Source organism: Cupriavidus sp. OV096 (assembly GCF_900115455.1).
GTDB lineage: Bacteria > Pseudomonadota > Gammaproteobacteria > Burkholderiales > Burkholderiaceae > Cupriavidus.
This window is the reverse complement of sequence record NZ_FOWM01000003.1, coordinates 451,665-509,335: the sequence shown is the minus strand read 5'-3', so window position 1 is coordinate 509,335 and position 57,671 is coordinate 451,665. Positions and strand designations below refer to the sequence as shown.

The following is a 57,671-nucleotide window of genomic DNA, read 5'->3' as shown; positions in this document are numbered from 1 at the left end:
ATGGCGGCCGGCATCAACTCGTCCGCAGGCACCACGCGCGAGACCAGCCCCCACGCCAGCGCCTGCTGCGCATCGATCGCCTCGCCCGTGAACGACATCTCGCAGGCGCGCGACATGCCCACGGCACGCGGCAGCAGCCACGCCCCGCCATCGCCGGGTAGCAATCCCAACTTGGCGAAGCTCTCCGCGAACACGGCCTTGTCCGAGGCAATCCGGATATCGCACATGCACGCGAGGTCATTGCCGGCACCGTACGCGGGGCCGTTCACGGCGGCGATCGTCGGCACCTCAAGCGCCTGCAATGCCAGCGGCAGCCGCTGGATGCCGTTCCGGTACGCGTAACGGCTATTCGCAGGCACGCCCAGCCCGGTGCCGACGGTATCGCGCAGCGTCTTCAAGTTACCGCCTGACGAGAACGCCGGGCCCGCCCCGGTCAGCACCAGCACACGCACCGAGAGGTCGTCGTTGATCGCCTGGCACAGGTCGACGATGCTCTCTATCGCATCGTCATCCGACAAGGCGTTGCGGGTCTGCGGGCGGTTCATCGTGGCAACGGCCACGTGTCCGATGGTTTCGATCTTGAGGAAGTCGCTCATGCTTGGATTCTGATTTCGGTAAGGGGACGAAAGGCAGCCCTGCAGCCGCCGGCTATTCCTTCTCCACGCCGGCCGACCGCGCGGCGACGCTTCATATCCATCTGTTGCCTCCTCAGTAGGACTTCGGCAGGCCAAGCACCTTCTCGGCCACGAAGCACAGGATCAGCTGCGGGCTGATCGGTGCGATGCGGGGAATCAGCGCTTCGCGCAGATAGCGCTCCACGTGATACTCCTTGGCATAGCCATAGCCGCCGTGCGTCATCACCGCCGTCTGGCAGGACTTGTAGCAGGCCTCGGCCGCGAGGTACTTGGCCGCATTGGCCTCCGCGCCGCAGGGCTCGCCGCGATCGAACTTCGCAGCCGCGTTGAGCACCATCAGGTTGGCGGCTTCCAGCTCCATCCAGCATTCGGCCAGTGGATGCTGGATGCCCTGGTTCTTGCCGATCTGGCGGTCGAACACGATACGTTCCTTGGCGTACTGCGTGGCCCGCGCCAGCGCCACGCGCCCGAGCCCAACCGCTTCCGCCGCCACCAGGATCCGTTCGGCGTTCATGCCATGCAGGATGTACTGGAACCCCTTGCCCTCTTCGCCGATGCGGTCCTCCACGGGCACCTTGAGGCCGTCGATAAAGACTTGGTTGGTGTCGACAGCCTTGCGGCCCATCTTGTCGATCTCGCGGGTCTCCACGTGGTTCCGGTCGATGGTCGTGTAGAACAGGCTCAGGCCTTCCGTCTTGCTCTTGATGGCCTCCAGCGGCGTGGTGCGCGCCAGGATCAGCATCTTCTCCACGCAACTGGCGGTGGAGATGAAGGTCTTGGCGCCGTTCAGCACGTAGTGATCGCCGTGCCGGTCCGCGCGCGTCTTCAGTTGCGTAGTGTTGAGGCCGGTGTTGGGCTCGGTCACGGCGAAGCAGGCCCGCTCGCTGCCCTGAATCAGGGGCGGCAGCATGCGTTGCTTCTGCGCCTCGCTGCCGAAGACCACCACCGGGTTCAGGCCGAAGATGTTCATGTGCACGGCCGAAGCCCCGCTCATGCCGGCACCGGATTCGGCGATGGCCTGCATCATGATGGCGGCCTCGGTAATGCCGAGGCCCGAACCACCGTAGGCTTGCGGGATGCAGATGCCCAGCCAACCGTCCCTGGCGAGCGCCTGATGGAAATCGGTCGGAAAGCCGCCGACCTTGTCCTTCTCCAGCCAATACTCGGCGTCAAAGCGCTCGCAGACCTTCAGGATGGCCTCGCGAATCTCGCGATGTTCGGGGGAATGATCGAAGGTCATGCTCATGCCACCTCCACCGCCATGGCCGTGGCTTCTCCGCCACCCAGGCACAGACTCGCCACGCCACGGCGCAGCCCCCGTTCGCGCAGCGCATGGACCAGCGTCACAAGCAGCCGGGCGCCCGTCGCGCCGACCGGATGGCCCAGCGCGCAGGCGCCGCCGTTCACGTTGACGCGCGCATGCGGCAGGTTCAGTTCGCGCATGGCGAGCAGCGTCACCACCGCAAAGGCCTCATTGATTTCGAACAGGTCGACGTCGCCAGCCTGCCAGCCGGCCTTGTCCAGCACGCGGCGAATGGCGCCGACCGGCGCCATCGAGAACTGCCCCGGCGGCAGCGCATGCGTGGCGAGCGCGGTGATCCGGGCCAGCGGCACGATGCCTTTTGCCCGCGCATCTGCCTCGCGCATCATGACCAGCGCGGCGGCGCCGTCTGAAATCGACGACGCGTTGCCTGGCGTCACCGTGCCCTCGGTGCGGAAGGCGGGCGACAGACGTGGGATCTTGTCGATGTCGCAGCGCGCCGGGGTCTCGTCATCGCGCAGCGGCTCGCGATTGCGGCTCTTCCCCGACTTCGGCGACAGCTCGACGATCTCCGCCACAAAGCGGCCTTCGCGCACCGCAGCCTGCGCACGCGCCACGCTTTCGGCGGCGAACGCATCCTGCGCCGCGCGCGAGATGCCAGCCTGTTCGGCGGTCAGGTCGGCGTAATAGCCCATCAGATGGCCTTCATACGCGTCCTCAAGACCATCGCGATACATATGGTCCAGGAACTGCCCGTGGCCGAGGCGGTAGCCCTGCCGGCCGCGCGGCACGAGGTGCGGCGCGTTGGTCATCGACTCCATGCCGCCCGCCACCGCCACCGTGCAACTGCCGGCGCGCAGCAGGTCATGCGCCAGCATGGCTGCCTTCATGCCGGACCCGCACATCTTGCTGATCGTCGTGGCCGGCACCGATGGCGGCAATCCCGCCGCAAGCACGGCCTGCCGGGCCGGGGCCTGGCCAAGGCCGGCGAACAGGCAACAGCCCATGATGGCTTCGTCGACGCTATCGGCCGACACCCCTGCCTGCGCCACGGCGGAGGCAATGGCGGCAGCGCCAAGCTCGGGCGCCGAGAACGTCGATAAAGCGCCCTGGAACGCGCCGATGGGCGTGCGCTGCGCGCCCACGATGACAATGGATGAATCTTGCTCGTGCATCACTGCATCTCCTGGAACGATGTCTTGGGGGTGGATGCCCGATCAGGCGTCCGCGACGAGGGTCGCGGCCGACGCCGCCATGGCCTCGATCTCCGCCGGGCTGTAGCCGGCTTCCGCCAGCACCTCGGCGCTGTGCTGGCCAAGCCGGGGGGCTTGCCGGGCGATATGCGGCTGGGACTTCGACCACCGTGACGGCACCGCCATCGAGCGCATGCGGCCTTCGCTCGGATGCTCGACCATCTCGAAGAACCCCACCGCCTGCAGGTGCGGGTCGTTCATCAGCGAGTCGAGCGTGTGCATGGGCATGACTGGGATGTCGGCCGCTTCGAGCACCGCCGTCCATTCCGCCGACGTGCGCGTGGCCATCACCTCGGCCAGCATCCGGTACAACTCGTGGATGTGCTTCGTGCGCTCGCCGATCGAGTGGAAGCGCGGGTCGTTCGTCATGACGTCGGGCTGGCCGATCAGCGCGAAGAACGTTTTCCACTGCTTGTCGTTGTAGACCATCACGCACAGGTAGCCGTCACGCGTGCGGTATGGCTTGCGGTTGTCGTTCAGCAGGCGCGCGTAGCCGGCGGGGCCGATTGGCGGATCGAAGGTCGCGCCGTACATGTGATCGCCCAATACGAACTGCGCCATGGTCTCAAACATCGGCACTTCGATCGACTGGCCTTCACCGGTGCGGGTGCGGTAGAGCAGCGCGGCCGTCACCGCGTTGGCGGCGCTCATGCCGACGATGCGGTCCGCCATGGCGTTCGGCGCGTAGCGCGGCTCTTCGGAGCCGGCCAGCGTGCTCAGCGCCGGGATGCCCACGGCGCCCTGGATCAGGTCGTCATAGGCCGGCTTGGCCGCGTAGGGACCGCGCTGGCCGTAGCCGTAGACACCCACGTAGACGATGCGCGGATTGACCGCCGCGATGTCCGCGTAGCCGAGCCGCAGGCGCTGCATGGCCTGCGGGCGGACGTTATAGATCAGCACATCGGCGTCAGCGGCCAGGCGCAGCAGCGCATCACGCCCGGCTGGCTGCTTGAGATCCAGCACCACGCTGCGCTTGTTGCGGTTGGCATGGAGAAAAACGCCCGCCATGCCGGGATTGCGGGCAGGACCGATGCCACGCACGGTGTCGCCGCCGGGCGGCTCGATCTTGATGATGTCCGCGCCGAGATCGCCAAGGATCTGGGTGGCGTACGGTCCCATCAACACCGTGGTCAGGTCCAGGATGCGTATCCCGGCCAGCGGCCCGTTACTCTCCTTGCCGTCCTTGCCGTCCTTGCCAACTGCGCCCGTGGCGCGTGCAGTACCTTCCACCTCCATCGCAATCTCCTCGAAACGATGGATCGCATGCTACGGACGCACCCCGGCCGCGACAAATACCGTCTTCATGTCGCCCGATACCTGCTTCGTATCGATCACCCCGTTCCCCGCCCCTACCCATGTTGGGGAGGGTGGCGGAGGGGGCCCCACCGCTATGCTCGTTTCCCTGATCCGACCAACAGCCAGCAGGGAGCCGTGCATGGACTTGCGATTCACCCGAGCCGAACAGGATTTCCGCGAGGAAGTCCGCGCTTTCGTGCGGAGCCAGTTGCCCGCCGACATCGCCGACAAAGTCCGCAATCACCAGCGTCTGGAAAAGGACGACTTCGTGCGGTGGCATCGCATCCTCCAGGCGCACGGCTGGGGGGCGCCGAACTGGCCGGTCGAGTACGGCGGCACCGGCTGGAACGCCATCCAGCGGCTGATCTTCGAGATCGAGACCTTCCACGGCGACGCCCCGCGCCTGCTGCCGACCGGCCTGGCCATGATCGGGCCGGTGTTGCAGAAGTACGGCAACGCGGCGCAGAAGGCCCGCTTCCTGCCGCGCATCCCCACCATGGAAGACTTCTGGTGCCAGGGCTACTCGGAGCCCGGCGCGGGGTCCGACCTCGCCTCGCTGAAGATGCGCGCCGTGCGCCAGGGCGACCGCTACATCGTGAGCGGCCAGAAGACGTGGACGTCGTATGCGCAATATGCCGACTGGATTTTCTGCCTCGTCCGCACCGATGGCGAGGCCAAGCTCCAGGACGGCATCTCGATGCTGCTGATCGACATGAAGAGCCCCGGCGTGACGATCCGTCCCATTACCACCCTCGACGGGGGCCACGACGTCAACGAAACGTGGTTCGAAGACGTGGAGGTGCCGGTCGAGAACCTGGTGGGCGAGGAGAACCGCGGCTGGACCTACGCGAAGTACCTGCTGGGCCATGAGCGCACTTCCATCGCCGGCATCGGCCATTGCCATCGCGAGATGCGCCTGCTCAAGCACTACGCCACCGAGGCTACCGACGGCAAGGGCCGGCGGATGATCGACGATGTGCGCATGCGCGACAAGATCGCCCGGCTTGAGATGGACCTGATGGCCATGGAAATGCTCCTGCTGCGCGTGGCCACGCAGGAAGGTAGCCGTGGGCCCGGTCCGGAAGCCTCGATCCTGAAGATCCGCGGCTCCGAGCTGCAGCAGGACATCGCCATGCTGCAACTGGAGGTGGCGGGCCCGAACGCGTGGCCGTACGCGCCGGAGTGGCGCGAGGCGGGCACCGTCCAGCCGGTCAGCGGGCCGGATTGGGCATCGCCGGCTGCGGCCACCTACTTCGATACGCGCAAGACATCGATCTACGGCGGCGCCAACGAAGTGCAGAAGAACATCATCGCCAAGATGATCATCGGATTCTGAAGGGAGACACAGGCATGGACTTCCAATACAGCGAAGAACAGCAGATGCTGGCGGACAGCCTGCGGCGTTTCGTCGAGACCGAGTATCCGTTTGCGCGGCGCCGGGAGATTGCTCGCCAGGGTGGCGCGTTCGATCGCGGCATCTGGGCCGCACTGGCGGAGATGGGTGTGCTGGGCCTCACCGTGTCGACCGACTTCGGCGGCTTTGGCGAAGGCCCGGCCAGCCAGCTGGTGGTGCACCAGGAACTGGGGCGCGGGCTGGTGCTGGAACCTGTGATCCCGAGCGCGGTGGTCGGCACGGCCGTGCTCGGCAACTATGGCAGCGCGGCGCAACAGGCGGCATGGCTGCCGGCGCTTGCCAGCGGCGAGCGCGTGCTCGCCCTCGCCTATCTCGAACCGGGCACGCGCTATCGGCCGGAAGCCGCGCAGGCGACGGCCGTGCGTGACGGTGATAGCTATCGGCTCGATGGCATCAAATCGCTGGTCTGGCATGGCGATGCGGCGGACACCTATCTGGTCTGCGCGCGGGTCCCGGCGCCTGAGGGCGATCTCGCGCTGTTCCTCGTGCCGCGCGACACAGAAGGGCTGCACGTCACCAGCTATCCGACCATGGATGGCCTGCGCGGCGCCGACCTGCGGCTGCAAGGCGTGACAGTGCCAGCCGCCGCGCGGATCGGACAGGCGGAAATCGGCTTGGCTGCGCTCGAACATGGGCTCGACCACGGTATCGCCGCACAGTGCGCCGCTGCAGTAGGTGCGATGGAGCGCCTGATCGAACTGACGGGCGAATACCTTCGCACGCGCCGGCAGTTCGGCACGCCGCTCGCCACGTTCCAGGCCCTGCAGCACCGCATGGCCGAGATGCTGGTGCACAAGGAACTCGCGCTGTCGATGGCCTACGTTGCGGTACAGGCGCTCGACGAGACCGACGCTGCCGCGCGCAGGCGCATGCTTGCCGGTGCCAAGGTGGTGGTGGCCCGGGCGGCGCGCTTCATCGGCCAGCAAGCCGTTCAACTCCACGGCGGCATGGGCATGACCGACGAACTGGAGGTCGGCGACTACTTCAAGCAGCTCGCCATGGTGGACGTGTTGTTCGGCGATACGGACTTCCACATGGAACGCTACGGCGAGGCCATGGCAGGCACGCGCGGCTGAACACCACGAAACGTGGCGTAACGCACTTGCATATCGATAGTGGTGTACTACGCTAGACACTTCCCCATCAAAAGTGTCTAGCGCGTCATGACTGACACCGACTCGTCTTAGCGCTCCACCCTCCCGAATCCGGCTCCAGATACCGCATCCCCCGACAGGTTCCCCCGTCGGGGGACGGGGTCGCTTATCGCGTTTTTTCACACCGCAGCCCAACACGCGCCAGCGGGGCGAGGGCACGCCCGTGCGCGACGACATGCCAACGCCCAAACAGCTTGCAGCACTGCAGTCCGAGCCCTCGGGCTCGTTCTTTCACGTCGTAGTTCCGGAGGAAAGATCGTGTTGCGCATCCAGAAAACCCCGCTGGCGCTGGCCACCGCCGTTGCCAGTACCCTGCTGATCGCTTCATGCGGCGGCAGCGACGACAAGCCCGCCACACCCCCCACCACCCCAACCACCCCACAGGCCGATACCAGTTGCCAGGTACTGGCCAGCGACGGCAGCACGGTCGTGGTGGGATCGAACCAGCCCGGCGACCCTTCCCTGCCCGAGCCGGCGTCCGGCTACCGCAAGGGGCTCAAGCCCGTCTACGCGAAGACCTATATGGTGTCGTCGTCGAACGCCTATGCCAGCGCGGCCGGCTGCGCGGTGCTCAAGAAAGGCGGCAGCGCAGCAGACGCCGCAGTGGCCGTCCAGTCCGTGCTCGGGCTGACCGTGCCGGAAGCCACCGGCATGGGCTCGGGCGGCTTCATGCTCTACTACGACGCCCGCACGCGCGCCGTGCAGGCCTACGATGGCCGGGAATCGGCGCCGGCCGCCGCCACCGAGAACTATCTGCGCTATATCGACGACGCCACCAACACGAACCCGCCCGTGCCGAGCGCCCGCGCCAGCGGCCGTTCGATCGGCACCGTCGGCATCCCGCGCCTGATCGAACGCGTGCAGAAGGAGCATGGCAAGCTCGCGTGGAAGGACCTGTTCGGGGATGCCATCACGCTGGCCACCAACGGGTTTCCGATCGGCGGACGGCTGGCCGCCGCCATCCAGAGCAACGCCACGTCGCTCAAGCGTGACCCCGAAGCCTTGGCCTACTTCTTCAACGCCGACAGCACGCCCAAGGCGCTCGGCACGGTGCTGAAGAATCCGGCCTACGCCAACACCCTGACGCAGATGGCTGCCAACGGGGCCAATGCGATCTACACGGGCCAGATCGCCAGCGACATCATCGCCAAGATCGGCACGACGGCCGCCACGGACGGCTCGGCGATCACGCCGGGCAAGACCACGCTGGCCGATCTGGCCAACTATCAGGCCAAGCAGCGCGACCCGGTCTGCATCACGTATCGCGCGTACTGGATCTGCGGGGCGCCGCCGCCGACGTCGGGCGGGATCACGGTGCTGTCGGCGATGGGGATTCTCGAGAACTTCGACCTCGCCGCGCTGAAGCCGACCGCCATCGACGGCGAAGGCGGCAAGCCCACCGTGCTCGGCGTGCACTTCGTCAGCGAAGCCGAACGGCTGGCCTACGCCGACCGTGACAAGTACGTGGCCGATACCGACTTCGTCCCCCTGCCCGGCGGCTCCGCCAACACCATGCTGAACAAGCCGTACCTGGCCTCCCGCGCGGCGCTGATCTCGCCGACGGTCAGCATGGGCACGGCCACGGCTGGGAACCTCGGTTCGGTGCCCCTCGGCGTGGCGTCGCTGATCGAGCACGGCACGAACCAGTTCACGATCGTCGATGCGGACGGCAGCGTGGTCAGCGCGACCACGTCGGTTGAATCGAGCATGGGGTCGTTCCACATGACCAACGGCTTCCTGCTCAACAACCAGCTGACCGACTTTTCGGCCCAGCCGACCGACAGCGGCGGCATACCGGTGGCCAACCGGGTGCAGCCCGGCAAGCGGCCGCGCAGCTCGATGGCGCCGACGATGGTGTTCCGTCAGGCCGCAGATGGGTCGATTGGCGACTTCCTGATGGCCACCGGCTCGCCGGGCGGCGGCACGATCCCGCAATACGTCGTGAAGACGCTCGTGGGTGTGCTCGACTGGGGGCTCGACGCCCAGCAGTCCTCGGGCCTCGTCGACTTCGGTGCCAGCAACAACCCAAGCACCACGGTCGGGGGCGAGCATCCGAACATCGACGCCACAAGCAACGGCGGCAACGATCCGCTGGTCACGGGCCTGCGTGCCTTGGGCCATACGGTATCGATCGGCGCGCAGGCGAGCGGGGTCAACACGGTCCTGCGCAGCCAGTCAGGCGGCGCGGCGGGGTGGATGGGCGGCACGGATCCGCGCCGTGAAGGGGTGGTCCTCGGGGATACGTTCAATCCTTGAGCGGGATGGCAAAAGGGGGAGCGGGCTCGCGCCCCTCCCCCTCCATGGATTCATCCGGTCCGGCCTGGGACTTGTGGTCCCGGGCCGGGCGATGCTGTTAGCGCCGCACCTTGTCCGGCGCCGGCAGCTTCTGGCCAGAGTCCGCCAGAGACGCCTCCAGGCGGCGAATTTCCTGCCGCAGCTTCGCCAACTGGCTGCGCGCGCTGCGGTTGTCGGCCTCTCGGGCGTCGTTGTCGGCGCGGAACGTCTTCTGGTCCTCGGCGAACTGCTCACGCTGCGCCTGCTCGGCGCGCAGTTCAGTGGCCAGCGCGTCCGCCTGGGCTTCCGCACTCTGGATCGCCCGCTCGTACTGGCGCTGCTCCGTCGCCAGCACTTGCCGGCGGATCGCCTGATCGGCCAGCGCCGCGCTCTGCGCGGTGGCCTTGCGGTATGCCGATTCCGCGCTCGCCAGCGAGCTGAAACGCGACACGCGCCACAGCTTGTTCTGGTAGAGCAGCCCGACGTAGCAGACCACTTCATCTTCCGCCAGCATCAGGGTCGTGGCGTACTCGCCATTGGCGCTCGCGCGCAGTTCGCGAACTGATTTGTCCTTGATCCGCTGCTGAAGCTCCGCCACAAGGCGCGTCCGCGACGCATCGGACGGCCGGTCCGCCTCCACAGCCGGCCCTTCGGCTGCCATCGGATCGGTACTGGCCCATGCACCGGCGCCACACAATGCCAGGCTTGCCGCGAGGAGGCCGGCGAGCAGTCGGGGGAAATAGGTTTTTTCGAGCATATTATTGGTGTTAGGACCTCGGGTGATCCACGGCTAACGGCAGGTTCGGAGAATACTTGAGACTTACCCGTCACGCAGAATCGGCTAGGGAAAACACTGAGTTTGCATACGAATGCAAGAAAGTTACTGTGCATACGTATGCACAACCAACCTCGGAACTCCCCATGATTCGCTACCTCAAGCGTGGACGTGACGTCCAGGCGCGTGCCAATGACGACAGCGCTGTTCGCAATACCGTCGAAGGCATCATCCGCGACATCGAAGCGCGCGGCGATGCGGCCGTGCGCGAATACAGCAAGAAGTTCGATAACTGGGACCCCCAGGATTTCCGTCTGCCGCAGGCCGCCATTGAGAAGGCGATGAACAGCCTCTCGGCGCGCGAACTGGAGGACATCCGCTTCGCGCAGGCACAGGTTCGCAACTTCGCACAGATCCAGCGTGACTCCATGCTCGACGTCGAGGTCGAAACCCGCCCCGGCGTGTTCCTGGGCCACCGCCATATTCCGGTCAATGCGGTCGGCTGCTACATCCCGGGTGGCAAGTATCCGCTGCTGGCCTCGGCCCACATGAGCGTCCTGACCGCCAAGGTCGCCGGCGTCAAGCGCGTGGTGGCGACGGCGCCCCCCTTCCACGGCGAGCCGCACCCGGCGATCGTCGCCGCCATGCACATGGCGGGCGCGGACGAGATCCTGGTGCTGGGCGGCGTGCAGGCGGTGGTGGCGATGGCCGTCGGCACCTCCAGCATCGCACCCGTGGACATGCTGGTCGGTCCGGGCAATATGTTCGTGGCGGAAGCCAAGCGCCAGCTGTTCGGCCGTGTCGGCATCGACCTGTTCGCCGGTCCCACTGAAACGCTGGTCATTGCCGACGACTCGGTAGACGGCGAAATCTGTGCGGTCGACTTGCTGGGCCAGGCCGAGCACGGTCTGACCTCGCCGGCGGTTCTGCTGACAGATAGCGAAGCGCTGGCGCACGCCACCATGGCCGAAATCGAGCGGCAACTCAAGATCCTGCCGACGGCGGAGATCGCCGGCAAGGCCTGGGCGGACTTTGGCGAGGTGATCGTCTGCGATACGCGTGAAGAGATGCTACTGAAGGCGGATGAGATCGCCTCGGAGCACGTGCAGGTGATGACCCGCGATCCCGACTGGTTCCTGAACCAGATGACCAACTACGGCGCGCTGTTCCTGGGACCGCGCACCAATGTCGCCTTTGGCGACAAGGTCATCGGTACCAATCACACGCTGCCCACCAACAAGGCGGCGCGTTATACCGGCGGCCTGTGGGTCGGCAAATTCCTGAAGACCTGCACGTTCCAGCGCGTGACGACGGATGCCGCCAGCGCCGAGATCGGCGAATACTGCTCGCGCCTGTGCCATATGGAGAACTTCGCGGGCCATGGCGAGCAGGCCAATATCCGCGTGCGCCGCTACGGCGAACGTCCCGAAGTGCCGTGGTACGCGCCGGTGCCGGCGTTGCAGGGGTGACAGCCGTGACGCCATTGCCGGCATTCGGCGGCTTTCGTCTCGATGGCAAGCGCGCCCTCGTCACCGGCGGAGGCCGCGGCCTGGGGTTGGCGGCGGCCGTGGCACTGGCACAGGCTGGTGCCGAGGTCACCCTGGCCGCCCGGTCCGGGGCCGAGCTGGAGGCCGCTTGCGCCGCCATTCGTGCGCAAGGCGGCAGCGCCGACTTCATGGTGCTGGACGTCACGGACCCCTCGGCTGTCGAGCGCGCGATCAGCAGCCGCCCGCCGTTCCAGATCCTCGTCAACAACGCGGGCATGAATCGGCCCAAACTGCTGACCGAAACGTCCGACGAAGACATCGACGCGGTCTTTGCGCTGAACGTAAAGGCGACCTTCTATGTCTCCCGCGAAGTGGCGCGCAGCCTGCAGGCGGCGGGCCTGCCCGGTTCTTTCATCAACGTCTCCTCGCAGATGGGGCACGTGGGCAGCCCGCGCCGTGCGCTCTACTGCGCCAGCAAGCATGCGATCGAGGGCATGAGCAAGGCCCTGGCCTGGGAGCTGGGACCGGCGGGCATCCGCGTCAATACGCTCTGCCCTACCTTTATCGAGACGACGCTCACCGCGCCGATGTTCGAGGACCCGTCGTTTCGCCGCTTTGTGCTCGACAAGATCGCGCTGGGCCGGCTGGGTCGGATCGACGAGGTGATGGGTCCGGTGGTGTTCCTCGCCAGCGACGCTTCCAGCCTGATGACGGGCAGCGCGCTGATGCTTGACGGGGGATGGACAGCGGCATGAAAAAAGTCACCGCCCACGACGTGGCCCGCCTGGCGGAAGTCTCGCAGTCCGCCGTCAGCCGCACCTTCACGCCCGGCGCCAGCGTGGCGCCCGAAACGCGTGAGCGTATCGAGACCGCCGCCCGCAAGCTCGGCTACCGGCCCAATGCCATCGCCCGCAGCCTGATCACCCGCCGCAGCCGGATCATCGGCCTGGTCATGAGCTATCTGGAGAACCAGTTCTACCCCGTGGTCATCGAACGCCTGTGCCAGGCGCTGCAGCAGGATGGCTATCACGTGCTGCTGTTTATCAGCGAGACGGAAGAGGCCGACAACGTCCTGGCGGACATCCTCCAGTATCAGGTCGATGGCATCGTGATGGCCTCCACGACGCTGTCGTCGGCACTTGCCAACGACTGCATCAACGCCGGCATTCCCGTAGTGCTGTTCAACCGGGTGGCACAGGTTGGCCCCATGGGCGGCTACTCGACCAGTTCGGTCACCTCGCAGAACCGCGCGGGCGGCCGGCAAGTCGGGGAACTGCTGGTGCGCACCGGCCACCGCCGCATTGCCTGGCTGGCCGGATCGGAGAACGCATCGACCAGCCGCGACCGCGAGGCCGGGCTATGCGATGCCCTCGCTGCAGCCGGCCTGCCGCTGCATGCCCGGGGCGTCGGCGACTACGACTTCGCCGAAGCGCGGCGCGCGGTGCTCGCGCTGTTCCGTGACCCCGACAACCGCCCGGACGCGCTGTTCGCCGCCAATGACCACATGGCCATCGCGGCGCTGGAGACCCTGCGTGCCGAACTGGGCATGCAAGTGCCGCGCGATGTTTCCGTGGTGGGCTTCGACAACGTGCCGCAAGCCGCGTGGCCGTCCTTCGACCTGACGACCGTGCAGCAGAACGTGGAGCAGATGGTGCACGCCACGCGGACCCTGCTGTTCGAGCAGATCGGCGGACAGGTCATGGCGAGCAGCGTGGATGTGCCCTGCGTGCTGGTCGAGCGCGGCACCGTACGCAAGCGCGACGCCACATAACAGGAGACCCAAGACAACATGACCGACAACCATAAGATTCAGGCGCTCTGCGCCGGCCGCCCGGTAGCCATCGTCGGCGCCGGGCTGGTAGGCGCCGGCTGGGCCATCGTCTTTGCCCGGGCTGGCCTGAACGTGACGATGTTCGACGCCAACCCGGAGATCACGCGCCAGGCGGTGCCGCTCATCGAAGGGCAACTGGCCGGCTTGCAGCGGCACGGGTTGATCGATGAGGACCCCGCCACCGTGCTGGCCCGCATCACGCCGGTTGCCACGCTGGCCGAGGCGGTGGAAGGCGTTGCCTATGTGCAGGAGTCGGTGCTCGAACGCGTGGAGGTGAAACGCCAGCTGATGGTGGATCTCGACGCGCTGGCCTCCCCCGATATGGTCGTCGGCAGCTCCACGTCCGGCATCCCCGGATCGGCGTTTGCCCTGGGCCTGTCCATCTCGCCGCGCGTGCTGATCGCACACCCGGTCAATCCGCCTTATCTGGTCCCGGTCGTTGAGCTGGTGCCGTCGCCGGAGACGGCGTCGAGCACAGTCGACTTTGCCGACGCCCTGATGCGCGCCGTGGGCCAGACCGTGGTCCACGTGCGCAAGGAAGTGGAAGGCTTCGTCCTGAACCGGCTGCAGGCTGTGCTGCTGCGCGAAGCGTGGGCGCTGGCGCAGGAAGGCGTGGCCAGTTGCGAGGACATCGACAAGACCATACGCGACGGCCTGGGCTGGCGCTGGTCGTTCATGGGGCCATTCGAAACCATCGACCTGAACGCGCCGGGCGGCGTGGCCGACTATGCGGTGCGGCTGGGTCCGCTGTACCAGCGCATCGCGAATTCACGCGGCCACGAGACACCTTGGGACCCGGCGCTGATCCGGGAAGTGGAGGCGCAACGCCGCGAGCACCTGCCGCAGTCAGACCTGGAATCCCGACGGGCCTGGCGCGATGAAAACCTGATGGCGATAGCCGCCAACCGTCGCGCCCGCGACCCACGAGCCTGAGCCACACCGACTTCGAAGTTCCGCTGCAATCGTCATAGAAAAGGCACGTCGATGCCTTCCCCACTACAAAGACCGGAGACAACCATCGTGAAACAGCCTCTCAGCCTGTCCGCCCAAGCCCGCCGCCGCCTGCTCGGCGCCACCCTGGCATTGACCGCTTGCGGCATATCCGCCGCGCACGCGCAGGCCGACTATCCCAACAAGCCAATCCGCCTGATCGTGCCCTTCGCCAATGCCGGCGTGACCGACACCAGCGCCCGCATCGTGGCAGAGAAGCTCGGCCAGCAGCTTGGCCAGCAGATCATCGTCGATAACAAGCCCGGCGCTGGCGGCAATATCGGCACGCAGATGGCGGCGAAGGCGGATCCCGATGGCTACACGCTGCTGCTCGGCTATGACGGCACGCTGGTGATCAATCCCAATGTCTATGCCAAGGTGCCCTTCGACACGGTCAAGGACTTCACGCCCATCGGCAAGATCGGTGACGCCGTGCTGATGATCGCCGCCAATCCGAAGCTGGGCATCAAGACCGTGGCGGACTTGCAGCACTACGCCAGGACGGTGGCTGGGGGCATGTCCTACGGGAGCGCGGGCAATGGCAGCACCACCCATCTGGCCGGCGAGATGTTCCATCAGCGCACCGGCATCCCGATGACCCACGTGCCATACAAGGGTGGCGGCCAGGCCTTGCTCGATGTGGTCGGCGGCAACCTGCCCGTGACCTTCGCGGCGGTGACGGGCGCCATGCCCTTCGTCAAGAGCGGCCAGGTCGATGCGGTGGCCGTGACGTCGCGCGAGCGCGCCCCCTCGCTGCCGAACGTGCCGACGCTGATCGAAGCCGGCATGAAGGACTTCGAGATCAGCTCGTGGGTGGGTCTGATGGCCCCCGCCCGCACGCCCAAGCCTGTAATCGACAAGCTCAGCGCCGCGCTACAGAAAGTGTTGAACGACCCCGCGATGCGTGAGCGCCTGGCGTCGCTCGGCATCGTCGCCACGCCGGGCACGCCTGATGCCTATGGCCGCGAGATCGTGCGTGACCTCGACAAGAACAAGGCGATCGTCAAGGCTGCCCACATCAAGCTCGATTGACTTTGGACGGTGGCACCACCGACCCATGCTGAGTGAACCCACACCATGACAACTCTATTCGACAAGATCTGGGCGGCCCACGCGGTGGCCCGTAACGATGCCGGCGAGGACCTGATCTATATCGACCGGCACCTGGTGCAGGAGGTATCGAGTCCGCAAGCCTTCGCCAGCATGGCCGAGGCGGGTCATGCGCTGCGCTCGTCGCCGCGCCACATCGCCGTGCAGGATCACAACGTACCGACCACGGCCGACCGCCTGACCCACATCCCCAACGCGGAAAGCCGCGAGCAGATCGCCACCCTGCGGCGCAATGCGCAGGCCACCGGCATGCGCCTGTTCGACCTGGACCACCCCTTACAGGGCATCGTCCACGTCATCGCGCCGGAACTGGGCTACGTGCTGCCGGGCAGCACCGTGGTCTGTGGCGACTCGCACAGCGCCACGCTGGGCGCCTTGGGCGCGCTGGCCTGGGGCATCGGCACCTCGGAAGTCGCCCATGTCATGAGCACCCAGAGCCTGTGGATGCGCAAGCCGCGCACGATGGGCATCGCCATCTCGGGCGCGCTGGCCAGGGGCGTCTACGCCAAGGACCTGGCGCTGGCCATCATCCATCACATCGGCACCAGCGGCGGCAATGGCTACGGCGTCGAATACTTCGGCCCGATGGTCGATGCGCTGTCGATGGAGGCGCGGCTCACGCTTTGCAACATGACCATCGAGGCCGGCTCACGCTTCGGCCTGATCGCACCGGATGCGACCACCCTCGCCTACCTGCGCGACCGCGTACAAGGCGCCGCGCGCGACCATTTCGAGCAGGCCGCGCAGGCATGGAGCGCGCTGCGCACCGATGCGACGGGCGACTACGACCGCAGCGTGGCGTTCGATGCCGCCACCGTCTCCCCGCTCGTCACCTGGGGCACCACGCCAGCCGACAGCGCTGCGTTCTCCGGCAACGTCGGCGACGGCGCCATGCTCGGCGAGGAAGCCGAGCGCAACCGTCTGGAAGAAAACCTCGCCTACATGGGTCTCAAGATCGGCCAGGCGCTGTCTTCGGTGCCGATCGACGTGGCCTTTATTGGCTCCTGTACCAATGGTCGACTGGAAGATCTGCGCGCCGCTGCCGATGTGGTGCGCGGTCGCCACGTGGCCAAGGGCGTACGTGCGCTGGTGGTCCCGGGTTCGGGCAGCGTCAAGCGCGCGGCCGAGGCCGAGGGCCTGGCGAAAGTCTTTGTCGACGCGGGTTTCGAGTGGCGTGAATCGGGCTGCTCCATGTGCATCGGCATGAATGGCGACAGCCTCGCGCCGGGCGAGCGCTGCGCTTCCACCTCCAACCGGAACTTCGAGAACCGGCAGGGACAAGGCGGCCGTACCCACCTGATGAGCCCCGCCGCCGTCGCGGCATCCGCCCTGCAAGGACGCTTGACCGACCCCCGGGAGTACCTCGCATGAAAGCCGTTATCGCAGAAGTCCAAGGCCGCGCTGCGGTCATGCAGCGCGACGACATCGACACCGATGCCATCTTCCCGGGACGCTTCCTGCGCCTGGTGCAGCGCACTGGCATGGGAGCGCACCTGTTTGCCGACTGGCTGGCCGAAGGCCGCCCGGAAGTGGCGTTCATGGCCCAACCGTCGCCGCCGCAGGTGCTGGTCGCATTGCAGAACTTTGGTTGCGGCTCATCGCGCGAACATGCCGTCTGGGCCTTGTCAGACTACGGCGTGCAGGCCGTGGTCGCGCTGTCGTTTGGCGACATCTTCCGCAACAACTGCGTGAAGAACGGCGTGGTGGCCGCCACCGTGACGCCAGCGGATCATGCGCGCCTCTTGCAAGCACTCGCCGGTGCAGGAGATGCGCCGCTGCACCTGCTGGTGGCCGAGCGCAGCCTGCAGCTTCCCGATGGCAGCGTCATTCCCGTCACGCTCGCCGACGGCCATGCGGAGCAACTGCTCTCGGCCGAAGACGAGGTAGACCGGACCCTGCGTCATGACGCGGCGCTGCGCGCCTATGAGGCGCGCGTGCAGCGCGACCAGCCGTGGCTGGCCTCGATGGACTAAGCCGCACTTCCCTTCCCTTTTCTAGCCTACTGGAGCCGCCATGGCCAATCCCATCCTCCGACAAAAACTTGCCGCCGGCGAGTTCATCGTCATCCCCGGCGTGCAGGACATGATCGCCACCGTCATGACTAACAAGGTCGGCTTCGAGATCATCTACGGCTCCGGCTACTGGCTCACCGCCTCCAGCCTGGGGCTGCCCGATGCCGGCATTGCCACCTATACGCAGATGGTGGACCGCATGCGCACCATCACCCGCACCTCAAAGGCGGCGCTGATCGCCGATGCGGATACCGGCTACGGCGGCCTGCTCAACGTGCACCACACCGTGCGCGGCTACGAGGAAGCCGGCGTCACCGCCATCCAGATCGAGGATCAGGAATTTCCCAAGAAGTGCGGCCACACGCCCTATAAGCGCTGCGTGCCGATCGAGGACATGGTCGAAAAGATCAAGGTCGCGTCGGAAGCCCGTCAGGACAAGGAGAATTTCCTCATCATCGCCCGTACCGATGCCCGCGCCAGCCTGGGCGTGGACGATGCCATGCGCCGCATGGAGGCCTATGCGAAGGCCGGCGCCGACATCCTGTTCTTCGAGGCGCCCCAGTCCGAGGAAGAAATGCGCCGCGCCTGCGACGCCTTCGACCTGCCCATGATGGCCAACATGGCTGACGGCGGGAAGACGCCGATCCTGCCAGCCAGCGTGCTCAAGGAGATCGGCTACTCGCTCGCCATCTTCCCCGCCATGACCAGCCTGGTCGCCGCCGCCGCGATGGAGAAGTCCCTGCGCCACCTCAAGGAGGCGGGCACCAGCCTGTCGCCCGAGATTCCCATGGCGGACTTCAACGAGTTCTGCAGGCTGATCGGCTTCGAAGAGGTCTGGGACTTCGAGAAGCGCTGGGCGCGCTGACCCGCCAATCGACACTAGAAAAAATCACAGGAGGAGACCCAACATGCCGATCACCCACACCAACCCCCGCCGCCACGCCTATCAGGGCCCGCTGCTGCGCTGCGCCGTCCTGGCAGCCGCCACCTGGGGCGCTGTCACACCCGCGCTGGCGCAGACGGCGTGGAAGCCCAATCGCCCCGTCACCATCGTCGTGCCCTACGTACCGGGCGGCGGCACCGACGCCTCCGCGCGCGCGACGGCCAAACTGCTGGGCGAGCAATGGGGCCAGCCGGTGCTGGTGGTCAACCTGCCTGGCGCCGACGGCCTGATCGGCACGCGCAAGGTCGCCGAGGCCAAGCCCGACGGCTACACGCTGCTGCTCCAAACGCCGGCCATCGTCCTCACCAAGCACGCGCCCTCGTTCACGGGCACCGATCCGCTGACCAGCCTGGTACCCGTCACCAACATCGCGCAATCGCCGGGCGTAATCGTTGCCAACGGAAAATTCCCCGCAACCTCCCTGCCCGAACTGATCAAGTACTGCAAGACAGCCGCCACGCCCTGCTCCATGGGCACGGGCGAAAACGTCGCCAAGCTCTTCGGCCAGCAATTGAAGGCGGAAGCGCTGCCCAACCTGATCGTGGTCAACTACAAGGGAACCGCGGCCATCATCACCGACATGATCGCCAACAACGTGAACTTCGCCGTGACCGGCGTGGCGTCGGCGCTCCCGCACCAGAAGGCGGGCACGCTGAAGATCGTCGCCAACCAGGGCACCCATCGGTTCAGCGAGGCGCCGGATGTGCGCACCGTGGTGGAGACCGGCATGCCGCAGTACGAGTACACCACCTGGTTCGGCCTGTTCGCACCGAAAGACACGCCGCCAGCCGTCACCCAGAGCATCTACGCCGCCGTGCGCGAAGCCATGGGTCATGCCGAACTGCAAAAAGCGATCACGGCCGTTGGCGCCGAACCGCTGGTCAACACGCCAGAAGAATTCGCCGCACAGGTGCGCAAGGAAGATGCACGGTTCACGGCGTTGGCGAAGCGCTTTCCGTTGAATTGAGGGGGGGACCGGTCTCGTTAGGGGCCGGTTGTGCCGCGACGCAGGGGACGACCCCCGTTGGCTGGGTAGCCCGCGTGAGGCAGGAAATTGTGGCGAATAACCCACAAATGATGATTGGTGCGAGGGAGGGGACTCGAACCCCTACACCATTGCTGGCGTCAGGACCTAAACCTGGTGCGTCTACCAATTTCGCCACCCTCGCGGTCCTTGCGGCGGTTGCCCTGGCGGGCGGCCGCGTTGTCGGTTGGCGCTGCGCATCCTCGACAAAGCAAAAAAGGCGGCTGGAACTGCCCGCCTTTCATGATCTGCCGTCGGATGCCGGCCGTGCCGTTGAGGTAACTTTTTCCAACGGTCGACAAGGCTGCGGATTGTAGCGCAAGCTGCAGCGGGAATCCAGCCCCCTGCCCGGCTTGCGCCTCGTCCGGCCCCGCCTGGGGCTTAGCGCCGGGTGCGGATGAAGGCCAGCACCAACACCGTGGCGCAGGCTTCCAGCGCGGCGACGAAATACAGGCCGGACGACAGCCGCCCCGTATTGGTCTTGAACCAGCCGATCATGTACGGCGCCACGAAGCCGGCCAGGTTGCCGATGGAGTTGATCAGGGCGATGCCGCCCGCCGCCGCCGTGCCGGCCAGGAAGGCCGACGGCAGGGACCAGAACACCGGGAAAGCCGCCAGGATGCCGACCGAGGCGATGGTCAGCGCCACCAGTGCCAGCGTGGCGCTGTGCAGCCACATGCCGGTCAGCGTCAGGCCCACCGCGGCCAGCAGCGTGGCCATGGCGCAGTGCATCCGGCGTTCGCCCGAGCGGTCCGAGTGGATGCCGTTGAGCACCATGGCGATGGTGCCGGCCACGAACGGAATCGCCGAGATCAGACCGATCTGCAGGTTGCCCTTGACGCCCAGCTCCTTGATGATCGACGGGGACCAGAACGCGATGGTGGCATTGCCGCTCACCACGCAGAAGTAGATCGCCGCGCAGATCCAGACTCGCGAATTGGCGAAGGCGTCCCTGAGCGATGAATGCTTGGCCGGGTCACGTGCCTCGGCCTCCACCTCGCGCGTCACCAGCGTCTGCTCGGTGGCCGTCAGCCATTTCGCGTTGACCGGCTTCTCGGGCAGGAACATCAGCACCGCCACACCGGCCAGCACCGACGGAATCCCCTCGATCACGAACAGCCACTGCCAGTTGGCCAGGCCATCCACGCCGTCCATCGCGCTCATGATGAAGCCGGCCAGCGGGCCGCCGATCACGCCAGCGATCGCGAACGAGGTCATGAACAGGCCGTTGATGCGCGCGCGGCGGTCGGCCGGGAACCAGTAGGTCAGGTACAGCACCACACCCGGGAAAAAGCCCGCCTCGAAAATCCCCAGCAGGAAGCGCAGCGCGTAGAACTGCCCCGGCGTCTTAACGAAGATCATCGCCATCGAGGCCAGGCCCCAAAGGATGGTGATGCGCGCCAGCGTCTTGCGCGCGCCGATCTTCTCCAGCAGCAGGTTGCTCGGCACCTCGAACAGGAAGTAGCCGATGAAGAAAATCCCCGCGCCCAGGCCGTACACGGCCTCGCTGAACTGCAGATCCTGGAGCATCTGGAGCTTGGCGAAGCCCACGTTGACGCGGTCGATCCAGGCCAGGATGAACAGGAACACGAGGAACGGGATCAGGCGCACGGTGATCTTGCGGTACGCCTCGTTGCGTTGCTGAGCCAATTCCGCGGGCGGCAGGCTCTCCAGGGCGCCAGGGGCGCCGGTCATCACGGAAGACATCGGTGATTACTCCTTGGGTGTGGTGGGCGGGGCGCCGCTACATTGGCGGCGCCCTCTGGCTTGCGCTGTGTTGTGCTGGAGCGCATGGCCGCGGCCGTGGAACTCCGGCCGATTTGCTGGCTGCCCGGCTTACGCCAGGCCCGGCTCGATGGCGCCGGCTACCTGCAGCACGCGGGCGTCGTGCCCGTGCAGGCCGCAGACGCCGAGGCCGATGCCCTGCCCCATCGGCAGGGACGCCGCGCAGCCGTCGAGCCAATTGATCACGCTCGGGTTGCGCAGCACCAGGCCATTCGTGGCGAAGAAGTCCTCGTCACGCGCCAACGCATCCAGGCGCGGCGGGCGCACGGCGACGGTCGGCATCAGCCAGGCGTCGGCATCGCGCAGGCGCTCGGCGGCGCGCGCCTGCATGGCGGCGCGCTCGGCCAGCAGCGTGATGTAGTCGGCGGCACTCTGCTGCTGGCCGCGACGGATACGCTGGGCCACGCGCTGGTCGTAGCGGTCGCCCTGCTTGGCCAGCAGATCGCGGTGCCAGGTCCACGACTCGGCGGCGGTCAGCCCGCCGCCAGCGTTGATCTCGGGCAGGCGGCGCAGTTCTGGGAAATCGAAGGTAACGATTTGCGCCCCCTTGGCCGACAGACGCGACAGCGTGGCCTCGAACGCCTGCGCCACCTCGGCCTCCACACCATCCATCACGAAGTCGCGCGTGACGTAGAGGCGCAGGCCGGACAAATCGGCGGGCCGGGTGTCGAGCGTCTCGCCGCTCAGCGCCGCGTCCATCGCCACGCAGCACGCCACCGAGCGCGCCAGCGGGCCGGCCGAATCGAGCGAGGTCGACAGCGGCACCGCGCCGGACAGCGGCACGCGGCGCGCGGTCGGCTTGAAGCCCGTCAGCCCGCAGAACGCCGACGGAATGCGGATCGAGCCGCCCGTGTCGGTGCCCAGCGCGGCCACGGCCATCTCCTCGGCCACGCTGACCGCGCCGCCCGAGGTGGAGCCGCCGGCGATGCGCTCGGCGTCGAACGGCGTGCGCGGCGTGCCGTAGTGGGGGTTCAGCCCCAGGCCCGAGAACGCGAACTCGCTCATATTGGTACGGCCGATCAGCACCGCGCCAGCCGCGCGCAGGCGAGCCACGGCGGGCGCGTCGGCCTGGGCCGGGGCGGTGCCGTCCAGCGCCACCGAGCCGGCACGCGTCATCTGGCCGCGCACATCGAACAGATCCTTGATGGACACCGGCAGGCCGGCCAGCGGCGATGCCACGAGCCCGGCGGCGCGCGCCTGGTCAGCCGCGCGGGCCTGCGCCAGCGCACCGTCGGCGTCCACGTGCAGGAAGGCGACGCCGCCAGCACGCTGGTGCTGCGCGATCCGGGCCAGCGCGTCTTCGGTCAGCGCCACGCTGGTCGTGCGTCCAGCCGCCAGCGAGGCAGCCAGGGCGGCAATGGTCGGGGCGGCGCTCATTCGGCCACCTCCAGCGACGCCACGCGGTACGCATGGCGCAGCGTGCGATGGCGCACCGGGTCGTGCAGCTCCACCTCGAAGGCGTCGCCGTGGCCCAGGTCGCCGATCACGGCCTGCGTGCCGCAGAACATGGCGGTGCCGGGCGGCAGCTGCGCTTCGCCAGTCAGGCGTTGCACCAGATCGCGCGGGTCCAGCAGGCGCGTGACCTTGCCTTCCTGATACAGCGCACGCTGGCCGTCGCGCACGCGCCAGCAGCGCATTTCCAGCTCGTCCCAATGATCGGCCACCTCGTCGAAGCGCCAGACCTCGCGGCCCATCGGCTTGCCGCACATCTGCTTGGAGACGGTCACGTCATAGGCTTCGACCTTCCGGTCGGTATGGTCCGAGCCGATGCCGATGTACAGCGCGTCCGCGCCCTGCAGCAGCACGAATTCGGTCTCGCCCGACGAGTCGTCGCGCGGCACCTCGAGCACGTCGGCGGTGGTCAGCAGCGAGGCGGCCAGCGGGTAGAAGGTCGGCACGGTGGCGGGCGGCTTCACGCCCAGCGCCTGGAGTTCTTCGATGTGATGCTGGACAGCGGCGGCGTCGCGGCCAGTCCAGCCGGCGATGATGAGTCGTTGGACGTCGAGGGCGAGCGGGCCCCCGCCGGCTACCTGGAGGTGCAGTGTCGGCATGGCGTACTACCTGGTTACGAGGGAAAAGGGTCGGTCAGAGAGTCCGGATGATGTTCTTCCGGAATTCGTCGATATGTTCGCGGATCGCCTCGCGCACGGCCGGGATGTCCCGGCGCTCGAGCGCGTCGACGATCTCCAGATGCTCCTGGTAGACGTTCTCCAGGTGCTGGGGATCGGACAGCGAGAGGAACCAGAAGCGCGCCTGTTTCTCATGCAGGCCGCGCAGCAGTTCGGCCAGCACGCGGTTGCGCGAGGCGGCGGACATGGCGGTATGGAACTTGAGGTCGAGCGAGGCCAGCGCGGGAATGTCGCGGCGGGCAATCAGCTCGGGCGAGCGGTCCACGATGTCGCGCATGGCCTTGAAGTCGCTGTCGTGCCCGCGCTCGCAGGCCAGCGTGGCGCACAGCACCTCATTGGTGGCGCGCACCTCGATCATGTCGAGCACTTCGTTCAGCGACAGCGGCGTCACCAGCACGCCCTTGCGCGGCAGGATGGACACCAGCCCTTCCACTTCGAGCCGATGCAGCGCCTGATGGACCGGCGTGCGGCCCAGGCCGAGCAGCGCGGCCACCTGGGCCTCGATCAGCGGCTCGCCGGGACGGAACTCGCACGCGATGATGCGGCGCTTGATCTCCGTGTACGCCTGCTCGCGCAGCGCCGCGCCGCTCTGGGCAGGCGTGGGGGGCATGAGGGGCGCTACGGGAGTGGTTGCCGGCTGGGGGTCGGCACCGCCGACCAGTCGAATAGGGTTCGCCACGGGTTGCTCGCTTCGTCTCAACGTTCGTTGAAGTTGCTGTGATACTAGTGTGATATTTCACTGGAGACAACCCGGAAAACCCTAGGGGTAAACACCAGAGACGCGCCAGCCGTCGAGGCGCCGGGTATCATGGCGGGACGTTATGAAATCGATAATCGATTCATGCGTATCTTGGTGCAATATGCAGCCATCGTGGTGCAGGGTTTCACGACGATGGTGCCGAACCTTGGTAATCCGCCCCGCTGTCCGTCTCCCATGTCCGCCGATCCGCTGTTCAATCAATCGCTCGAAAAAGGGCTCGAAGTCCTGCGCGCCTTCAGCGCCGTCCATCGCACGCTGACGCTCTCCGAAGTGGCCGGCCTCACCGGCATGACCAAGAGTTCGGCCCAGCGCACGGTCCATACGCTCGAAAGCCTCGGCTATATCGACAAGCACCCGCAGACCCGCCGCTTCCGCCTGACGCCGAAGGTGATGGAGATCGGCTACAACTACCTGGCCGCCGATGCGCTGATTCCGATTGCCAGCCCCTACCTGTCCCAGTTGGCCAACGCCAGCGGCGAGACGGCCAATCTGACCGAGCCCGTGGGGCTGGACATGGTCTACGTGGCGCAACTGATGACCGCCAAGCACATGCCCGTGCTGACGCCGGTGGGCATGCGCATTCCGATGTACTGCACGAGTTCCGGCCGCGCCTACCTGAGCACGTTGCCCGATGCGCAGGTGCGCGCGGTGCTGGAGGCCTCCACGCGCGCGCCGCGCACGCCGGCCACGCTGACCGATGTAGACGCGATCTTCGCGCAGGTGGTGGCGTGCCGGGGCCTGGGCTATGCCTGCAACGAGGAGGAGCTGTTTTTGGGCGATATGGGCGTGGGGGCGCCCATCGTGAACAGCCAGGGGGTGGCGGTGGGCGCGGTGCATGTGTCACCGCCCGCCAGCCGGTGGACGATGGCGGAGGCCCAGCGCAAGCTGGGGCCCCTCGTCATCGAGTGCGCGTGGGCGATTTCAAGGTCGATCGGACATTGAGGCTGCCACCGGCGATCAGCGAGCGTGCTCCAGCATCGCCTGCAGCAGCACGTTGGCGCCGGCCTCGATGTGCTCGGGCAGCGCATCTTCCAGTTCGTTATGGCTGATGCCGTCCTTGCAGGGCACGAAGATCATCCCGGTGGGGGCGCGCTGCGCCACGTAAACCGCGTCGTGGCCCGCACCGCTGACCACGTCCATGCTCGACAGCCCCAGCGCCGCCGCCGCGCGCCGCACGCTGTCCACGCAGGCCGGGGCGAACAGGCAGGGCTCGAACTTCACCACCTGGCGAATCTCCACGCTCACCGCCGCCACGTCAGCAATGCCGGCGAAGGCCGCGCGCATCGCCGCATCCATCCGGTCCAGCCCGTCCTGCGACAGGTTGCGGAAGTCCACCGTAAAGTCCACCCGCCCCGGAATCACGTTGCGTGAGTTCGGCTTGACCTCGACATAGCCGACGGTGCCCCGGCCATGCGGCGCGGCATCCCGGGCGATGCGGTTCACGGCCTCGATCATCCGCGCCGTTGCCAGCAGCGCATCGTGCCGCAGCGCCAGCGGGGTCGGGCCGGCGTGGGCGTCCTGGCCGGTCACGGTCACGTCGTACCACTGCTGGCCCAGCGCGCCCGAGACCACGCCGATCGGCAGCCCGGCCGCCTCCAGCACCGGTCCCTGCTCGATATGGGCCTCGAAGTAGGCCGCGAACATGCCGCCCGGCACCTCGCCGGCAGGCTGCGCGCCGTGATAGCCGATGGCGGCCAGCGCGTCGCCCACGCTCACCCCGTCGCGGTCTTGCTGGCGGCGCGCCTCGTCGGCATCGAACACGCCGGCGAACACGCCCGAGCCCATCATCACCGGCGTGAAGCGGGTGCCCTCCTCGTTGGTCCAGAACGCCACCTCCAGCGGCGCGCGCGTCTGGATGCCGAGGTCGTTGAGCGTACGCATGACCTCCAGCCCCGCCAGCACGCCGAAGTTGCCGTCGAACTTGCCGCCCGAGGGCTGGGTGTCGATATGGCTGCCCGTGGCCACGGCCCGCGCGGCAGGGTCCGTGCCGGCGCGGCGCGCGAAGACATTGCCGATCTCGTCCACGCGCACGTCCAGGCCCGCCTCGCGGCACCACTGCACCACGAGGTCGCGGCCCTTGCGGTCTTCATCGGTCAGCGCGATGCGACACACGCCGCCCTTCGGCGTGGCGCCGATCGCGCCCAGATCCATGAGCGATTGCCACAGCCGGGCGCTATTGATGCGAGGAAGAACTTTCGAATCCATGTCTGCCTTGTCTGCTTCGTGAGTGAATGATGAATGACCAACGCCCGGTGCAAGAACCAGACCACGCGCCGGGGCGGCGCGACTGGCACATGACTTGCTAGACCGAAGGCAGCCCTTCCCCCACTCAGGAGCATTGCCTGTGAACCACCAAACGTCCGCCCACGCGAAAGGTTTCTCCGCCGCAGTCCTGGCCCTCTCGTTCCTCGCACTGCCCGGCGCCGCCATGGCCGAGAAGACGCTGCGCATCGGCATGACCGCTGCCGACATCCCGCGCACGCTCGGCCAGCCCGACCAGGGCTTCGAGGGCAACCGCTTCACCGGCATTCCGATGTACGACGCGCTGACGCAGTGGGACCTCTCCAAGGGCAACGGCCCCAGCCTGCTGATTCCCGACCTCGCCACCGAGTGGAAGGTGGACGCCGCCGACAAGACCAAGTGGACCTTCAAGCTGCGTCCCGGCGTGAAGTTCCACGACGGCTCCGCCTTCAACGCGGACGCCGTGGTCTGGAACGTCAACAAGGTGCTCGACAAGACCGCCAAGCAGTTCGATGCGAGCCAGGTGGGCGTGACCGCCTCGCGCATGCCCACGCTGCGCAGCGCGAAGAAGATCGACGACCTGACCGTGGAGCTGGTCACGTCCGAGCCGGACTCGTTCCTGCCGTACAACATCTCGAACCTGTTCATGGCCTCGCCCACGCAGTGGGAGAAGAAGTTCGCCGCCGTGCCAGCCTCGGTGACCGATGCGGCCGAGCGCAGCAAGCAGGCGTGGGTCGCCTTCGCCGCCGACGCCTCCGGCACCGGCCCGTTCAAGATGACCCGCTTCGTCCCGCGCGAGCGCCTGGAACTGGCCAAGAACGCCAGCTACTGGGACAGCAAGCGCGTGCCCAAGATCGACAAGGTGGTAATGGTGCCGATGCCCGAGGCCAACGCGCGCACCGCCGCGCTGCTGTCGGGCCAGGTCGACTGGATCGAGGCTCCCGCGCCTGACGCCGTCGCCCAGATCAAGAGCCGCGGCTTCGAGGTCTACGCCAACGCCCAGCCGCACATGTGGCCGTGGCAGCTCTCCTTCGCGCCGAATTCGCCGTGGCTGGACAAGCGCGTGCGCCAGGCCGCCAACCTCTGCGTGAACCGCTCGGGCCTGAAGACGCTGCTGGGCGGCTACATGGCCGAGGCCAAGGGCATCGTGGAAGCCGGCAACCCGTGGTGGGGCAATCCCAAGTTCGACATCAAGTACGACGCCAACGCCGCCCGCAAGCTGATGGCCGAAGCCGGCTACTCGGCCGCCAAGCCGCTGAAGGTGAAGGTGCAGGTGTCGGCGTCCGGCTCGGGCCAGATGCAGCCGCTGCCGATGAACGAGTACGTGCAGCAGAACCTCAAGGAGTGCTTCTTCGACGTGGACTTCGACGTCGTGGAGTGGAACACCCTGTTCACCAACTGGCGCATCGGCGCCAAGGATGCCAGCGCGCACGGCGCCAACGCCATCAACGTCAGCTTCGCGGCGATGGACCCGTTCTTCGCGATGGTCCGCTTCGTCAGCACCAAGACGCAGCCGCCGGTCTCGAACAACTGGGGCTTCTTCGGCAATGCGGAGTTCGACAAGCTGATCGAGACCGCCCGCACCTCGTTCGACGAAAAGTCCCGTGACGCCGCGCTGGCCAAGCTGCACGCGCGCATCGTGGAAGAGTCGCCATTCGTGCTGATCGCCCACGACGTGGGCCCGCGCGCCATCTCGAAGAAGGTCAAGGGCGTGGTGCAGCCGCAGAGCTGGTTTATCGATATCGCGACGATGTCGATGGACTGAGTTGGTTTGCGCCCCGTTGTGTTCTCCCCTCTCCCCTTGGGAGAGGGGCGGGGGAGAGGGCAGCGGTTCAAGTTGAGACATCGCATCGAGACACTCCGGCCCTCTCCCCCGGCCCCTCTCCCGCAAGCGGGCGAGGGGAGAAAACCCTCCGCCCCCACACTAGCCGGCCACAGACCATGACTTACCTGCTTCGCCGCATTCTCTATGCGCTGCCTATCCTGCTTGGGGTTGCCCTGCTCTGCTTCTCGCTGGTCCACATCGCCCCCGGGGACCCCCTCGTCTCGGTGCTGCCGCCCGATGCCTCCGAAGACCTCCGGCGCCAACTCACCGCGCTGTACGGCTTCGACAAACCGTTCCTCGAACAATTTCTGCACTGGCTGGCCCGCGCGCTCCATGGCGACCTGGGCACCTCCATCGCCACCAATCGCCCGGTGATGAGCGAGGTTTCCACCGCCGTGATCAACTCGATCCGGCTGGCCAGCGTGGCCACGCTGATCGGCTTCACCTTCGGCTGCCTGTTCGGCTTCGTGGCCGGCTACCTGCGCGATTCCATCGCCGACCGCACCGCCTCCTTCCTGTCCGTGCTCGGCGTCAGCATTCCCCACTACTGGCTCGGCATGGTGCTGGTCATCGCCTTCTCGGTGCTGCTCGGCTGGCTGCCCGCCACCGGCGCCGGCCCGGGCGGCTCGGGGGACTGGGCGTGGGACTGGGAGCACTTCCAGTACATGCTGCTGCCGGCCATCACGATGTCGGTGATCCCGATGGGCATCGTCGCCCGCACGATCCGGGCGCTGGTGGCGGAGATCCTGTCCAACGAGTTCATCGTCGGCCTGCGCGCCCGGGGCCTGTCGGACGTGGCCGTGTTCCGCCACGTGGTCAAGAACGTGGCGCCGACCGCGCTGTCCGTGATGGGCCTCCAGCTCGGCTACCTGCTCGGCGGGTCGATTCTGATCGAGACCGTGTTCTCGTGGCCCGGCACCGGCTTCCTGCTGAACTCGGCCATCTTCCAGCGCGACTTCCCGCTGCTGCAGGGCACGATCCTCGTGCTGGCCGTGTTCTTTGTCCTGCTCAACCTGCTGGTGGACGCGCTGCAGACGCTGTTCGACCCCCGCATCCAGCGCAATTAAGGAGGCCCCCATGCAGATCGCACTGAACAAGGCCGTGGCGCCGCTGCCCGTGGCGCGCTCGCCCGGCTACTGGGCCACCGTGGGCCGCCGCCTGCTGCGCAACAAGCTGGCGATGGCCGCCGCGCTGATCCTGATCGCCCTGGTGGTGTTGGCGATCTTCGCCCCGGCGCTGATGCCGGCGGACCCGTACGCGTCCTCCATCCTCAAGCGGCTCAAGCCGATCGGCACCGCTGGCTATCCGCTCGGCACCGACGAACTGGGCCGCGACCTGCTCTCGCGCCTGATGCTGGGCGGCCGGCTCTCGCTGTTCATGGGCATCACGCCGGTGCTGCTGGCGTTTGTGATCGGCAGCGCACTCGGCATCATCGCCGGCTACGCGGGCGGCTGGACCAACACCATCATCATGCGGCTCACCGACATCCTCTACGCCTTTCCGTCGGTGCTGCTGGCCATCGCGCTGTCCGGCACGCTGGGCGCCGGGGTGGGCAACGCGCTGCTGTCGCTGACCATCGTCTTCGTACCGCAGATCGTGCGGGTGGCGGAGAGCGTGACCACGCAGGTACGCAACCGCGAGTTCGTCGATGCGGCGCGCGCCTCCGGGGCTAGCTCGCTGACCATCGTGCGCGCCCATGTGCTGAATAACGTACTTGGGCCGATTTTCGTCTATGCGACGAGTCTGATTTCGGTGTCGATGATCCTGGCCTCCGGGCTCTCCTTCCTGGGCCTCGGCGTGAAGCCGCCCGAGCCCGAGTGGGGCCTGATGCTCAACACGCTGCGCACCGCCATCTACACCCAGCCCTGGGTCGCCGCCCTGCCCGGCGCGATGATTTTCCTGACCTCGATCTCGTTCAACCTGCTGGCCGACGGCATCCGCTCGGCCATGGAAATCAAGGAATGAACATGAGCGACCTCCTCACAGCGCCCGCACCCGCCCACGCCCGCGACATCGGCGGCCCGGCCCAGCCACTCGTGATCGCGCGCGATCTCGTCAAGCATTTCCCGCTCAAGTCGGCCATCCCGTTCCACAAGGCCGGCGAGGTCCGCGCCGTGGACGGCGTCAGCTTCGACGTGCTCAAGGGCGAAACCCTCGGCGTGGTCGGCGAGTCCGGCTGCGGCAAGTCCACCACCGCGCGGCTGCTGATGCAGCTCACCGCGCAAGACAGCGGCGAGCTGATCTTCGACGCCCAGGGCGTGGGCTCGCCCCAGCTGCCGATGAAGGCGTTCCGCAGCCAGGTGCAGATGGTGTTCCAGGACAGCTACTCGTCGCTGAACCCGCGCCTGACCATCGAGGAATCGATCGCCTTCACGCCGCGCGTGCATGGCGTGCCGGCGCGGGAGGCCACCGAGCGGGCGCGCTACCTGCTGGAGCGCGTGGGGCTGGACCCGGCGCGCTTTGCCGGGCGCTATCCACATGAGCTGTCCGGCGGGCAGCGCCAGCGGGTGAACATCGCCCGCGCGCTGTCGCTGCGGCCCCGGCTGGTGATCCTGGACGAAGCGGTGTCCGCGCTCGACAAATCCGTGGAAGCCCAGGTGCTGAACCTGCTGCTCGACCTCAAAGCCGAGTTCGACCTGACCTACGTCTTCATCAGCCATGACCTCAACGTCATCCGCTACCTGTGCGACCGGGTGATGGTGATGTACCTGGGCAAGGTGGTGGAGATTGGCGATACGGAGTCGATCTACGCCAATCCCTCGCACCCGTACACGCGCGCGCTGCTGGCGTCGATGCCGTCGATGGACCCGGACCACCGCACGCTGGCCGCGCCGCTGGCGGGCGACCCGCCCAACCCGATCAATCCGCCGTCCGGATGCAGCTTCCATCCGCGCTGCGCCCGCGCCGAGCCGGTCTGCGAGCGCCGCACCCCCGTGCTGGCCGACGAACTGGCCGGCCATCCCGTGTCTTGCCTGATGGCGATGCCCGACGGTGGCCACTCGCTGCCGCTGCGGCGCATGACGCCGGGCCTGCACGCGGCCACGCCCTGACCCACCTGACCTGCGGGACACCCCTATGACAGCCCCCCATTCCCCTGCCGTCTCGGTCAAGGACCTCCACGTCACCTTCGCCGGCGGCGGCAAGACCATCCGCGCGGTGAACGGCGTGTCGCTCGACGTGGCCCCCGGCGAAGCCGTGGCGCTGATCGGCGAATCCGGTTCCGGCAAGAGCGTGACGCTGCGCGCGCTGATGCGCCTCCATCCGCCCCGCCGCACGCGCATGAGCGGGCAGATCCATGTCGATGGCCAGGACGTGCTCGCGCTGGACAAGCGCGCGCTGGCCCGGCTGCGCGGCGGCACCGTCGCCATGGTGTTCCAGGAGCCGCTGCTGGCGCTGGACCCGGTGTACACGGTGGGCCAGCAGATCGTCGAGTGCATTCGGACGCACAAGAAGGTGTCCGCCGCCGAAGCCCGCGCGCTGGCGCTGAAGGCGCTGGAAGCGGTGCGCATTCCCAGCCCCGAGCGGCGGCTGGCCGCCTATCCGCACGAGATGTCCGGCGGCATGCGGCAGCGGGCGATGATTGCGCTCGCGCTGTCGGCCCAACCGAAAATCCTGCTGGCCGATGAGCCCACCACGGCGCTGGACGCCACCGTGCAGATCCAGGTGCTGATCCTGCTGCGGGAGCTGCAACGCGAGCTGGGCCTTTCCATCGTCTTCGTCACGCACGACATGGGTGCGGCTGTGGAGATTGCCGACCGCGTGGCCGTGATGTACGGCGGCCGCATCGTCGAGGAAGGCCCGATCCGCACGCTGCTGCGCGAGGCGCGCCACCCGTACACGATGGCGCTGCTGCAAAGCCGCCAGCACGGCATGGATCGCGGCCAGCGGCTGCAGGCCATCGGCGGCGCCCCGCCTGACCTGGCCGCGCTGCCGCCGGGCTGCACCTTCGCCCCGCGCTGCGCGCACGCCCGCCCCGCCTGCCTGGCCGAAGTGCCGCGCAGCGTGGCGCTGGGCAACGGCCACCGCGTCAGTTGCGTGCTGGTGGCCGATAGCTCCGAACCTTCGAATACCGCCGCTGCCTCGCCGGCCGCCGCCTAAACTCCATCCATCCTCCGAAAAAGAAGGAAGCCGAACGCCATGACCCTGGCCACCCATCCCGCCCGCGCCTTCATGCCCTACCCCGACGCGCCCGTGCCCAACGCGGCCATCGGCCCGCTGCGGGGGCTGACCTTCGCCGTCAAGGACCTGTTCGACGTGGCCGGCTACCCCACCGGCGGCGGCAATCCGCACGTGCTGGCCCGCTCCGGCATCAAGAGCGTGACCGCGCCCACGGTGCAGAAGCTGCTCGATGCCGGCGCGATGTTCGTCGGCAAGTCGCACACGGACGAGCTGGCCTTCTCGATGAACGGCCAGAACGCGCACTACGGCGGCCCGGTCAACGGCGGCGCGCCCGATCGCGTGACGGGCGGTTCGTCGTCCGGGTCGGCCTCGGCGGTGTCCAACAAGCTGTGCGACTTCGCGCTCGGCACGGACACCGGCGGCTCGGTGCGCGCCCCGGCCAGCCACTGCGGCCTGTTCGGCATCCGCCCCTCGCATGGCCGTATCTCGCTCCAGCACTGCATGCCGCTGTGCGAGACGCTCGATACCTGCGGCTTCTTCGCCCGAGACATAGGCACCTTCGCCCGCGTGGCGGACGTGCTGTTCGGCAAGGATGCCGATCCGCTGCCGGCCCGGCCTCGCCTGCTGCTGGCATCGGACTTGTTCGAATTGCCGACACCCGAAGCTCGCGCCGCGCTGGCGCCCACGGTGGCGCGCATCGAGGCCGTGCTGGGCCATGCCACCCCGGTGGACGTGGCCGACCGGCCGCTGGCCGACCTGTACTGGGCCTTCCGCTACGTGCAGGGCTGGGAAGCCTGGCAGGCCGATGGCGCGCTGATCGAGAACTACGGCCTGCAGATGGGCCCGGACGTGGCCGCGCGCTTCGCGTTCAGCAAGGGGGTCACGCAAGCCCAGTTCGAGCAGTCGAGCGCGGTGCGCCGCGAGTTCACCGCGCACCTGGGTCGCCTGCTCGGCCATGACGGCGTGCTGGTGCTGCCGACCATGCCGGACATCGCCCCGCTGCGCACCGCCGCCGGCGAGACGCTGGAGGACTACCGCACCGCCGCCGCCCACTCGCTGTGCCTGACGCCGCTGTCGGGCTTCCCGCAACTGAGCCTGCCGCTCTCCGGCCGCGCCGGCGCGCCGCTCGGCATTTCCCTGCTCGGCCCGAAGGGCAGCGACCGCAGCCTGATCGCCGTGGCGGAGACGCTGATGACGGCGCTGGCCTGACCCGGCCCCCATCGACCCCTCTATATAGATATAGCCATGCCCCGACTCCGCATCACCGCCGCCGGCCAGACCTTCCTGGCCGACACCCACCCGGACGCCCCCGAGACCGTGGCCGCCTTCCTGAAGCTGCTGCCCTACCGGCAGAAGCTGATCCACGTGCGCTGGAGCGGCGAAGGCTGCTGGATTCCGCTCGGCGAATTCAAGCTGGGCGTTGGCTTCGAAAACCACACCAGCCACCCGTCCGTGGGCGACATCCTGTTCTACCCGGGCGGCTACAGCGAAACCGAGATCATCCTGGCCTACGGCAGCTGCTGCTTCGCCAGCAAGATGGGCCAGCTGGCCGGCAACCACTTTCTGACCATCGTCGAAGGCCGGGAGAACCTCCGGGCGCTCGGCACCAAGGTGCTCTGGGAGGGCGCGCAGGACGTGGTCTTCGAACTGGCCGACTAGGGCCGCAACCCTCCCGACGGGGGAGATGCTTCCCGACGGACGACCGCATATCGTCGCGTGACGCGCGCCGTGGCCCTGCCGCACCGGGGCCAGCGAGATGACGCGATGACATCGTCTTGTCGGGAAGAACCATGCAGACATCGCTATTCATGCGCGCGCCGGCCACCGGCTCGCGCCGCAGCGGCGCGTTCCATGTGCGCCGATTCGGGTCCGCGCTGCTCGTGCGCGCCTTGCTCTGGCTCTGCTTCGGCGGGCTGGGGACGCTGCTCCTGCTGTTCTCGCACGGCAAGACCAGCCTGATCGTCGTCGGCGCCGGCTTCTTCGGCGTGCTGATCCTGTTCGAATGGTCCTGGGGCCGGCACGCGCCGCTGCGCAAGCCGCTGTTGACGGTGGACGCCGGCGGCATCGGCTCGACGTCCTTCCCGCGCCGCCGCCCCCACCTGCGCTGGGCCGAGATCGCCGCTGTGGCGGTGCGCAACCTGCGCGGCGGTCCTGTGATCGAGGTCTTTCCCAAGCCCGTGCCGGGCGCCCGGAAACGGACCCCGGCGGCGTTCACGATCCGGCTGGCCCTGATGCGCGAGGCAGACCAGCAGCTCGCCCAGGCGCTGGTCACCCATCACATGCGTACGGCGGGCGTCGCAGTCGATAACGCGCTGGCGGCCGACCAAGCCTTCCGGGCCGAGATGCAGGCACTGCCGCACACCTGGGGCCTGTACGCGATGATCGCCCTCGACGTGGGGATCTGGCTCTTTACGCTCACGCACGGCGCCACGCTCGACGCCACAGCGCCCGCCAAGCTCGTCGAATGGGGCGGCAACGCCGCCGTGCTGGTGCAGGAGGGCCAGTGGTGGCGGTTGCTGACGGCCACCTTCCTGCACAGCAGCCTCCGGCACATCGGCGCCAACATGCTGGTGCTGTTCCTGCTCGGCAAGCATGTGGAGCGGTTCTACGGCACACGCGGCTTCCTGCTGATCTATCTCGGCGCGGGGCTGGCCGGTAGCGCGCTGAGCCTGCATTTCGGGGCGCAGACGGCGGTGTCGGTCGGAGCGTCGGGCGCCGTGTTCGGCGTGGGCGGCGCGCTGCTGGCGGGGGTGCTGCGGCATCGCCGGCTGCTGCCCGAGGGCATCCATCGGCAACTGACGACGGACGCCGCGGTGATGATCGGCTATTCGCTGGTGCAGGGCTTCCTGTCAACCCGCGTGGACAACGCCGGGCACGTGGGCGGCCTGATCGGCGGCGCGCTGATCGCGCTATGCCTGCCGGTGCGGCTGGACCGCGCCAGCTACGCCAGCAAGCTGCGGCGCGGCCTGGCCATGGCGGCAGCCGTTGCCGCCGTGCTGGTGGTGGGTACCGCCGCGCTGGCACCGCGCGTGCCCCAGGCCATGCGCGACAGCCTGGCCGCTTCCCGCCAGATCGAGCGCGCCCACAAGACCTTCACGACCGCCTTCCAGGCCATGCAGGCCGACAATGCGGCAACCAAGGCCGGCCGGATGACTCCCGAGGAAGCGGACGACCGCAGCCGGACCGTGCACGCCCCGGCGCTCGATCAGGCCGTGTCCGAACTGGTCCGCATCACGCTGCCGCCGGGCGACCCGCGCGCGCCGCTGGTGCAGGACATGACGCTGCTGGCCGACCTGCTGCGGGAAATGGCCCGCATGCCGTCGGTGAAGGATCCCCGCACCGGCAAACCCGTGGCCGCCGATCCCCGCCGCGCAGCGCAGATCGCGGTGGACATCGTGCGGCTGACCGCCCAAATGAAAAAGCGCCAGTCGTAACCGGCGCTTTTTCTTCTCCCCCGGGGATCACCCCGCCTACCCTGCCATCACCCTGCCATCACCCTGCCATCACCCTGCCATCACCCTGCCATCACCCCGCCATCACCTCGCCATCACCCCGCCATCACCCCGCTGTCGCCCTCGGGCGGCTTCACGCGGAACCACGCTGCGTACAGCGCCGGCAGGAACAGCAGCGTCAGCACCGTGGCGATGATCAGCCCGCCCATGATGGCGGCCGCCATCGGCCCCCAGAACGTCGAGCGCGAGAGCGGGATCATCGCCAGCACGGCCGCCGCGGCGGTCAGGATGATCGGCCGGAACCGGCGCACCGCTGACTCGACAATGGCCTGCCACGGCGGCACCCCGGCGCTGATGTCCTGCTCGATCTGGTCCACCAGGATCACCGAGTTGCGGATGATCATGCCCAGCAGCGCCGTAATGCCAAGCTGGGCGACAAACCCCATCGGCGCGCGCAGCAGCAGCAGCGTGGCGGCGGCGCCGATCAGCCCGAGCGGGCCGGTCAGGAACACCATCACCGAACGCGAGAAGCTGTGGAGCTGCAGCATCAGCAGCGTGAAGATCAGGAAGATGCACAGCGGCAGTTGCGCGGCGATGGACGCCCCCGCCTTGCCGCTCTCCTCCTCGGCCCCTGCCACGGTGATCAGGTAGCCGGGCGGCAGGTTCGCGCGCAGCTTGTTGAGCTGCGGGTTGATCTGCGCGGTCACGGTCGGACCCTGGATGCCATCCACCACATCGGCCTGCACGGTGATGCCGAAGTCGCGGTTCTCGCGCCAGATCACGCCCGGCTCGGACTTCAGCGTCACGCGCGCCACCTGCGTCAGCGGCACCGCGCGGCCGGTGTTGGTCGGCACCAGCACGTTGGCCATGTCGGACATCGCGTCGCGCTCGTTCTTCGGCGTGCGCATGATGATGTCGATCAGCTTGTCGGCGTCGCGATACTGGCCCACCGGCACGCCGGTCAGCACGGCCTGCGTGGCACGGGCGATGGCGTTGGTGGTCACGCCCAGCGCGCGCGCCTTGTCCTGGTCGATCTCCAGGCGCAGCATCTTGACGTTCTCGTTCCAGTTGTCGTTCACGCCCACCGTGTTCGGATTGGCGGCCATGATCGCCCGGACCTGATCGGCAATTTTGCGCACGCCGGCGGCCTCGGGCCCGATCACGCGGAACTGCACCGGGTACGCCACCGGCGGTCCGTTCGGCAGCAGCTTCACGCGGCCGCGCAGCTGCGGGAACTGGGTGGCCAGCACCTCCATCACGCGCTTGCGCAGCGCGTCGCGCGCCTCCACGCTGACCGGCATCACAATCACCTGCGCCACGTTGCTCTGCGGGAAGATCTGGTCCAGCGGCAGGTAGAAGCGCGGCGCGCCGACGCCGACGAAGGTGGTCAGGCTATCCACGGCCTTGTCGCGGCGCATGGCGGTCTCGAAGCGCTTGGCCTCGCCCTCCATCTGCGCGAAGCTGGTGCCCTCGGGCATCCACAACTCCACCATCAGCTCGGGCCGGCTCGAATCCGGGAAAAACTGCTTCTCGACGAACTTGAACGCCCACAGGCCCAGCGCGAAGCTGACCAGCGTGACGGCGATCACGGTCTTGCGCCACGTCACGCACCAATTCACCAGATGCCGGAAGCGCGCGTAGAACGGCGTGTCGAACACCTCGTGATGGCCGCCGTCGCTGGCGCGGGTCTTGAGCAGCAGGTAGCCGAGGTAGGGCGTGAAGTACACCGCCGCCAGCCACGACAGCACCAGCGCCAGCGCCGTCACGGCGAAGATCGCGAAGGTGTACTCGCCCACGGTGGACTTGGCCAGCCCCACCGGCAGGAAGCCGGCCGCCGTGATCAGCGTGCCGGTCAGCATCGGCATGGCCGTGGAGGTGTAGGCGAAAGTGGCCGCCTCCATCTTGGAGAAGCCTTCCTCCAGCTTGCGGACCATCATTTCGACGGCGATGATCGCGTCATCCACCAGCAGCCCGAGCGCCACGATCAGCGCCCCGAGCGAGATCTTGTGCAGGCCGATGCCGAAGATGTTCATGAACAGGAACGTCACGGCCAGCACTAGCGGGATGGTCAGCGCCACCACCAGCCCGGGGCGCACGTCGAGCCGCAGCGGCTTGGTGTGCAGCCCCAGCGCGATGAAGCTGACCGCCAGCACGATCACCACGGCCTCGATCAGCACGTGCACGAACTCGCCCACCGAGCGCTTGACCGCCTGCGGCTGGTCCTGCACCTGCTCCATCTCGATGCCCATCGGCAACTGGCCGCGCAGGCCGTCGGTCACGCGGCGCAGTTCCTGGCCCAGCGCGATGATGTCGCCGCCCTTCTCCATCGAGATGCCGAGCCCGATCACATCCTTGCCGTTGAAGCGCATGCGGCTGGCGGGCGGGTCGATATAGCCGCGATAGACGTGGGCGATGTCGCCCAGCCGGATATTGGCGATGCCGTTGGGCCCGCGCAGCACCAGACTCTCCAGGTCCTGCACATCGCCAAGCTGGCCGGTCACGCGGACCTGGAGGTTGTCGGTCGGGGTGACCATCACGCCACTCCCGGTGGGATTGTTCTGCTCCGAGATCTGGTTGGCGATGGCGTTGATGTCGAGCCCAAGCTGCGCGAAGCGCGTCTGGTTGAACTCGATATAGAGCTTCTCGTCCTGCAGGCCCAGCAGCGTGACCTTGGCCACGGCGGGCACGCGCAGCAGCGCCTGGCGGACGAGGTCGGCGTACTCGCGCAGCTCCTTGTAGTTGAAGCCGTCCGCCGAGAGCGCGTAGATCGAGCCGTAGACATCGCCGAATTCATCGTTGAAGAACGGGCCGCGCACGCCCTGCGGCAGGGTCTGGGCGATGTCCCCGATCTTCTTGCGCACCGTGTACCAGATCTGCGCGGTGTCCTTGGCGGGCGAGTTATCGGCCAGCTGGAAGATCACCGTGGTCTCGCCCGGCTTGGAGAAGCTGCGGATCTTGTCGGCGTACGGCACTTCCTGGAGCTGCCGTTCGATCTTGTCGGTCACCTGCACCGCGATCTGCTCGGCCGTGGCGCCGGGCCAGAAGGCCTGCACCACCATCACGCGGAAGGTGAACGGGGGGTCTTCGTCCTGACCAAGCTGGAAGAAGGCCAGCAGGCCGCCGATCAGCAGCACCACCAGCAGGTAGCGGGTCAGCGGCTGGTGCTCGAGCGCCCAGCGCGACAGGTTGAAGCGCGAGTGTTCCATCGATCAGCCCTTGCTGCCGGCGGCGGCGCCCGGATTGGAGGCCGGCTGGGCCGGCTGGGCCGGCTGGGCGGACGTGGCGCTCTGCATCGGCTTGACCTTCTGGCCCGGCTGCAGCAGGTGCACGCCGGCCGTGACGATGGTCTGGCCCGGCGCCAGCCCCTGGCGCACCTCGATTTCATTGCCTTGCGGGTCGCCCAGCGTCACCGGCACCGGCTTGACCGTGCCCGTGCCGCCACTGGCTGCGCCCTGGTAGATCCACACCTGATTGGTGCCGCGGTCCTGCAGCAGCGCGGTCAGCGGGATGCGGATGGCGGCGGACTCGCCGGTGCGGGTAAAGGTGACCACGGCGGTCATGCCGAAGCGCAGGTCGGCGGGCGGATTGGGCACGCTGACGCGCGTCGGGTAGGTACGGGTGACCGGATCGGCGGCGCCGGAGATCTCGCGCACGCGGCCCGGCAGCGCGCGGTCCGGCTCGGCCCAGGTGCGCACGGTGACGTCGGAGATGCCGCGCAGCATGTCCACCTGATCCTCGGGGAGGCCGATGGCGACCTCCTTCTCGGCGATCTGCGCCACGCGGATCACCGACTGCCCCGCCGTGACCACCTGGCCGACCTCGGCATCGACGGCCGTCACCACGCCGTCCGCATCGGCGGCGAGCACGGCGTAGCCGGTCTGGTTGCTCTGGTTGCGCAGATTGGCCTGCGCCTGCTCCAGCCGCGAGGCGGCGGAATCGTAGGTGGCCTGGCGCCGGTGCAGCTCGGCGGCACTGATGAAATTCTTGGCGGCCAGCTCCTTGTAGCGCTTCAGATCGGAGTCGGCCAGATCGCGGTCGGTCTTGGCGGCATCGAACTGGGCACGCGCGGAGGCTTCGGCCAGCGCCAAGTCGGTCGGGTCCAGGCGGGCCAGCGGCTGGCCCTTCCTGACGCTGGCGCCTACGTCCACCAGACGGGCCGAAATCTTGCCGGGCACCCGGAAGCCCAGGCGCGACTCCACGCGCGGCCGTACCTCGCCCGAAAACTCGAATGCGGTCTTCCCGGCACCCGAATGCAATTGCAACAGCCGCACGGGCCGCACGGCCTCCACCGGCTCCGCCTTCTTCCCGCAGCCGGACAGCCCGGCCAGGATCGCCAGCGTCGCCACGGTCAGCAGGGCGACCATCGGCGTCCGGCGGGTCCGGGCGGGCATCGGGGAAACATCAACGTCGGCGGCCGCAACATCCGGCCTGGCATAAGGCACTGGCATGGGTTAAGCGTCTTGAGTCGGTGGAACGTCGGAACAAGCTGGAGAGTGCGGGGGAACAGCCAATTGGGGAAAGCGTCTCGCGGCGGACCCTTCTGCGGGTGCCTGCCGGGGAATTAATAACTGGCCGGTCAGTAATATAACGAGCGGCTCCGAGTGCGTCAAACGCCGGGCGACGAATGGGCCGAAACTTGGCGCGAATGGCGGACACGGGGTGGACGGGGGGCGATGTTACAATTTGTCGCTTTCGCGGACCCGCTGCGCCGGTCCGTATCGCCCCACAGACCGCATTAAAAAGAGATTGGCGTGACGCCCGATCAGTATTGCCAGGACAAGGCCGCCCCGGGCGGCTCCCTCCCCTATTACAGCTTCCTGTTCCTCCCGACCGAACGCCGCCGCGCCATCACGGCGCTGTACGCCTTCCGCCGCGAGCTGGAGGCCATCATCGACGAGAGCCACGACGCCGGCGTAGCCCACCAGCGGCTGGACTGGTGGCGCGGCGAACTGCGCCGCCTCTATGACGGTCAACCGTCACATCCGGTCACGCAGGCCCTGCAGCCCCATATTGCGCCGTGCGGCCTGCCGCAATCCGAATTTTCTGAAATGCTGGACGGCATGGAAATGGATCTGACCCAGACCCGCTACCTCGACGAAGCCGGTTTGAAACGCTACTGCCAGTGCGCGGGCGGTGCCATGGGTGTGCTGTCGGCCCGGGTGCTGGGGTTTTCCGATCCGCGCACGCTGGACTTCGCCCGCCAGCTGGGCCTGTCGATGCAGCGCGCGACCATCGTCCGTGATGTGGGCGAGGATGCCCGCCAGGGCCGCATCTACCTGCCGGTGGACACGCTCCAGCGCCACGAGGTGCCGGCGGCCGACATCCTCCAGTCGCGCTACTCCGAGCGCTTCGTGGCCCTGATGCGCGAGCAGGCCGAGGTGGCCCGCACGCTGTACCGCGAGGCGCTGGCGCTGCTGCCGCGCCAGGACCGCCGCGCCCAGCGCGCCGCGCTGGTGATGGCGGCACTCTCCCATGCCCAGCTCGACGAGATCGAGGCCGACCAGTTCCAGGTGCTGACGCAGCGCATCGCCCTGACGCCGATGCGCATGCTGTGGATCGCCTGGAAGACCTGGCTGCGCAACCGCTGACCGCCATCGAACCGAATCGAACCGAACTGATCCCGACCCGACCCCGATCCGCATCATGACTACCGTACTCGCCTCGCTCGGCCAATCCATCCTCGACCGCGCCGCCGCGCTCGCCGCCCACTCCGACATGGAGGACGGGCTGACCTGCGCGTTCCTTACGCCGGCGCATCGCCGGGCACAGGCGCAACTGGTGCAGTGGATGGAGGAAGCCGGCATGGCGGTGCGCGTGGACGCCATCGGCAATGTGATTGGGCGGTATGCCGCCGATCCGGCCGTGGCTGCGCCGAAGGTGCTGATGACCGGCTCTCATTTCGACACCGTGCGCAACGGCGGGCGGTATGACGGGCGGCTGGGCATCCTGCTGCCGATTGCGGTGGTGGGCGCACTCCATGCGGCGGGCATCCGGCTGCCGTATCACTTCGAGATCGTCGGCTTCGCCGAGGAGGAAGGGCTGCGCTTCAAGACCAGCTTCCTGGCCAGCAGCGTGCTGGCGGGCCGCTTCGACCCGGCCCTGCTGGACCGCGCGGACCCGGACGGGGTGACCATGCGCGAGGCGCTGGCCCAGTCCGGCCTGCCCGGCGCCGGCAGCCTGGACGCCCTGCGCGCCGCGGCGGTCGATCCGGCCACGCTGGCAGGGTTCGTCGAAGTGCATATCGAACAGGGCCCGGTGCTGCTGAACCGCGACCTGGCGCTCGGCATCGTCACGCAGATCGCAGGCAGCAGCCGCTTCCAGGTGCGGGTGGAGGGGCTGGCCAGCCACGCCGGCACCACGCCGATGGACATGCGGCGCGACGCCGCCACCGGCGCCGCCGAGATGATCCTGCTGGTGGAGTCGCGCTGCGCGCAGGTGCCGACGCTGGTCGGCACGGTGGGCCAGCTTCAGGTGCCGAACGGCTCCAGCAATGTGATTCCGGCCGCGTGTGTGTTCTCGATGGACATCCGCGCCGGCGAGGACGGCATCCGCGAAGCCGCCATCACCGACATCGTGATGGGCATCGAGCGGATCGCGGCGCGCCGTGGCCTGACCGCCACCGTCGAACGAGTGACGCCGGTGAACAACGCGCCGTGCGCGCGCTGGCTGATGGATCAGTTCGGCGCGGTGCTGCGCAAGCGCGGTCTGGAGGCGTTCGAGCTGCCGTCCGGCGCCGGGCATGACGCGATGATGATGCAACGCATGACTGACGTGGCGATGCTGTTCGTGCGCTGCGGCAATGGCGGCATCAGCCACAACCCGCTGGAAACCATCACCGTGGAAGATGCGCAGCTGGCGGCCGAGGTATTCGTGGATTTCCTGCGACATTTCCGACCGCAGGACTGATAGGGAGGGCGGTCAGCCGCCTTCGTACATCTCGCGGCCGAGATCCTGGAGATTCTTGCGCAGCGTCTTGCGCTCGTCGGGCGAGAGTTTGGGATGCCCGCCCGGTGGGCCCTGGCGGCCGGCGCGGTCGGCCATGTCGCGCTCCGTGCGGTACTTTTCGGCGCGGGTGCGGGCCTCGCGCTGGTCCAGGCGCTCACCGCCGCCCGGCTTGCCCGGCACGGCGGGGGTAGGTGCGCCACCGCTGGCGTGGCCCGGCTGGGCAGGGCGGAGTAACTGGGCCATGCCCGCCGACTGCGCCTGCGCGGGCGCCGGCAGCAGTACGATGAGCATGGCCGCGCCGGCATGGCAAGCCGCCCGCACGCACGCCGTGCGTTGCAGGGTTTGTCCGTGCCGGTTTTGCTTCACTTTCATTGGATAATGGCGGTCTTGACAGTGGTCGCACATCCGCATGGAGGACGACGCAGGCACTATGCCAACGCCTTCGTCAGAGAGATGGGACGCCCCTTGGTCACCGTGAATACCCGTCGCGCCAGATCGGCGTCGGGATACGGTTTGCGGAGTGTAATTGCACAAAAGATGCACGCCGCCATACCACAGGGTAAAGTATGTAACGTTTTGTTAAGCCATTTTGAGCGAAAGCGTAAGTCGCTAAGATACCGCCATGGAAAATACCAGCCACAAGATTCTCGTCGTGGACGACGACCCGCGATTGCGCGACCTGCTGCGCCGCTACCTTGGCGAGCAGGGGTTCACGGTACTGGTGGCGGAAAACGCCACCGCCATGAACAAGCTCTGGCTGCGCGAGCGGTTTGACCTGCTGGTGCTGGACCTGATGATGCCGGGCGAGGATGGCCTGTCCATCTGCCGCCGCCTGCGCGGTGCCAACGATCAGACCCCGATCATCATGCTGACCGCCAAGGGCGAGGACGTCGATCGCATCGTCGGCCTGGAAATGGGCGCCGATGACTACCTGCCCAAGCCTTTCAACCCGCGCGAGCTGATCGCGCGCATTCACGCCGTGCTGCGCCGCAAGGGTCCCGCCGAGGTACCGGGCGCCCCGTCCGAGACGCCCGAAACCTTCGCCTTCGGCGATTTCGTGCTGAACCTGGCCACCCGCACGCTGACCAAGAACGACGAGGAAATCACGCTCACCACGGGCGAATTCTCGGTGCTCAAGGTGTTCGCGCGGCATCCGCGCCAGCCGCTCTCGCGCGAGAAGCTCATGGAAATGGCCCGCGGCCGCGAATACGAAGTGTTCGACCGCAGCCTGGACGTGCAGATCTCGCGCCTGCGCAAGCTCATCGAACCGGACCCGGGCAACCCCCGCTTCATCCAGACGGTCTGGGGCCTGGGCTACGTCTTCATTCCCGATGGCGTGAAGTAGTCCCGGTTCGTCCGCAGTCAGCATCGTGGCGACCGCTCTCGGCCGTACCGCAACGCGGTTCTTTGGTTCGCTGTTCTGGCGCACCTTCATGCTGATCGCCCTGTTGCTGGCGATCTCGCTGGGTATCTGGTTCCAGAGCTACCGGCTCTTCGAACGCGCACCGCGCGCCCAGCAGATCGCCATGCAGGTGGTCAGCGTGGTCAAGCTCACGCGCGCGGCCCTGCTCTATTCCGACCCGGCGCGGCGGCGCTTCCTGCTGCTCGACCTCGTGCAGAACGAAGGCATCAAGGTCTATCCGCGCGAGAAGGACGACGACTTCGCCGCGCCCACGGCCAACCCGTTCCTGACCCAGCTGGTGCAGCAGGAGATTCGCGGGCGGCTGGGCGAGGACACCGTGCTCGCCACCACCGTCAATGACATTCCGGGCGTGTGGGTCAGCTTCGAGATCGAGGGGGACGACTACTGGGTCGCCATCAGCCCGGAGCGCTTCGAGCGCGTGCCGGGCATCCAGTGGCTGTGGTGGAGTATCGCCGCGCTGCTGCTGTCGATCATCGGCGCGGCCTTTATCACGGCACGTGTGAACTACCCGCTCAAGCGGCTGGCCAACGCGGCGCGCCAGATCGGCACGGGCGGCGACCCGCCGCCGCTGCGCGAGCATGGCGCCAGCGAGGTAGCCCAGGCCAACCGGAGCTTCAACCAGATGGTGCGCGACCTGCGCCAGCTCGACGACGACCGCGTGGTCATGCTGGCCGGCATCTCCCACGACCTGCGCACCCCGCTCACCCGGCTGCGGCTCGAGACCGAGATGTCGCCGGTGGACAACATCACGCGCGACGCCATGATCGCCGACATCGAGCAGATGGACGCCATCATCGGCCAGTTCCTCAACTACGCCCGGCCCGGCCAGGAAATGGTGGAGCCGGTGGATCTCTCCGCGCTGGTCCAGGACGCCGTGGGCGTCTATGCCGCGCACGACGACGTGCGCGTGCACGTGCGCGCCAACGGCCCGGTCATGGCGGTGGCCAACCGCATGGAGATCCAGCGCATCCTGGACAACCTGGTCGAGAACGCGCGCCGCTACGCCAAGGACGAGGAAAGCGGCATGGCCGAGGTGGAGATCTCCACCCGGCTCGATGACAAGGACGCCGTGCTGACCGTGGCCGACAACGGTCCGGGCGTGCCCGATGCGCAGCTCTCGCTGCTGACCCGGCCGTTCTACCGGCTCGACAGCGCGCGCAGCGAGGCCAAGGGCGCGGGGCTGGGCATGTCCATCGTCAACCGCATCCTCCAGCGCAACGGCGGGCGGCTGGTGCTCGCCAATCGGCCGCCACCCAAGTCCGGGCTGGTGGTGCGCGCCTGCTTCCGGCGCGCATGAGGCGCCACCCCGCGCGGGCACTGACAGGTTTTCGACAGCATTTGATAGCAGATTGAAAGGCGGTTGACAGGGCATTGACAGCCCCGCGGCGCACACTGGCGGCCATTGCGATCCCACAACATGTCGCCGGCCGCACCGGCGCTGACCGAGAGACAGCCATGTCCAGCACCGCCTCCGCGCCGGCTTCCCAGCACAGCGCCCGTACCGTGTTCCGCGTCGTCAGCGGCAACTTCCTCGAAATGTACGATTTCATGGTGTACGGCTTCTACGCCGCCGCCATCGCCCGTACGTTCTTCCCCAGCGGCAACGAATTCGCCTCGCTGATGCTCTCGCTGGCCACCTTCGGCGCCGGCTTCCTGATGCGTCCGCTCGGCGCCATCATTCTCGGCGCCTATATCGACCACCATGGCCGCCGCAAGGGCCTGATTCTCACGCTGATCCTGATGGCGATGGGCACGCTGCTGATTGCGCTGGTGCCCGGCTATGCCTCGATCGGGGTGGCCGCGCCGCTGCTGGTGCTGGCGGGCCGGCTGCTGCAAGGGTTCTCGGCCGGCGTGGAGCTGGGCGGGGTATCGGTCTACCTGTCCGAGATCGCCAAGCCGGGCCAGAAAGGCTTCTATGTGGCGTGGCAGTCGGCCAGCCAGCAGGTGGCGGTGATCTTTGCCGGGCTAATGGGTGTGATCCTGCACGCCACGCTGGCGCCGGAACAGATGGATAGCTGGGGCTGGCGCGTGCCGTTCCTGATCGGCTGCCTGATCGTGCCATTCCTGTTCATGATCCGGCGCTCGCTGGAGGAAACCGAAGCCTTCCGCACCCGCAAGCACCAGCCGACCATGCGCGAGATCTACCGCTCGATGCTCGACAACTGGGGCATCATCCTCGCGGGCTGCATGATGGTGGTGATGACCACGGTGTCGTTCTACATGATCACCGCCTACACGCCCACCTTCGGCAAGACCGTGCTCAAGCTCGGCGACGTGGACAACCTCATCGTGACGATGTGCGTCGGCCTTTCCAACTTCATCTGGCTGCCGCTGATGGGCGCCGTCTCCGACCGCGTGGGACGCAAGCCGCTGCTGGTGATCTTCACCATCGCCACCCTGCTGACCGCCTACCCGGCCGTGTCCTGGCTGGTGGCCGAGCCGTCCTTCGGCCGCCTGCTGATGGTGGAGCTGTGGCTCTCCTTCCTGTACGGCAGCTACAACGGCGCGATGGTCGTCACGCTGGCCGAGATCATGCCGCCGGCGGTGCGCACGGCGGGCTTCTCGCTCGCCTACAGCCTGGCCACGGCGCTGTTCGGCGGCTTCACGCCCGCCATCGCCACCTACCTGATCCACGAAACCGGCAACAAGGCCGCGCCGGGCCTGTGGCTGACGTTCGCCGCCGCCTGCGGTCTGGTGGCCACGCTGGTCATCTTCCGCACCCGCCGCCTGCAGGGCGCCCTGCGCACCGCCTGATACGCGTGGCCTGATGCGGCCCCGACCCGATCGCCGCCACAAGATGAAACTTTTGTGGCGGCTTTCGTCATGTGCGTCCGCACATGGCATACTCAGCGTTCGTCTTTGGCGCGCGCCGTGCAGGGAAAGGCCGATGCCTATCGGTCTCTTTGAGACAATCAATTGGCCCTGCGCGTATCGGACAGGTCATAATCTGGCTTTGTTGCGATGCCGTATCGTGGCGTTCTGCAGCCCCGTGCTGCCCCACCCCGCCCGGCGTGTCGCGTGCGTTACTCTGTTCAACCGTATCAGGAGAAGTTGATGAAGACCGTTGGTGACAAGATCGAATCGTTCCAAATCGTTGGCGTGAAGCCGGGTTTCAACAACCACGAAGAGAATGGCCAGTCGGCTTTCGAAGACATCACCGAGAAGTCCTTCGAAGGCAAGTGGAAGATCATCTACTTCTACCCGAAGGACTTCACCTTCGTGTGCCCGACCGAAATCGTCGCCTTCGCCAAGCTGAACGACGACTTCGCTGATCGCGACGCGATCGTGCTGGGCGGCTCGACCGATAACGAGTTCGTGAAGCTGGCATGGCGCCGCGAACACAAGGACCTGAACAAGCTGAACCAGTGGCAATTCGCCGACGTGACCGGCTCGCTGGTGGACCAGCTGGGCGTGCGTGACAAGGCTGCCGGCGTGGCCCTGCGCGCTACGTTCATCGTCGATCCGGACAACGTGATCCAACACGTGTCGGTGAACAACCTGAACGTCGGCCGTAGCCCGGACGAAGTCCTGCGTATTCTGGACGGCCTGCAAACGGACGAGCTGTGCCCGTGCAACCGCGCTGTCGGCGGCGCCACGCTGTAATTTGTTTGACCTGCCAACCGCCCTCCCCGGGCGGACCGGCGCGCGCGGAAGTGGCCAAACCGGCGCTTCCGCGTCAAAGCCCGCAAATGCGGGTTTTTTGAGCCCTGGACGATAGGAGAAATAAATGGAATTCCTCAGCACGATTAAGAACCTCATTCCCGACTACGCGAAGGACATCCGCCTGAATGTGGATGGCACGATCGCGCGCTCGTCGCTGGAAGGCAATGACGCCGTGGGCGTGGCACTCGCCGCCGCCTTCGCCGCCAAGAGCAAGATCATCGTCGATGCCATCCGCAATGCGAACGTGCTGTCGCCGGAGGAAGTCACCGCTGCGCAGACGGCTGCCGCGCTGATGGGCATGAACAATGTCTGGTATCCGTACATCGAGATGGCCGAGGACCCGGACCTGTCGAGCCAGCCCGCCGGACTGCGCATGAACGCCTACGCTACCCATGGTGGCGTGGACAAGCGCCGCTTCGAGATGTACGCACTGGCCGCGTCGATCATCGGCAAGTGCCACTTCTGCGTGAAGTCGCACTATCAGTTGCTGAAGACCGAGCAAGGCATGAGCGCGCAGCAACTGCGCGACGTGGGCCGCATCGCCGCCGTGATCGGGGCTGCCGCCAACGTGATCGCCGCAGAATAAGGCTTGCCGGGCAGGCATTGCCCGCCTGGTCAGGAAAACCTGCCGCCACCGCAAGGGGCGGCAGGTTTTTTTTCGCCCCAGCGCGAAAGCCTGATGTCAAGACGATGTCAATACGCTGGGCGGCATGTTGTCTGACACGCAAACGGGCGATCGGGAACCATGCACTTGTGCCGCGACCGGCCTACAATCCACGCAAGGACACCGATACAGAGGCCATGAGTACCTTGCCTTCGCATACCTCCCCCCGTTTTCGCTTCCGCCTGGCGGCGGCGTACGACTGGGGCGACATCGCAGCGGTCACGCAGCAAGCCTATGGGCAGTATGAGCTTGCGATCATGGAAGATTGCCGCGCATCGTTCCAGCGCGGCATGCAGTCCGTGCTGGCCGCAAAGGACAATCCCGACATGGAATGGTGGGTCGCCGAGAGCGACCACGGCATCAGCGGTGCCGTGCTGTTCTGCCATCCGGGCGCCACGCTGCCCGCCCTGGACGACAGCACCGTGACGCTGACGCAGCCCGAGGCACGGCTGCTGTCGGTCAGCCCGCAGGCGCGTGGCCAGGGGCTGGGACATCGGCTGATGCAGATCTGCATCCAGCGGGCGCGCGATATCGGCGCCAGTGCGCTGGTGGTGCGGACCATGCCCGAGATGGCCTCCGCCAACAAACTGTGCCAGCAGATGGGCTTCCAGAAACGGACCGAAGCCGGCGCACGCAGCGGCGCCATGGCGCGCCTGAACGACTACACCTTCGCGATCCTGCCCGAGGAAGCGCCGCTACCGTCGCCACCCCCGGTCTGACTGTCTGATCGCGCAGTTGCTTCAATCCTGAACGTCGCCAGCCTTGCGGTAGATCAGCACCGCGGCCTGCGCGACGATGCCCTCTTCGCGCCCTTCGAACCCCAGCTTCTCATTGGTCTTCGCCTTCACGTTGCAACGCGTGACGGGCAGGCCGAGGTCTTCCGCGAGATTCGCCACCATGCCGCCGATATGCGGCGCCAGTTTTGGCTTTTGTGCGATGACCGTGGCATCCACGTTGCCGATCTCGTAGCCGGCCTCGCGCACCCGCCGGGCCGCCTCGCGCAACAGCACGCGACTGTCGGCACCGGCGAAATTCGGGTCCGTGTCGGGAAAATGCCGGCCGATGTCGCCCAATGCGGCGGCACCGAACAGCGCGTCGGTCACGGCGTGCAGCAGCGCGTCGGCATCGGAATGGCCGAGCAGGCCACGGTCATGCGGAATGTCCACGCCACCCAGGATCAGCTTGCGGCCCGGCACCAGGGCGTGCACGTCATAGCCCTGGCCAATGCGGATATCGAACGGATTCAATGCGACTCCTCTGAAAAATGCTTAACGGTCAGCCAGCGGGGCTGCCGGCGCGAGCAGGATGTCCGCCAGCGCGAAATCCTCGGGGTAGGTGACCTTGAAATTGCGCAGCGAGCCGTTGACCAGGCGCGGATGCAGGCCCAGGCGCTCGATGGCGCTCGCCTCGTCGGTGACCACGGCGCCGGCGGCCAGCGCCTCCTGCAACGCCTGGCGCAACACGCCTACGCGGAACATCTGCGGGGTCTGGGCCTGCCAGAGCCCTTCGCGCGGCACGGTGGCGCCAATCCGCACGCCAACCTGGGTGCCTTCGTCCGCCCGCTTGAGCGTATCGGGCACCGGCACCGCCAGAATGCCGCCGATGGCCGCATCGGCCTCGTCGTCGGCCTCCACGGCGCGGATCAGCGTGTCGATCATGGCCGGCGTCAGTCCTGGGCGGGCGGCATCGTGCACGAGCACCCAGTCGCTGTCCGTGGCGCCGAGCTGGGCCAGGTGATGCAGGCCGGCCAGCACCGAGGCGTGGCGCGTGTCGCCGCCCACGAAGGCGGTATCGAAGCGCAGCCCCGCGAACGCCTCCGCGCCGAAGCGCGATTCCAGCGGCATATCGTCCGGCGCCAGCACCAGCGCGGTGGCGCTGATGCGCTCACAGGCGGAAAAGGCGGCCAGCGCGTGCCAGATCATCGGGCGGCCGGCCACGGTCTGGTATTGCTTGGCGACGTGGCCGCCGGCGCGGCTGCCGGTACCGGCACAGGGAATCAGGGCGAAGCGGCGAGCAGACACAGGGTAGCGGGGCGAAGTAGGAATAAGACGGGCGGCGGACCGGCCGGTGCGCATTCTATAATACGGCCCTTGTCCACCGCCACGGAGATCCCTTCCGGGGCCGGACTATCATGGCCAACCCCCGCCCGCGCTGCCGGCGGGGCGCTGTCGTTTCGATCGCCCTTGCTGCCAATGCCTGACATCCACGCTGTCACATCCTTCGCTAACCTGTCGCTGGTCAAGCCCGGCATGCGTCACGCGGTGGCCGGCCTGACCGGCTCCGCCGACGCCCTGCTGGTAGCCGCCTACGCGCGCCAACACAAGGGCGCCCTGCCGATGCTGGCAGTGATGTGCGCCAACGCCACCGACGCCCAGCGCCTGGCCGAGGAAATCCCGTGGTTCGCGCCCGAACTGCGTGTGCGGCTGCTGCCGGACTGGGAAACGCTGCCTTACGACAGCTTCTCGCCCCACCAGGACCTGGTATCCGAGCGGCTGGCCACGCTGCACGACATCCAGACCGGCCAGTGCGACGTGATGCTGGTGCCCGCCTCCACCGCGCTGTACCGGCTGGCGCCGCCGGCCTTCCTGGCCGCGTACACCTTCTTCTTCAAGCAGGGCGAGAAACTCGACGAAAACGCGCTCAAGGCCCAGTTCACACTGGCCGGCTACGAGCACGTCAGCGCGGTCATGCGCCCCGGCGAGTACAGCGTACGGGGCGGGCTGATCGACCTCTTCCCGATGGGCTCGGCCCTGCCGTACCGGATCGACCTGTTCGGGGATGAGATCGAGACCATCCGCGCCTTCGACCCCGACACCCAGCGCAGCCTGTACCCGGTGAAGGAAGTGCGCCTGCTGCCCGGGCGCGAGTTCCCGCTCGACGAAACCGCCCGCACCGCCTTCCGGGGCCGCTGGCGCGAGGTGTTCGAGGGAGATCCGACCAAATCGCCGATCTACAAGGACATTGGCAACGGCGTGCCGTCCGCCGGCATCGAGTACTACCTGCCACTGTTCTTCGAGGAAAGCGCCACCCTGTTCGATTACCTGCCCGCCGGCACGCAACTGGCGTTCGCAGGCAATATCGACGAGGCCATCCGCCGTTTCTGGGCCGATACCACCCAGCGCTACACCTTCATGCGGCACGACCGCGAACGCCCGCTGCTGCCGCCGGCGGACCTGTTCCTGTCCGAGGAGCAGTTCTTCGTAGCCGCCAAGCCGCTGGCGCGCGTGGTGCTGCAGCGCGAGGCCACGGCCGAGCAGGCACCGTTCTCGGCTGCCCTGCCCGATGTCTCGGTCAACCGCCGCGCCGAAGACCCGCTGGTCAACCTTGAGGCCCTGCTGCTGAACAAGGCCACGCGCGTGCTGATGTGCGCCGACTCCGCTGGCCGGCGCGAGACGCTGATGCAACTCTTCGCCGAAAGCGGCCTGCGTCCGCAGCCAGTGGACGACTTCGCCGCCTATCTGGCCGGTGACGCGCACTTCTCGATCGCCGTGGCGCCGCTGCAGAGCGGCTTTGCGCTGCCGCAGGCGCAACTGGCCTTCGTGACTGAGGCCGAGCTCTACGCCGGCACCGCGCGCCGCACGGGCCGCCGCAAGCAGGAACAGGCCAGCGCCGTCGATTCGATGGTGCGCGACCTCGCCGAACTGAAGATCGGCGACCCCGTGGTGCATAGCGAGCATGGCATCGGCCGCTATCAGGGGCTGGTGACGATGGACCTGGGCCAGGGCGAGGAGGAATTCCTGCACCTGGACTACGACAAGGGCAGCAAGCTGTACGTGCCCGTGCACCAGTTGCATGTGATCTCGCGCTACTCGGGCGCCGATCCGGAATCCGCGCCGCTGCACCACCTCGGCTCCGGCCAGTGGGACAAGGCCAAGCGCCGCGCCGCGCAGCAGATCCGCGACACCGCCGCCGAGCTGCTGAACCTGTACGCACGCCGCGCCTTGCGCCAGGGCTTTGCCTTCCCACTCCAGCCCAAGGACTACGAGACCTTCGCCGAAAGCTTCGGTTTCGAGGAAACCCCCGATCAGGCCGCCGCCATTTCGGCTGTGATCGCCGACATGACCTCCGGCAAGCCAATGGACCGGCTGGTCTGCGGCGACGTGGGCTTCGGCAAGACCGAGGTGGCCCTGCGCGCCGCCTTCGTGGCCGTGCTCGGCGGCAAGCAGGTGGCCATGCTCGCGCCGACCACGCTGCTGGCGGAGCAGCACTTCCAGACGTTGTCCGACCGTTTCGCGGAATGGCCGGTGCGCATCGTGGAGCTGTCGCGCTTCAAGACCAAGAAGGAGATCGACGCGGCCATCAAGCAGATTAACGAGGGCACCGTCGATATCGTCATCGGCACGCACAAGCTGCTCTCGGACGACGTGAAGTTCCAGCGCCTGGGCCTGGTCATCATCGACGAGGAACACCGCTTCGGCGTGCGCCAAAAAGAGGCGCTCAAGACACTTCGCGCCGAGGTGGACGTGCTGACGCTCACCGCCACCCCCATCCCACGCACGCTGGGCATGGCGCTGGAGGGCCTGCGCGACTTCTCGGTCATCGCCACGGCGCCGCAGAAGCGGCTGGCGATCAAGACCTTCGTGCGGCGCGAGGAAGACGGCGTGATCCGCGAGGCCATCCTGCGCGAGCTGAAGCGCGGCGGGCAGGTCTACTTCCTCCATAACGAGGTCGAGACCATCGAGAACAAGCGCGCCCGGCTGATGGAACTGGTGCCCGAGGCGCGTATCGCCGTGGCCCATGGCCAGATGCACGAGCGCGAGCTGGAGCGCGTGATGCGCGATTTCGTGGCGCGGCGCGACAACATCCTGCTCTGCACGACGATCATCGAGACCGGCATCGACGTGCCGACCGCCAACACCATCCTGATCCACCGCGCCGACAAGTTCGGCCTGGCCCAGCTGCACCAGCTGCGGGGCCGCGTGGGTCGCTCGCACCATCAGGCCTACGCGTACATGCTGGTCCATGATGTCGATGGCCTGACCAAGCTGGCGCAGCGCCGGCTCGAGGCCATCCAGCAGATGGAGGAACTCGGCTCCGGCTTCTACCTCGCCATGCACGACCTGGAAATCCGTGGCGCCGGCGAGGTGCTGGGCGACAAGCAATCGGGCGAAATCCACGAAATCGGCTTCCAGCTTTATACGGACATGCTCAACGCCGCCGTGAAGGCGCTCAAGGCCGGCAAGGAGCCGGACCTGATGGCCCCGCTGCAGGTGACCACCGAGATCAACCTCGGCACGCCGGCGCTGCTGCCGAACGACTATTGCGCCGATGTGCACGAACGGCTGTCGCTCTACAAGCGGCTGGCCAACTGCGAGACGGCCGAGAGCGTGGACAACATCCAGGAAGAGCTGATCGACCGCTTCGGCCGCCTGCCGCCGCAGGCGCAGGCGCTGGTGGAGACGCACCGGCTGCGCATCGCCGCCGTGCCGCTGGGCGTGCGCAAGATCGATGCGGGCGAGGCCACCATCAGCATGCAGTTCGTGCCGAACCCGCCGATCGACGCCATCCGCATCATCGACCTCGTGCAAAAGAACCGCCATATCAAGCTGGCCGGGCAGGACAAGCTGCGCATCGAGGCCAAGATGCCCGATGTGGCCGTGCGCGCCCAGACCATCAAGCACACGCTGCGGCAACTGGCGTGACGGTGTAGGATCGCATCCTTGACGAATCAATCATCTTTCCGCCCCATGCCTGCCCATGCCAATGCCCAATCTTCCGCCACCGCAGCCAAGCCGCGCGGCAGTGCGCTCGACTGGACCGAGCGGCTGGTGTCGTACGACACCACGTCGCGCCATTCGAATCTCGGCCTGATCGAGGCCGTGCGCGACCACTTCCTGGCCAAGGGGCTGCGGCCGCACCTGAGCTACAACCCGCAGGGCGACAAAGCCAACCTGTTCGTGACCGTGCCGGCGGCCAATGGCGCCACCGATGGCGGCATCGTGCTGTCCGGCCACACTGACGTGGTGCCGGTGGACGGCCAGAACTGGACCACCGACCCGTTCAAGCCGGTGATCCGCGACGGCAAGCTCTATGGCCGGGGCACCTGCGACATGAAGGGCTTCATCGGCACCAGCCTGGCGCTGCTGCCGACCATCCTGGAGGCCAGGCTACGCGAGCCCGTGCACTACGCGCTGTCGTTCGACGAGGAAATCGGCTGCATGGGCGCGCCGTATCTTCTGGCCGAATTGCGAGACCGTGGCGTGCGGCCGGGCGGCTGCATCGTCGGCGAGCCGACCAGCATGCGCGTGATCGTCGCGCACAAGGGCATCAACGCCTACCGCTGCTGCGTGAAGGGTCAGGCCGCGCATTCGTCGCTGACGCCGAAGGGCGTGAACGCCATCGAATACGCGGCGCGGCTGATCTGCTTCATCCGCGACATCGCCGATGAATTCAAGGCCAACGGCCCGTACGATCAAGCCTTCGACGTGCCGTTCACGACCGCCTCCACTGGCACGATCCAGGGCGGCATCGCGCTGAACACCATTCCGGCGCTGTGCGAGTTCGTGTTCGAGTTCCGCAACCTGCCGGGCGTGGATCCCGAGGCGATCTTCGCGCGGATTCAGGAATATGCGAATGGCGTGCTGCTGCCGAAGATGCGCGCCGAACATGCCGACGCGGGGCTGACGCTGGCGAAGATTGCCGCTGCGCCGTCGCTCGACGCTGCCGAGGCCGACGCCATCACGCAACTGGTGCGCGCGCTGACCGCTGACCGGGACACCAACAAGGTGGCCTATGGCACCGAGGCCGGCCTGTTCCAGCGCGCCGGCATCCCGGCCGTGGTCTGCGGCCCCGGCGACATCCAGCAAGCCCACAAGCCGGACGAGTTTGTCGCCCTCGACCAACTGGAAGCCTGCGAAGCCTTCCTGCACAAGGTGGTGGACAGCCTGCGCGTGGCCGCCTGAGCTGCTTGAGCGTTTGAGCAGGAGGGCGGTGCGCTTACAATATCGCCTTCCTCGCTTTGCGCGCCCCGCCCCGACTTCCCCCTGCCGTCATGCCCCTGATTCTCCAGAGCCTGTCCCCGCTGTCGCCCGCCGATCTCGACGCCATCCGCCCCATCGCCGACGCTTCGGCCTTCACGCTGCGTGCGGCCAACGTCGCGGCCGCCGATGACTGCGCCCCGCTGACGCCCGCACTGCACAAGGCGCTGGACGAAGCCTGCGGCCCACGCGGCATCGACTGGGCCGTGGTGCCGGCCGGGCGCAAGCTCTCGGACTTCCGGCTGGTGGCCATGGACATGGACTCGACGTTGATCACGATCGAGTGCATCGACGAAATTGCGGACTTTTGCGGGCTGAAGGCCGAGGTTTCGGCGATCACGGAAGCCGCCATGCGCGGCGAGATCACCGATTTCAATGAAAGCCTGCGGCGCCGCGTGGCCCTGCTGAAGGGGCTGGATGCCAGCGTGCTCGACCGCGTCTACGCGGAGCGCCTGCGCCTGTCCCCGGGTGCCGAGCGGATGCTGCAGACCGTGCAGGCGCTGGGCATGCGCACGCTGCTGGTGTCGGGCGGCTTCGTCCATTTCACCGACCAGCTCAAGCCGCGCCTGAAGCTGGACTTCACGCGCGCGAACACGCTGGAGATTGTCGATGGCAAGCTCACCGGCGAAGTCGTCGGCGAAATCGTCAATGCGGACGTCAAGGCACGTACGGTGCGCGAGGTCTGCGCGCAGATCGGCGCCGATGTGTCGCAGGCCATCGTCATGGGCGACGGCTCGAACGATCTGAAGATGATGGCCGTGGCCGGCCTCTCCGTCGCCTTCCAGGCCAAGCCGGTGGTGCGCGCGCAGGCCAGCGTGGCGTTCAACCACGTCGGCCTGGACGGCCTGCTGAACCTCTTCCCGCACTAAATCCCCTCCCCCCGGCCCGCCTGGAGACTGGCTCCGGGCGGCGCCCGCTTCGTATTTCTCCTAATTTTCTGCCCGCCTTCGGCAGCCGAAATGTGCCGCAACGTCTTGATTTCCTTGTGAAATCAAATGCGAATCATTACTATTCGGTATTCCAACCATTCCGATGTCGCTCGCATGCAAGCGTTCGCTGTATTGCTAGGACTGGCGGCGGCTGCGTGCCTGTATCTCGCCGCGCCGAACCAGGTCCTGTTTGTTTCCGCTGAAGGCGAAGGTCGCGCGCCGCTGCCGCCCCGGTTGCTGGGCTGGCTCGGCCTGCTGCTGACCATCGCCAGCGCCTGGACCATGAGCGTGCCCGAGGGCTGGCCCGTGGCCATCGCCGCCACGCTGGTCACGCTGACCTGCAGCCTGTCCCTGTGGCCGTTCATCGGCACGTGGGTCCATCACCGCCGCGGGCTGCCCCGCCGGGAAGGGAGCGCAGCATGATGGGCACGAAATGGCTTGCCGGGACACTGCTGGGCCTGCCCCTGGCCCTCGCGCTGTGCACGCTGGGCATCCTCTGGCTGCCGGGCGGCTGGCATGGCGGCGTGGTCGCCGCAGTGCTGCTCAGCTTCGTCGCCTGGGTCACGCTGATCAGCCTGAGCCTGCTGTTCCGCACCAGCACGGCCGCGTGGCTCTGGCTGGGGGGCGCCAACCTGATCTGCTTCGGCCTCCTGTGGGCGCTGCGCCTGACGAACACCATGCCCGCCGCGTCCGCGCTGGCCGGGTCGTGAGGACCTCTCCATGAAACCCAATACCCTCCGCCTTTACCAGACGCTGCATACCTGGGTCGGCCTGATGGCCGGCTGGGCGCTCTTCATCGCCTTCTTCGCCGGCGCCATCACGATCTTCCACCACGAGCTGCACATCTGGCAGAACCCGGCCCGCCTGGAAGGCCGTCACGCCACCGAGGTCCACGTGGAGGGCCCGGCCGTCGACGCCTTCGTCCAGAAGCTGGTGGCCGTGCATCCGGATGCCGCCGCCAGCGTCTACGTGGCCCTGCCGAGCAAGGAAGAGCCCGATTTCAACGCCTACTGGCAGGACAAGGCCGGTGCGTGGCACACCATCAATGGCACGGCGCTGAACGGCGACGCCGCCGCGCAGCGCAACACCTCGCTCGACCACGTGACCGGCGAGCTGTCGGCGTTCCTGAACTCCCTGCACTACTCGCTCGGCCTGGGCCAGAACGGCACCTACTTCATGGGCGTGATCTCGGTGCTGTACGGGCTGGCGCTGGTGTCCGGCGTGCTACTGCACCTGCCGCGTCTCAAGAAGGACCTCTTCGCGGTGCGGCCGGGCCGCAACCTGAAGCGGTTCTGGATGG

The 57,671-nt window shown here is 67.4% G+C and carries 50 protein-coding genes and 1 tRNA gene (2 of these 51 cut by a window edge); 35 read left to right on the top strand and 16 right to left on the bottom strand.

Annotated elements, in window-relative coordinates:
* The 4 genes from BM115_RS09650 to BM115_RS09635 all read right to left on the bottom strand — a co-directional run.
* On the bottom strand, positions 1–596 hold the 5' portion of the coding sequence (locus tag BM115_RS09650; RefSeq protein WP_092293030.1) for a crotonase/enoyl-CoA hydratase family protein. The gene continues 181 nt to the left of window position 1, outside the view; 596 of the gene's 777 nt are visible here — the first part of the coding sequence; it begins with the start codon at positions 594–596; its stop codon lies off the left edge, out of view.
* Between the two features lie 112 nt (positions 597–708).
* Positions 709–1,875 carry an acyl-CoA dehydrogenase family protein gene (locus tag BM115_RS09645; RefSeq protein WP_092293027.1) on the bottom strand — a complete coding sequence of 389 codons (1,167 nt, stop codon included), beginning with the start codon at positions 1,873–1,875 and terminating at the stop codon, positions 709–711.
* Positions 1,876–1,877: 2 nt separating this feature from the next.
* On the bottom strand, positions 1,878–3,071 hold the full coding sequence (locus BM115_RS09640; protein WP_092293025.1) for a thiolase family protein: 1,194 nt from the start codon (positions 3,069–3,071) through the stop codon (positions 1,878–1,880).
* Between the two features lie 42 nt (positions 3,072–3,113).
* Positions 3,114–4,385, bottom strand: a complete 1,272-nt coding sequence (locus tag BM115_RS09635) for a CaiB/BaiF CoA transferase family protein (protein WP_092293023.1) — start codon at positions 4,383–4,385, stop codon at positions 3,114–3,116.
* A gap of 199 nt (positions 4,386–4,584) precedes the next feature.
* On the opposite strand from BM115_RS09635, the gene BM115_RS09630 reads away from it, so the two are divergent.
* From BM115_RS09630 to BM115_RS09620, 3 genes are all read left to right on the top strand, one after another.
* Complete coding sequence (locus BM115_RS09630) at positions 4,585–5,781, top strand: acyl-CoA dehydrogenase family protein (protein ID WP_092293021.1); 1,197 nt, start codon at positions 4,585–4,587, stop codon at positions 5,779–5,781.
* Between the two features lie 14 nt (positions 5,782–5,795).
* The gene (locus BM115_RS09625; protein ID WP_092293019.1) at positions 5,796–6,935 is read left to right on the top strand and encodes an acyl-CoA dehydrogenase family protein; all 1,140 of its coding nucleotides are present in this window, start codon (positions 5,796–5,798) and stop codon (positions 6,933–6,935) included.
* Positions 6,936–7,280: 345 nt separating this feature from the next.
* Positions 7,281–9,269, top strand: a complete 1,989-nt coding sequence (locus tag BM115_RS09620) for a gamma-glutamyltransferase family protein (protein ID WP_255370765.1) — start codon at positions 7,281–7,283, stop codon at positions 9,267–9,269.
* Positions 9,270–9,366: 97 nt separating this feature from the next.
* Here the strand turns inward: BM115_RS09620 and BM115_RS09615 are convergent, their stop codons facing one another.
* Complete coding sequence (locus BM115_RS09615; RefSeq protein WP_092293017.1) at positions 9,367–10,044, bottom strand: DUF2968 domain-containing protein; 678 nt, start codon at positions 10,042–10,044, stop codon at positions 9,367–9,369.
* 164 nt (positions 10,045–10,208) lie between these two features.
* On the opposite strand from BM115_RS09615, the gene hisD reads away from it, so the two are divergent.
* From hisD to BM115_RS09570, 9 genes are all read left to right on the top strand, one after another.
* Positions 10,209–11,531, top strand: a complete 1,323-nt coding sequence (gene hisD, locus BM115_RS09610) for a histidinol dehydrogenase (protein WP_092293015.1) — start codon at positions 10,209–10,211, stop codon at positions 11,529–11,531.
* A 5-nt stretch (positions 11,532–11,536) separates the two neighbouring features.
* Positions 11,537–12,304 carry an SDR family NAD(P)-dependent oxidoreductase gene (locus BM115_RS09605; RefSeq protein ID WP_255370750.1) on the top strand — a complete coding sequence of 256 codons (768 nt, stop codon included), beginning with the start codon at positions 11,537–11,539 and terminating at the stop codon, positions 12,302–12,304.
* The gene (locus BM115_RS09600; protein ID WP_092293329.1) at positions 12,301–13,320 is read left to right on the top strand and encodes a LacI family DNA-binding transcriptional regulator; all 1,020 of its coding nucleotides are present in this window, start codon (positions 12,301–12,303) and stop codon (positions 13,318–13,320) included. Before BM115_RS09605 ends, BM115_RS09600 begins: the two co-directional genes overlap by 4 nt.
* Before the next feature lie 18 nt (positions 13,321–13,338).
* The gene (locus BM115_RS09595; RefSeq protein WP_092293011.1) at positions 13,339–14,313 is read left to right on the top strand and encodes a 3-hydroxyacyl-CoA dehydrogenase; all 975 of its coding nucleotides are present in this window, start codon (positions 13,339–13,341) and stop codon (positions 14,311–14,313) included.
* An 87-nt stretch (positions 14,314–14,400) separates the two neighbouring features.
* On the top strand, positions 14,401–15,402 hold the full coding sequence (locus BM115_RS09590) for a Bug family tripartite tricarboxylate transporter substrate binding protein (RefSeq protein WP_255370749.1): 1,002 nt from the start codon (positions 14,401–14,403) through the stop codon (positions 15,400–15,402).
* Positions 15,403–15,447: 45 nt separating this feature from the next.
* Positions 15,448–16,851: a 3-isopropylmalate dehydratase large subunit gene (gene leuC / locus BM115_RS09585; RefSeq protein ID WP_092293008.1), complete on the top strand. Its 1,404-nt coding sequence runs from the start codon at positions 15,448–15,450 to the stop codon at positions 16,849–16,851.
* Positions 16,848–17,453 (top strand): 3-isopropylmalate dehydratase small subunit, encoded by a 606-nt coding sequence (gene leuD, locus BM115_RS09580; protein WP_092293006.1) that lies wholly within the window; start codon positions 16,848–16,850, stop codon positions 17,451–17,453. The genes leuC and leuD overlap by 4 nt, the downstream gene beginning before the upstream one ends.
* A 40-nt stretch (positions 17,454–17,493) precedes the next feature.
* Entirely contained in the window at positions 17,494–18,357 is an 864-nt protein-coding gene (locus BM115_RS09575) for an isocitrate lyase/PEP mutase family protein (RefSeq protein WP_092293004.1), read from the top strand.
* Between the two features lie 43 nt (positions 18,358–18,400).
* A complete protein-coding gene (locus BM115_RS09570) occupies positions 18,401–19,402 on the top strand; it encodes a Bug family tripartite tricarboxylate transporter substrate binding protein (RefSeq protein WP_092293002.1) in 1,002 nt (333 codons plus the stop codon).
* Between the two features lie 115 nt (positions 19,403–19,517).
* On the opposite strand, the gene BM115_RS09565 is transcribed toward BM115_RS09570, so the two are convergent.
* From BM115_RS09565 to BM115_RS09545, 5 genes are all read right to left on the bottom strand, one after another.
* A tRNA-Leu gene (locus tag BM115_RS09565) sits at positions 19,518–19,604 on the bottom strand.
* 236 nt (positions 19,605–19,840) lie between these two features.
* Positions 19,841–21,166: an MFS transporter gene (locus BM115_RS09560; protein ID WP_092293000.1), complete on the bottom strand. Its 1,326-nt coding sequence runs from the start codon at positions 21,164–21,166 to the stop codon at positions 19,841–19,843.
* Between the two features lie 129 nt (positions 21,167–21,295).
* Entirely contained in the window at positions 21,296–22,621 is a 1,326-nt protein-coding gene (locus tag BM115_RS09555) for an amidase (RefSeq protein WP_092292998.1), read from the bottom strand.
* A complete protein-coding gene (locus BM115_RS09550; RefSeq protein WP_092292996.1) occupies positions 22,618–23,295 on the bottom strand; it encodes a DUF2848 domain-containing protein in 678 nt (225 codons plus the stop codon). The genes BM115_RS09555 and BM115_RS09550 overlap by 4 nt, the downstream gene beginning before the upstream one ends.
* Positions 23,296–23,329: 34 nt before the next feature.
* Positions 23,330–24,052, bottom strand: a complete 723-nt coding sequence (locus BM115_RS09545; RefSeq protein ID WP_092292994.1) for a GntR family transcriptional regulator — start codon at positions 24,050–24,052, stop codon at positions 23,330–23,332.
* Positions 24,053–24,307: 255 nt separating this feature from the next.
* On the opposite strand from BM115_RS09545, the gene BM115_RS09540 reads away from it, so the two are divergent.
* Positions 24,308–25,075: an IclR family transcriptional regulator gene (locus BM115_RS09540; RefSeq protein WP_092293327.1), complete on the top strand. Its 768-nt coding sequence runs from the start codon at positions 24,308–24,310 to the stop codon at positions 25,073–25,075.
* Between the two features lie 15 nt (positions 25,076–25,090).
* On the opposite strand, the gene BM115_RS09535 is transcribed toward BM115_RS09540, so the two are convergent.
* Complete coding sequence (locus BM115_RS09535) at positions 25,091–26,338, bottom strand: Zn-dependent hydrolase (protein WP_092292992.1); 1,248 nt, start codon at positions 26,336–26,338, stop codon at positions 25,091–25,093.
* Between the two features lie 223 nt (positions 26,339–26,561).
* Between BM115_RS09535 and BM115_RS09530 the strand changes: the two genes are divergently transcribed.
* From BM115_RS09530 to BM115_RS09495, 8 genes are all read left to right on the top strand, one after another.
* Positions 26,562–28,139, top strand: a complete 1,578-nt coding sequence (locus BM115_RS09530; RefSeq protein ID WP_255370764.1) for an ABC transporter substrate-binding protein — start codon at positions 26,562–26,564, stop codon at positions 28,137–28,139.
* A 176-nt stretch (positions 28,140–28,315) separates the two neighbouring features.
* Positions 28,316–29,266 (top strand): ABC transporter permease, encoded by a 951-nt coding sequence (locus tag BM115_RS09525; RefSeq protein ID WP_092292988.1) that lies wholly within the window; start codon positions 28,316–28,318, stop codon positions 29,264–29,266.
* Between the two features lie 10 nt (positions 29,267–29,276).
* Positions 29,277–30,164 (top strand): ABC transporter permease, encoded by an 888-nt coding sequence (locus BM115_RS09520; protein ID WP_092292986.1) that lies wholly within the window; start codon positions 29,277–29,279, stop codon positions 30,162–30,164.
* A 2-nt stretch (positions 30,165–30,166) separates the two neighbouring features.
* The gene (locus BM115_RS09515) at positions 30,167–31,249 is read left to right on the top strand and encodes an ABC transporter ATP-binding protein (RefSeq protein WP_092293325.1); all 1,083 of its coding nucleotides are present in this window, start codon (positions 30,167–30,169) and stop codon (positions 31,247–31,249) included.
* Positions 31,250–31,274: 25 nt separating this feature from the next.
* Positions 31,275–32,297, top strand: a complete 1,023-nt coding sequence (locus tag BM115_RS09510) for an ABC transporter ATP-binding protein (RefSeq protein WP_092292984.1) — start codon at positions 31,275–31,277, stop codon at positions 32,295–32,297.
* A 39-nt stretch (positions 32,298–32,336) separates the two neighbouring features.
* The gene (locus BM115_RS09505; protein ID WP_092292982.1) at positions 32,337–33,527 is read left to right on the top strand and encodes an amidase; all 1,191 of its coding nucleotides are present in this window, start codon (positions 32,337–32,339) and stop codon (positions 33,525–33,527) included.
* A gap of 36 nt (positions 33,528–33,563) precedes the next feature.
* Complete coding sequence (locus BM115_RS09500; RefSeq protein ID WP_092292980.1) at positions 33,564–33,977, top strand: DUF3830 family protein; 414 nt, start codon at positions 33,564–33,566, stop codon at positions 33,975–33,977.
* Positions 33,978–34,108: 131 nt separating this feature from the next.
* Positions 34,109–35,752 carry a rhomboid family protein gene (locus BM115_RS09495; RefSeq protein WP_092292978.1) on the top strand — a complete coding sequence of 548 codons (1,644 nt, stop codon included), beginning with the start codon at positions 34,109–34,111 and terminating at the stop codon, positions 35,750–35,752.
* A 113-nt stretch (positions 35,753–35,865) separates the two neighbouring features.
* Here BM115_RS09495 and BM115_RS09490 read toward each other — a convergent pair whose 3' ends face one another.
* Both BM115_RS09490 and BM115_RS09485 read right to left on the bottom strand, forming a co-directional pair.
* Positions 35,866–38,976, bottom strand: coding sequence for an efflux RND transporter permease subunit (locus BM115_RS09490; protein ID WP_092292976.1), 3,111 nt, complete (start codon positions 38,974–38,976; stop codon positions 35,866–35,868).
* 3 nt (positions 38,977–38,979) lie between these two features.
* Entirely contained in the window at positions 38,980–40,218 is a 1,239-nt protein-coding gene (locus BM115_RS09485) for an efflux RND transporter periplasmic adaptor subunit (RefSeq protein ID WP_092292975.1), read from the bottom strand.
* Between the two features lie 303 nt (positions 40,219–40,521).
* Between BM115_RS09485 and hpnD the strand changes: the two genes are divergently transcribed.
* Positions 40,522–41,358: a presqualene diphosphate synthase HpnD gene (gene hpnD, locus BM115_RS09480; protein ID WP_092292973.1), complete on the top strand. Its 837-nt coding sequence runs from the start codon at positions 40,522–40,524 to the stop codon at positions 41,356–41,358.
* 55 nt (positions 41,359–41,413) lie between these two features.
* A complete protein-coding gene (locus BM115_RS09475; protein WP_092292971.1) occupies positions 41,414–42,676 on the top strand; it encodes a Zn-dependent hydrolase in 1,263 nt (420 codons plus the stop codon).
* A 12-nt stretch (positions 42,677–42,688) separates the two neighbouring features.
* Here BM115_RS09475 and BM115_RS09470 read toward each other — a convergent pair whose 3' ends face one another.
* Positions 42,689–43,006: a hypothetical protein gene (locus tag BM115_RS09470; protein WP_255370747.1), complete on the bottom strand. Its 318-nt coding sequence runs from the start codon at positions 43,004–43,006 to the stop codon at positions 42,689–42,691.
* Between the two features lie 331 nt (positions 43,007–43,337).
* Here BM115_RS09470 and ompR point away from each other — a divergent pair, with 331 nt between their 5' ends.
* From ompR to BM115_RS09440, 6 genes are all read left to right on the top strand, one after another.
* Positions 43,338–44,060, top strand: coding sequence for an osmolarity response regulator transcription factor OmpR (ompR, locus tag BM115_RS09465; protein ID WP_006576352.1), 723 nt, complete (start codon positions 43,338–43,340; stop codon positions 44,058–44,060).
* A gap of 25 nt (positions 44,061–44,085) precedes the next feature.
* Positions 44,086–45,435, top strand: a complete 1,350-nt coding sequence (locus tag BM115_RS09460; protein ID WP_092292967.1) for an ATP-binding protein — start codon at positions 44,086–44,088, stop codon at positions 45,433–45,435.
* 158 nt (positions 45,436–45,593) lie between these two features.
* Complete coding sequence (locus BM115_RS09455; RefSeq protein WP_092292965.1) at positions 45,594–46,892, top strand: MFS transporter; 1,299 nt, start codon at positions 45,594–45,596, stop codon at positions 46,890–46,892.
* 300 nt (positions 46,893–47,192) lie between these two features.
* Positions 47,193–47,741, top strand: coding sequence for a peroxiredoxin (locus BM115_RS09450; protein ID WP_092292963.1), 549 nt, complete (start codon positions 47,193–47,195; stop codon positions 47,739–47,741).
* A gap of 124 nt (positions 47,742–47,865) precedes the next feature.
* Complete coding sequence (locus tag BM115_RS09445) at positions 47,866–48,387, top strand: carboxymuconolactone decarboxylase family protein (protein ID WP_092292961.1); 522 nt, start codon at positions 47,866–47,868, stop codon at positions 48,385–48,387.
* A gap of 215 nt (positions 48,388–48,602) precedes the next feature.
* Positions 48,603–49,184 carry a GNAT family N-acetyltransferase gene (locus BM115_RS09440; RefSeq protein ID WP_092292959.1) on the top strand — a complete coding sequence of 194 codons (582 nt, stop codon included), beginning with the start codon at positions 48,603–48,605 and terminating at the stop codon, positions 49,182–49,184.
* Positions 49,185–49,205: 21 nt separating this feature from the next.
* Here the strand turns inward: BM115_RS09440 and ispF are convergent, their stop codons facing one another.
* Positions 49,206–49,712 (bottom strand): 2-C-methyl-D-erythritol 2,4-cyclodiphosphate synthase, encoded by a 507-nt coding sequence (gene ispF / locus BM115_RS09435; protein ID WP_092292957.1) that lies wholly within the window; start codon positions 49,710–49,712, stop codon positions 49,206–49,208.
* A gap of 21 nt (positions 49,713–49,733) precedes the next feature.
* Positions 49,734–50,486 carry a 2-C-methyl-D-erythritol 4-phosphate cytidylyltransferase gene (gene ispD, locus BM115_RS09430; protein ID WP_143093869.1) on the bottom strand — a complete coding sequence of 251 codons (753 nt, stop codon included), beginning with the start codon at positions 50,484–50,486 and terminating at the stop codon, positions 49,734–49,736.
* Positions 50,487–50,657: 171 nt separating this feature from the next.
* Here ispD and mfd point away from each other — a divergent pair, with 171 nt between their 5' ends.
* From mfd to BM115_RS09400, 6 genes are all read left to right on the top strand, one after another.
* Positions 50,658–54,107, top strand: coding sequence for a transcription-repair coupling factor (gene mfd, locus BM115_RS09425; protein ID WP_092292955.1), 3,450 nt, complete (start codon positions 50,658–50,660; stop codon positions 54,105–54,107).
* Positions 54,108–54,152: 45 nt separating this feature from the next.
* Positions 54,153–55,367, top strand: a complete 1,215-nt coding sequence (gene argE / locus BM115_RS09420; RefSeq protein ID WP_092292953.1) for an acetylornithine deacetylase — start codon at positions 54,153–54,155, stop codon at positions 55,365–55,367.
* 89 nt (positions 55,368–55,456) lie between these two features.
* On the top strand, positions 55,457–56,311 hold the full coding sequence (gene serB / locus BM115_RS09415; protein WP_092292951.1) for a phosphoserine phosphatase SerB: 855 nt from the start codon (positions 55,457–55,459) through the stop codon (positions 56,309–56,311).
* 174 nt (positions 56,312–56,485) lie between these two features.
* Positions 56,486–56,794 (top strand): hypothetical protein, encoded by a 309-nt coding sequence (locus BM115_RS09410; RefSeq protein WP_092292949.1) that lies wholly within the window; start codon positions 56,486–56,488, stop codon positions 56,792–56,794.
* Complete coding sequence (locus BM115_RS09405) at positions 56,791–57,081, top strand: hypothetical protein (RefSeq protein ID WP_177219880.1); 291 nt, start codon at positions 56,791–56,793, stop codon at positions 57,079–57,081. The genes BM115_RS09410 and BM115_RS09405 overlap by 4 nt, the downstream gene beginning before the upstream one ends.
* Positions 57,082–57,091: 10 nt before the next feature.
* A protein-coding gene (locus BM115_RS09400) for a PepSY-associated TM helix domain-containing protein (protein ID WP_092292947.1) crosses the window boundary here: on the top strand, positions 57,092–57,671 show its start. Its footprint extends 1,052 nt past the window's final position; the window shows 580 of its 1,632 coding nt (coding positions 1–580); it begins with the start codon at positions 57,092–57,094; the stop codon falls past the right edge of the window.

Coding starts and splice junctions, on each gene's coding strand:
- BM115_RS09645 (WP_092293027.1), bottom strand. CDS start 1,875: ATGACCTTCGATCATTCCCCCGAACATCGCGAGATTCGCGAGGCCATC.
- BM115_RS09640 (WP_092293025.1), bottom strand. CDS start 3,071: ATGCACGAGCAAGATTCATCCATTGTCATCGTGGGCGCGCAGCGCACG.
- BM115_RS09635 (WP_092293023.1), bottom strand. CDS start 4,385: ATGGAGGTGGAAGGTACTGCACGCGCCACGGGCGCAGTTGGCAAGGAC.
- BM115_RS09630 (WP_092293021.1), top strand. CDS start 4,585: ATGGACTTGCGATTCACCCGAGCCGAACAGGATTTCCGCGAGGAAGTC.
- BM115_RS09625 (WP_092293019.1), top strand. CDS start 5,796: ATGGACTTCCAATACAGCGAAGAACAGCAGATGCTGGCGGACAGCCTG.
- BM115_RS09615 (WP_092293017.1), bottom strand. CDS start 10,044: ATGCTCGAAAAAACCTATTTCCCCCGACTGCTCGCCGGCCTCCTCGCG.
- hisD (WP_092293015.1), top strand. CDS start 10,209: ATGATTCGCTACCTCAAGCGTGGACGTGACGTCCAGGCGCGTGCCAAT.
- BM115_RS09600 (WP_092293329.1), top strand. CDS start 12,301: ATGAAAAAAGTCACCGCCCACGACGTGGCCCGCCTGGCGGAAGTCTCG.
- BM115_RS09595 (WP_092293011.1), top strand. CDS start 13,339: ATGACCGACAACCATAAGATTCAGGCGCTCTGCGCCGGCCGCCCGGTA.
- leuC (WP_092293008.1), top strand. CDS start 15,448: ATGACAACTCTATTCGACAAGATCTGGGCGGCCCACGCGGTGGCCCGT.
- leuD (WP_092293006.1), top strand. CDS start 16,848: ATGAAAGCCGTTATCGCAGAAGTCCAAGGCCGCGCTGCGGTCATGCAG.
- BM115_RS09575 (WP_092293004.1), top strand. CDS start 17,494: ATGGCCAATCCCATCCTCCGACAAAAACTTGCCGCCGGCGAGTTCATC.
- BM115_RS09570 (WP_092293002.1), top strand. CDS start 18,401: ATGCCGATCACCCACACCAACCCCCGCCGCCACGCCTATCAGGGCCCG.
- BM115_RS09560 (WP_092293000.1), bottom strand. CDS start 21,166: ATGTCTTCCGTGATGACCGGCGCCCCTGGCGCCCTGGAGAGCCTGCCG.
- BM115_RS09555 (WP_092292998.1), bottom strand. CDS start 22,621: ATGAGCGCCGCCCCGACCATTGCCGCCCTGGCTGCCTCGCTGGCGGCT.
- BM115_RS09550 (WP_092292996.1), bottom strand. CDS start 23,295: ATGCCGACACTGCACCTCCAGGTAGCCGGCGGGGGCCCGCTCGCCCTC.
- BM115_RS09540 (WP_092293327.1), top strand. CDS start 24,308: ATGTCCGCCGATCCGCTGTTCAATCAATCGCTCGAAAAAGGGCTCGAA.
- BM115_RS09535 (WP_092292992.1), bottom strand. CDS start 26,338: ATGGATTCGAAAGTTCTTCCTCGCATCAATAGCGCCCGGCTGTGGCAA.
- BM115_RS09530 (WP_255370764.1), top strand. CDS start 26,562: ATGGCCGAGAAGACGCTGCGCATCGGCATGACCGCTGCCGACATCCCG.
- BM115_RS09525 (WP_092292988.1), top strand. CDS start 28,316: ATGACTTACCTGCTTCGCCGCATTCTCTATGCGCTGCCTATCCTGCTT.
- BM115_RS09520 (WP_092292986.1), top strand. CDS start 29,277: ATGCAGATCGCACTGAACAAGGCCGTGGCGCCGCTGCCCGTGGCGCGC.
- BM115_RS09515 (WP_092293325.1), top strand. CDS start 30,167: ATGAGCGACCTCCTCACAGCGCCCGCACCCGCCCACGCCCGCGACATC.
- BM115_RS09510 (WP_092292984.1), top strand. CDS start 31,275: ATGACAGCCCCCCATTCCCCTGCCGTCTCGGTCAAGGACCTCCACGTC.
- BM115_RS09505 (WP_092292982.1), top strand. CDS start 32,337: ATGACCCTGGCCACCCATCCCGCCCGCGCCTTCATGCCCTACCCCGAC.
- BM115_RS09500 (WP_092292980.1), top strand. CDS start 33,564: ATGCCCCGACTCCGCATCACCGCCGCCGGCCAGACCTTCCTGGCCGAC.
- BM115_RS09495 (WP_092292978.1), top strand. CDS start 34,109: ATGCAGACATCGCTATTCATGCGCGCGCCGGCCACCGGCTCGCGCCGC.
- BM115_RS09490 (WP_092292976.1), bottom strand. CDS start 38,976: ATGGAACACTCGCGCTTCAACCTGTCGCGCTGGGCGCTCGAGCACCAG.
- BM115_RS09485 (WP_092292975.1), bottom strand. CDS start 40,218: ATGCCAGTGCCTTATGCCAGGCCGGATGTTGCGGCCGCCGACGTTGAT.
- BM115_RS09475 (WP_092292971.1), top strand. CDS start 41,414: ATGACTACCGTACTCGCCTCGCTCGGCCAATCCATCCTCGACCGCGCC.
- BM115_RS09470 (WP_255370747.1), bottom strand. CDS start 43,006: ATGCTCATCGTACTGCTGCCGGCGCCCGCGCAGGCGCAGTCGGCGGGC.
- ompR (WP_006576352.1), top strand. CDS start 43,338: ATGGAAAATACCAGCCACAAGATTCTCGTCGTGGACGACGACCCGCGA.
- BM115_RS09455 (WP_092292965.1), top strand. CDS start 45,594: ATGTCCAGCACCGCCTCCGCGCCGGCTTCCCAGCACAGCGCCCGTACC.
- BM115_RS09450 (WP_092292963.1), top strand. CDS start 47,193: ATGAAGACCGTTGGTGACAAGATCGAATCGTTCCAAATCGTTGGCGTG.
- BM115_RS09445 (WP_092292961.1), top strand. CDS start 47,866: ATGGAATTCCTCAGCACGATTAAGAACCTCATTCCCGACTACGCGAAG.
- BM115_RS09440 (WP_092292959.1), top strand. CDS start 48,603: ATGAGTACCTTGCCTTCGCATACCTCCCCCCGTTTTCGCTTCCGCCTG.
- mfd (WP_092292955.1), top strand. CDS start 50,658: ATGCCTGACATCCACGCTGTCACATCCTTCGCTAACCTGTCGCTGGTC.
- argE (WP_092292953.1), top strand. CDS start 54,153: ATGCCTGCCCATGCCAATGCCCAATCTTCCGCCACCGCAGCCAAGCCG.
- serB (WP_092292951.1), top strand. CDS start 55,457: ATGCCCCTGATTCTCCAGAGCCTGTCCCCGCTGTCGCCCGCCGATCTC.
- BM115_RS09410 (WP_092292949.1), top strand. CDS start 56,486: ATGCAAGCGTTCGCTGTATTGCTAGGACTGGCGGCGGCTGCGTGCCTG.
- BM115_RS09405 (WP_177219880.1), top strand. CDS start 56,791: ATGATGGGCACGAAATGGCTTGCCGGGACACTGCTGGGCCTGCCCCTG.